The sequence below is a fragment of the Nocardia sp. NPDC050799 genome, assembly GCF_040654015.1.
Classification (GTDB): Bacteria; Actinomycetota; Actinomycetes; order Mycobacteriales; family Mycobacteriaceae; genus Nocardia.
On sequence record NZ_JBFAHF010000035.1, the window covers coordinates 1 to 57,671 of the forward strand.

At 68.5% G+C, this 57,671-nt stretch carries 51 protein-coding genes (1 of these 51 running past the window's edge); 22 read left to right on the plus strand and 29 right to left on the minus strand.

Annotation, left to right across the window (positions count from 1 at the left end):
* Positions 1 to 127: 127 nt before the first annotated feature.
* From AB0H42_RS28385 to mftR, 7 genes are all read right to left on the minus strand, one after another.
* Positions 128 to 466 (minus strand): STAS domain-containing protein, encoded by a 339-nt coding sequence (locus AB0H42_RS28385; RefSeq protein ID WP_357061508.1) that lies wholly within the window; start codon positions 464 to 466, stop codon positions 128 to 130.
* Between the two features lie 46 nt (positions 467 to 512).
* Entirely contained in the window at positions 513 to 2,843 is a 2,331-nt protein-coding gene (locus tag AB0H42_RS28390) for a SpoIIE family protein phosphatase (RefSeq protein WP_357061510.1), read from the minus strand.
* Positions 2,844 to 2,859: 16 nt separating this feature from the next.
* Positions 2,860 to 3,504 carry a SpoIIE family protein phosphatase gene (locus AB0H42_RS28395; RefSeq protein ID WP_357061512.1) on the minus strand — a complete coding sequence of 215 codons (645 nt, stop codon included), beginning with the start codon at positions 3,502 to 3,504 and terminating at the stop codon, positions 2,860 to 2,862.
* Positions 3,497 to 3,922, minus strand: a complete 426-nt coding sequence (locus AB0H42_RS28400; RefSeq protein ID WP_036513668.1) for an anti-sigma regulatory factor — start codon at positions 3,920 to 3,922, stop codon at positions 3,497 to 3,499. Before AB0H42_RS28400 ends, AB0H42_RS28395 begins: the two co-directional genes overlap by 8 nt.
* Entirely contained in the window at positions 3,900 to 4,289 is a 390-nt protein-coding gene (locus AB0H42_RS28405; protein WP_030521383.1) for an STAS domain-containing protein, read from the minus strand. Before AB0H42_RS28405 ends, AB0H42_RS28400 begins: the two co-directional genes overlap by 23 nt.
* A gap of 12 nt (positions 4,290 to 4,301) precedes the next feature.
* The gene (locus AB0H42_RS28410; RefSeq protein ID WP_030521382.1) at positions 4,302 to 5,204 is read right to left on the minus strand and encodes an STAS domain-containing protein; all 903 of its coding nucleotides are present in this window, start codon (positions 5,202 to 5,204) and stop codon (positions 4,302 to 4,304) included.
* A gap of 117 nt (positions 5,205 to 5,321) precedes the next feature.
* A complete protein-coding gene (gene mftR / locus AB0H42_RS28415; protein WP_357061515.1) occupies positions 5,322 to 5,939 on the minus strand; it encodes a mycofactocin system transcriptional regulator in 618 nt (205 codons plus the stop codon).
* A 270-nt stretch (positions 5,940 to 6,209) separates the two neighbouring features.
* Here mftR and mftE point away from each other — a divergent pair, with 270 nt between their 5' ends.
* From mftE to AB0H42_RS28435, 4 genes are all read left to right on the plus strand, one after another.
* A complete protein-coding gene (mftE, locus tag AB0H42_RS28420; protein WP_357061649.1) occupies positions 6,210 to 6,908 on the plus strand; it encodes a mycofactocin biosynthesis peptidyl-dipeptidase MftE in 699 nt (232 codons plus the stop codon).
* Positions 6,905 to 8,122: a pre-mycofactocin synthase MftD gene (gene mftD, locus AB0H42_RS28425; RefSeq protein WP_357061517.1), complete on the plus strand. Its 1,218-nt coding sequence runs from the start codon at positions 6,905 to 6,907 to the stop codon at positions 8,120 to 8,122. Before mftE ends, mftD begins: the two co-directional genes overlap by 4 nt.
* Before the next feature lie 281 nt (positions 8,123 to 8,403).
* Positions 8,404 to 9,330 carry an NAD(P)-binding domain-containing protein gene (locus AB0H42_RS28430; protein ID WP_357061519.1) on the plus strand — a complete coding sequence of 309 codons (927 nt, stop codon included), beginning with the start codon at positions 8,404 to 8,406 and terminating at the stop codon, positions 9,328 to 9,330.
* 232 nt (positions 9,331 to 9,562) lie between these two features.
* Positions 9,563 to 11,239 carry a fumarate hydratase gene (locus AB0H42_RS28435; RefSeq protein WP_357061521.1) on the plus strand — a complete coding sequence of 559 codons (1,677 nt, stop codon included), beginning with the start codon at positions 9,563 to 9,565 and terminating at the stop codon, positions 11,237 to 11,239.
* A gap of 298 nt (positions 11,240 to 11,537) precedes the next feature.
* Here AB0H42_RS28435 and rph read toward each other — a convergent pair whose 3' ends face one another.
* Positions 11,538 to 14,156, minus strand: coding sequence for a rifamycin-inactivating phosphotransferase (gene rph, locus AB0H42_RS28440; protein WP_357061523.1), 2,619 nt, complete (start codon positions 14,154 to 14,156; stop codon positions 11,538 to 11,540).
* A gap of 511 nt (positions 14,157 to 14,667) precedes the next feature.
* On the opposite strand from rph, the gene AB0H42_RS28445 reads away from it, so the two are divergent.
* The 3 genes from AB0H42_RS28445 to AB0H42_RS28455 all read left to right on the plus strand — a co-directional run bounded on the left by AB0H42_RS28445 (position 14,668) and on the right by AB0H42_RS28455 (position 16,741).
* The gene (locus AB0H42_RS28445) at positions 14,668 to 14,871 is read left to right on the plus strand and encodes a cold-shock protein (protein WP_030521376.1); all 204 of its coding nucleotides are present in this window, start codon (positions 14,668 to 14,670) and stop codon (positions 14,869 to 14,871) included.
* Positions 14,872 to 15,197: 326 nt separating this feature from the next.
* A complete protein-coding gene (locus AB0H42_RS28450; protein ID WP_357061526.1) occupies positions 15,198 to 15,614 on the plus strand; it encodes an ATP-binding protein in 417 nt (138 codons plus the stop codon).
* A 242-nt stretch (positions 15,615 to 15,856) separates the two neighbouring features.
* Positions 15,857 to 16,741, plus strand: a complete 885-nt coding sequence (locus tag AB0H42_RS28455; protein ID WP_357061529.1) for an SDR family oxidoreductase — start codon at positions 15,857 to 15,859, stop codon at positions 16,739 to 16,741.
* 107 nt (positions 16,742 to 16,848) lie between these two features.
* On the opposite strand, the gene AB0H42_RS28460 is transcribed toward AB0H42_RS28455, so the two are convergent.
* From AB0H42_RS28460 to AB0H42_RS28470, 3 genes are all read right to left on the minus strand, one after another.
* Entirely contained in the window at positions 16,849 to 17,070 is a 222-nt protein-coding gene (locus AB0H42_RS28460; RefSeq protein ID WP_357061532.1) for a hypothetical protein, read from the minus strand.
* Between the two features lie 305 nt (positions 17,071 to 17,375).
* Positions 17,376 to 17,585 (minus strand): DUF397 domain-containing protein, encoded by a 210-nt coding sequence (locus AB0H42_RS28465; protein ID WP_357061535.1) that lies wholly within the window; start codon positions 17,583 to 17,585, stop codon positions 17,376 to 17,378.
* Positions 17,572 to 18,459, minus strand: a complete 888-nt coding sequence (locus AB0H42_RS28470; protein ID WP_357061537.1) for a helix-turn-helix transcriptional regulator — start codon at positions 18,457 to 18,459, stop codon at positions 17,572 to 17,574. The genes AB0H42_RS28465 and AB0H42_RS28470 overlap by 14 nt, the downstream gene beginning before the upstream one ends.
* 499 nt (positions 18,460 to 18,958) lie before the next feature.
* On the opposite strand from AB0H42_RS28470, the gene AB0H42_RS28475 reads away from it, so the two are divergent.
* Entirely contained in the window at positions 18,959 to 19,294 is a 336-nt protein-coding gene (locus AB0H42_RS28475; protein WP_357061540.1) for a hypothetical protein, read from the plus strand.
* Positions 19,295 to 19,450: 156 nt separating this feature from the next.
* On the opposite strand, the gene hisD (AB0H42_RS28480) is transcribed toward AB0H42_RS28475, so the two are convergent.
* The 9 genes from hisD (AB0H42_RS28480) to AB0H42_RS28520 form a co-directional block, all read right to left on the minus strand.
* On the minus strand, positions 19,451 to 20,779 hold the full coding sequence (hisD, locus tag AB0H42_RS28480) for a histidinol dehydrogenase (RefSeq protein WP_357061543.1): 1,329 nt from the start codon (positions 20,777 to 20,779) through the stop codon (positions 19,451 to 19,453).
* A 389-nt stretch (positions 20,780 to 21,168) separates the two neighbouring features.
* Entirely contained in the window at positions 21,169 to 22,548 is a 1,380-nt protein-coding gene (locus AB0H42_RS28485; RefSeq protein WP_357061546.1) for a tripartite tricarboxylate transporter permease, read from the minus strand.
* Positions 22,545 to 23,036 carry a hypothetical protein gene (locus AB0H42_RS28490; RefSeq protein ID WP_357061548.1) on the minus strand — a complete coding sequence of 164 codons (492 nt, stop codon included), beginning with the start codon at positions 23,034 to 23,036 and terminating at the stop codon, positions 22,545 to 22,547. The genes AB0H42_RS28485 and AB0H42_RS28490 overlap by 4 nt, the downstream gene beginning before the upstream one ends.
* 34 nt (positions 23,037 to 23,070) lie before the next feature.
* Positions 23,071 to 24,033, minus strand: coding sequence for a hydroxymethylglutaryl-CoA lyase (locus AB0H42_RS28495; protein WP_357061551.1), 963 nt, complete (start codon positions 24,031 to 24,033; stop codon positions 23,071 to 23,073).
* 1 nt (position 24,034) lies between these two features.
* Complete coding sequence (locus AB0H42_RS28500) at positions 24,035 to 25,309, minus strand: hydroxymethylglutaryl-CoA reductase, degradative (RefSeq protein WP_357061553.1); 1,275 nt, start codon at positions 25,307 to 25,309, stop codon at positions 24,035 to 24,037.
* Between the two features lie 149 nt (positions 25,310 to 25,458).
* Positions 25,459 to 27,369, minus strand: a complete 1,911-nt coding sequence (locus tag AB0H42_RS28505; RefSeq protein ID WP_357061556.1) for a helix-turn-helix domain-containing protein — start codon at positions 27,367 to 27,369, stop codon at positions 25,459 to 25,461.
* Positions 27,370 to 27,525: 156 nt separating this feature from the next.
* A complete protein-coding gene (locus tag AB0H42_RS28510; RefSeq protein WP_357061559.1) occupies positions 27,526 to 28,062 on the minus strand; it encodes a hypothetical protein in 537 nt (178 codons plus the stop codon).
* A gap of 118 nt (positions 28,063 to 28,180) precedes the next feature.
* Positions 28,181 to 28,669, minus strand: coding sequence for a DUF1269 domain-containing protein (locus tag AB0H42_RS28515; RefSeq protein WP_357061562.1), 489 nt, complete (start codon positions 28,667 to 28,669; stop codon positions 28,181 to 28,183).
* A gap of 124 nt (positions 28,670 to 28,793) precedes the next feature.
* Positions 28,794 to 30,257 (minus strand): amidase, encoded by a 1,464-nt coding sequence (locus AB0H42_RS28520; RefSeq protein ID WP_357061564.1) that lies wholly within the window; start codon positions 30,255 to 30,257, stop codon positions 28,794 to 28,796.
* A gap of 72 nt (positions 30,258 to 30,329) precedes the next feature.
* Here AB0H42_RS28520 and AB0H42_RS28525 point away from each other — a divergent pair, with 72 nt between their 5' ends.
* Positions 30,330 to 31,271, plus strand: coding sequence for a LysR family transcriptional regulator (locus AB0H42_RS28525; RefSeq protein ID WP_357061567.1), 942 nt, complete (start codon positions 30,330 to 30,332; stop codon positions 31,269 to 31,271).
* Here AB0H42_RS28525 and AB0H42_RS28530 read toward each other — a convergent pair.
* The 7 genes from AB0H42_RS28530 to AB0H42_RS28560 all read right to left on the minus strand — a co-directional run bounded on the left by AB0H42_RS28530 (position 31,265) and on the right by AB0H42_RS28560 (position 39,201).
* Complete coding sequence (locus AB0H42_RS28530; RefSeq protein WP_357061569.1) at positions 31,265 to 32,248, minus strand: ester cyclase; 984 nt, start codon at positions 32,246 to 32,248, stop codon at positions 31,265 to 31,267. The two genes, AB0H42_RS28525 and AB0H42_RS28530, sit on opposite strands and share 7 nt — an antisense overlap.
* 165 nt (positions 32,249 to 32,413) lie before the next feature.
* Positions 32,414 to 33,496, minus strand: a complete 1,083-nt coding sequence (gene ugpC / locus AB0H42_RS28535; RefSeq protein WP_357061571.1) for a sn-glycerol-3-phosphate ABC transporter ATP-binding protein UgpC — start codon at positions 33,494 to 33,496, stop codon at positions 32,414 to 32,416.
* Between the two features lies 1 nt (position 33,497).
* Complete coding sequence (locus AB0H42_RS28540) at positions 33,498 to 34,526, minus strand: ester cyclase (protein WP_357061574.1); 1,029 nt, start codon at positions 34,524 to 34,526, stop codon at positions 33,498 to 33,500.
* A gap of 35 nt (positions 34,527 to 34,561) precedes the next feature.
* Positions 34,562 to 35,950, minus strand: a complete 1,389-nt coding sequence (locus AB0H42_RS28545; protein WP_357061576.1) for a sugar ABC transporter substrate-binding protein — start codon at positions 35,948 to 35,950, stop codon at positions 34,562 to 34,564.
* Positions 35,947 to 36,834 (minus strand): carbohydrate ABC transporter permease, encoded by an 888-nt coding sequence (locus tag AB0H42_RS28550; protein WP_357061578.1) that lies wholly within the window; start codon positions 36,832 to 36,834, stop codon positions 35,947 to 35,949. Before AB0H42_RS28550 ends, AB0H42_RS28545 begins: the two co-directional genes overlap by 4 nt.
* The gene (locus AB0H42_RS28555) at positions 36,831 to 37,760 is read right to left on the minus strand and encodes a sugar ABC transporter permease (protein ID WP_357061580.1); all 930 of its coding nucleotides are present in this window, start codon (positions 37,758 to 37,760) and stop codon (positions 36,831 to 36,833) included. The genes AB0H42_RS28550 and AB0H42_RS28555 overlap by 4 nt, the downstream gene beginning before the upstream one ends.
* A 436-nt stretch (positions 37,761 to 38,196) precedes the next feature.
* Complete coding sequence (locus AB0H42_RS28560; RefSeq protein WP_357061582.1) at positions 38,197 to 39,201, minus strand: LacI family DNA-binding transcriptional regulator; 1,005 nt, start codon at positions 39,199 to 39,201, stop codon at positions 38,197 to 38,199.
* Between the two features lie 316 nt (positions 39,202 to 39,517).
* Between AB0H42_RS28560 and AB0H42_RS28565 the strand changes: the two genes are divergently transcribed.
* The 6 genes from AB0H42_RS28565 (at position 39,518) to AB0H42_RS28590 (ending at position 44,987) form a co-directional block, all read left to right on the plus strand.
* Entirely contained in the window at positions 39,518 to 40,657 is a 1,140-nt protein-coding gene (locus AB0H42_RS28565) for a cupin domain-containing protein (RefSeq protein ID WP_357061585.1), read from the plus strand.
* A 1-nt stretch (position 40,658) separates the two neighbouring features.
* Positions 40,659 to 41,393 (plus strand): alpha/beta hydrolase, encoded by a 735-nt coding sequence (locus tag AB0H42_RS28570; RefSeq protein ID WP_357061587.1) that lies wholly within the window; start codon positions 40,659 to 40,661, stop codon positions 41,391 to 41,393.
* The gene (hisD, locus tag AB0H42_RS28575; protein WP_357061589.1) at positions 41,384 to 42,706 is read left to right on the plus strand and encodes a histidinol dehydrogenase; all 1,323 of its coding nucleotides are present in this window, start codon (positions 41,384 to 41,386) and stop codon (positions 42,704 to 42,706) included. The genes AB0H42_RS28570 and hisD (AB0H42_RS28575) overlap by 10 nt, the downstream gene beginning before the upstream one ends.
* A gap of 110 nt (positions 42,707 to 42,816) precedes the next feature.
* On the plus strand, positions 42,817 to 43,569 hold the full coding sequence (locus AB0H42_RS28580; RefSeq protein ID WP_357061652.1) for an SDR family NAD(P)-dependent oxidoreductase: 753 nt from the start codon (positions 42,817 to 42,819) through the stop codon (positions 43,567 to 43,569).
* Positions 43,569 to 44,315 (plus strand): aldolase/citrate lyase family protein, encoded by a 747-nt coding sequence (locus AB0H42_RS28585; protein ID WP_357061591.1) that lies wholly within the window; start codon positions 43,569 to 43,571, stop codon positions 44,313 to 44,315. Before AB0H42_RS28580 ends, AB0H42_RS28585 begins: the two co-directional genes overlap by 1 nt.
* Positions 44,316 to 44,453: 138 nt before the next feature.
* Positions 44,454 to 44,987 carry a M15 family metallopeptidase gene (locus tag AB0H42_RS28590; RefSeq protein ID WP_357061593.1) on the plus strand — a complete coding sequence of 178 codons (534 nt, stop codon included), beginning with the start codon at positions 44,454 to 44,456 and terminating at the stop codon, positions 44,985 to 44,987.
* Between the two features lie 137 nt (positions 44,988 to 45,124).
* On the opposite strand, the gene AB0H42_RS28595 is transcribed toward AB0H42_RS28590, so the two are convergent.
* Positions 45,125 to 46,357, minus strand: coding sequence for an XRE family transcriptional regulator (locus tag AB0H42_RS28595; protein ID WP_357061596.1), 1,233 nt, complete (start codon positions 46,355 to 46,357; stop codon positions 45,125 to 45,127).
* Positions 46,358 to 46,571: 214 nt separating this feature from the next.
* On the opposite strand from AB0H42_RS28595, the gene AB0H42_RS28600 reads away from it, so the two are divergent.
* A complete protein-coding gene (locus AB0H42_RS28600; RefSeq protein ID WP_357061598.1) occupies positions 46,572 to 46,877 on the plus strand; it encodes a hypothetical protein in 306 nt (101 codons plus the stop codon).
* Between the two features lie 31 nt (positions 46,878 to 46,908).
* Here the strand turns inward: AB0H42_RS28600 and AB0H42_RS28605 are convergent, their stop codons facing one another.
* Positions 46,909 to 47,796, minus strand: coding sequence for a PAC2 family protein (locus AB0H42_RS28605; protein ID WP_030521346.1), 888 nt, complete (start codon positions 47,794 to 47,796; stop codon positions 46,909 to 46,911).
* A 144-nt stretch (positions 47,797 to 47,940) separates the two neighbouring features.
* Between AB0H42_RS28605 and metH the strand changes: the two genes are divergently transcribed.
* The 6 genes from metH to AB0H42_RS28635 form a co-directional block, all read left to right on the plus strand.
* Positions 47,941 to 51,537 (plus strand): methionine synthase, encoded by a 3,597-nt coding sequence (gene metH, locus AB0H42_RS28610; protein ID WP_357061600.1) that lies wholly within the window; start codon positions 47,941 to 47,943, stop codon positions 51,535 to 51,537.
* A gap of 316 nt (positions 51,538 to 51,853) precedes the next feature.
* Positions 51,854 to 53,440, plus strand: a complete 1,587-nt coding sequence (locus AB0H42_RS28615; protein ID WP_357061603.1) for a protein kinase — start codon at positions 51,854 to 51,856, stop codon at positions 53,438 to 53,440.
* 112 nt (positions 53,441 to 53,552) lie between these two features.
* Complete coding sequence (locus tag AB0H42_RS28620; RefSeq protein ID WP_357061606.1) at positions 53,553 to 54,251, plus strand: HAD family phosphatase; 699 nt, start codon at positions 53,553 to 53,555, stop codon at positions 54,249 to 54,251.
* Positions 54,252 to 54,613: 362 nt separating this feature from the next.
* Entirely contained in the window at positions 54,614 to 55,474 is an 861-nt protein-coding gene (locus AB0H42_RS28625) for an arpA protein (protein WP_357061608.1), read from the plus strand.
* Positions 55,475 to 55,518: 44 nt separating this feature from the next.
* Entirely contained in the window at positions 55,519 to 56,340 is an 822-nt protein-coding gene (locus AB0H42_RS28630) for a class I SAM-dependent methyltransferase (RefSeq protein ID WP_357061610.1), read from the plus strand.
* A 45-nt stretch (positions 56,341 to 56,385) separates the two neighbouring features.
* Positions 56,386 to 57,671, plus strand: the 5' portion of a protein-coding gene (locus AB0H42_RS28635) for a choline/carnitine O-acyltransferase (RefSeq protein ID WP_357061613.1). 529 nt of this gene lie beyond the right edge of the window; the window shows 1,286 of its 1,815 coding nt (coding positions 1–1,286); its start codon is at positions 56,386 to 56,388; its stop codon lies beyond the right edge, outside the window.

Below are 57,671 nucleotides of genomic sequence, written 5' to 3' on the forward strand. Positions count from 1 at the left end.
CCCGGGCGCCCGGGGTCACCCCGCCCCACCCGGCCCGCCCCCAGGGCCCCGCCCCCCGCGGGCGGCCCGGCCGGGGCCGGGCCGGGCGGATCGATCCGCCGGCCCGGCCCGAGCCGTTATCCGGGGTTCAGCCCGCCCGGAAGCCGGCCAGGGCCGCCTCCAGCGTCGTATGCAGGGCGAAGACCTGGTCCAGAGCCGTCATCTTGAGCTGCCGGCTGGTGGCGGGCCCGTCCGCCACCAGGGCGATCGTGGTCTTGTCACCGGCCCGCTGATGGGCGGCGACCAGCGCGGCCATCCCGGCCGACGCCAGGAAGCTCACGGCGGCCAGGTCGACCACCAGGCCGGCCGGTTCGGCGTCGAGGGCGGCGTCGATCGCGGTCTCCAGGGCCGGAGCCGTGGCGAGATCGACCTCTCCGGTCACCGTGAGCACGGTGACACCGTCGTGGTCGGCGACCGAGGTCGTCATCGTATCCGTGAGCGGGTTCGCGTCTGGAGGAGTGTTGGTCACATCATCACAATCTGCCATGAGTCTCTCGATCTCGCTGCATCGTATCCCCGCCGGACCGATTACCGGTCCCGCGCAGGGCGCTGGCCACCGGGAACGTGATCGCCGGAAGCGTGACCGACATCCGTACCCGGGTTCCGGGTCCCAGGTGGTGATCTATTTCGAGTTCTTCGGTGAGCGCCCGCATCATATCGATGCCGCGACCTCGCGGTCCCGGATCGGCCGGACGCGGACGCCAGGTCCCGGTATCGGTGGTCTCGATGACCACCCGGTCGCCTACGCATTCGGCGGTGAGCACCACCCGTTCGGTGTCACCGCCGCCGTTGCGATAGGCGTGCTCGATACTGTTGCTGCACGCCTCGTTGGTGGCGGCCACCAGATCCGAGGTGAGGTTGTGCGGTACCGCCGCGGACGACAGCCATGCTGTCAGCGTACGACGCAGCATGGCCAGCCGGTCCGGGCGGGCCGGTACATCCAGCCGGAGCCGCGCGGGCGGCTGCCGGTAGACCACCATGGCGATATCGTCGTCGTATCCGCCCTCGGGCCGCAGCGCCGACAACACCGAGTCGGCGACCTGGCGCGGTAACTTCTCGGCGGTGTCGGCCAGGATGGTGGCGATCTTGGTGAAACCCTCGTCGATATCCTCACCGCGGCGTTCCACCAGACCGTCGGTGAACAACACCAGGGTCGACCCGGGCGGCAGCGGTGTGGTGGCCTCCGGGCGGCGCGGGATCTCGAAGGTCGCCAGCGGCACCGACCGGCCGCCCTCCAGCATGCGCCCGGTCTTGTCCACATCGGCCAGGATGGGCGGCATATGGCCGGCGTTGCTGTACCGCACCAGCCCGCGCACCGGATCCAGCACCGCCGCGCAGACCGTGGTGCACAGCGCTCCCGGAATCCGGGCCGCCACCGGGTCGAGTTCGGTGAGCAGCTGGGCCGGCCCGGCGCCGCGCAGCAGCAGCGCGCGGGCGGCGGTACGCAACTGACCCATCACCACGGCCGCGGACAGGCCGCGGCCCACACAGTCGCCGACCACCACGCCGATGGTGCCGTCGGGCAGCGGGACCACGTCGTACCAGTCGCCGCCGATCTCGAGCGGTGGCAGGGCCGGTTCGTAGTGCACCGAGAACCGCGGTGGGAGTTCGATGGGGCCGAGCATGGCGCGCTGCAGGGTCAGCGAGGTCGAACGCGCCTGATCGAAGTTGCGGGCGCGCTGGACGGCCAGGCTGAGATGCCCGATGAGGAGTGAGAACAGCGTCCAGTCGGCGGCGTCGACGACCCGCGGGACGGCGAAGCGCAGCCACAGCGCGGCATCGCTCTTCTCGCCGAGCGGCGCCACGATGCCCTGTGCGCTGCCCGCGCCCTCCGGGACCGCGACGAGTGTGCGGCCGGGGCGCACCCGGGCGCGTTTGAGAATCGCCTCCGTCGCCGGTTCGAGCCGGGAACCGCCCGCGGCGGCCGGGGGATTGCCGGAAATGTAGACCTCCGGCGCGGTCAGCCCGGCCCAGACCGCCACCACCGCGGTCTCCGCGCCGACCGTGCGCCGCAGCTCGTCCAGCCCCACCTCGAGGACCTCGGCGACCGTGGTGGCCGAGGCCAGCGCGGTGGCCAGCCGGTTCGCGGCCTGGTCGCGTGCCTGGGCGTCGTGTTCGGCGGTGACGTCCCGGACGGTGCCGACGAAGATATGCTCCTTGCCGTCGGGTTTGACCAGCGCGCTGGTGCTCACCGCGATCCAGCGGCGGCGGCCGTCCCGATGCTGGATCGGTACCACGAAACGGGACGCCTCGGTACCCAGGTCGGGGTATCGCGGGCCCTCCGGGATCGACCAGGGATGCGGCAGCGGATAGGGCACATCGGCCGCGCCGTAGCCGGTGAGCTCGCCGAACGCCTTGTTCACCTCGATGATGGTGCCGCGGGCGTCGGCGACGAAGAACCCGTCCTGCAGCGATTCGACCAGGGCGGTGCGGAATTCGTCGCGCCCGGCCAGATCGTCGGCCCGGGACCGCTGCTGCTCGTACCGGCGGGTGCCGTCGAGGTAGCCGCGGGTGGCGACATCCAGCGTGATCAGGGTCTGCAGCAGGAATTCGAGCGCGTCCTCGGCGAGGAGATTCTCCACGCGGCCCGCATCGTGCGGCCCGGCCGTCTCGCCGGCCTCGGCCTGCACCTGTTTCGCCACCCGGAAGTGGTGCTCGGTGAGATCGAGCAGGCTGATGCCCTCGACCAGCGCCCGGCGGCCCAGCTCGTGCCCCTCGGCCAGGCCGTCGCCCTCCGGGTCGGCGAGATGGCGGCGCAACGCGTCGGCGTAGGCGTCGAGGAACGCCGCGAGCACAGCGCTCATCGCCGGCCTCGCCGGATCACGACGCTTCCCGCTGGGCGGTTCCATTCGACACGCCCCGCACCCGCGCCGCGAGCACCAGGGCGTCGTCGGTGTCCTTGGCGTGCCGGCTCAGCAGCTCCTGGGCGATATCGGCGGTGGATTTCGCCAGGTCCACACCGTGGCCCGGTTCCGCCTCCACCCCGTCGGTGGACATCAGCAGCAGATCGCCCGGCCGGACCGGAACGGTTTGCGGCTGCAGGACGGACGGCAGCCGGTATCCGACGATCCCCCCGCTCTGTAGCGCGGTGGCGCTGACCTGCGGCCCGGTGGGGCCCGCGGTCAGCACGATCGAATCGATATTCCCGACACCCAGCCACTGCGTTTCCTCCGCGCCGAACAAAGCCAGGGTGACCGCGGCGCCACGAGTATCGGACATGGCTCGATGGCACAGCACCATCAGCAGGTCCAGCGGCTCGGCGCGGTTCTCGGCGAGTACCCGGATCGCGCGGTCCACCGCGGCGGCCGCGGCCGCTCCGTGGCCGAGACCGTCGAGTACCGCGAACAATACGGTGCCGGTACCGGTGTCCAGGACGACACACCGATCCCCGGACACATCCTGTCCAGGGAGGGCTCGGCCGGCCATCGCCCATTCGATCCGGCCGATGTACCCGTCCTCATGCACCGTGGGGTACCCACTTCCACATCTCCACCAATGTGCCTCGGCCGGGCGCGGATTCGATGGCCATACCGTCCATCAGCCGTTTGGCGCCGGGGAGACCGAGCCCCAGGCCCAGGCCGGTCGAATAACCGTCCTCCATGGCCCGGGCGATATCGATGATTCCGGGACCCTGATCCTTGGCCTGGACCACCAGGGCGCGGCGGCCGTCGCGCTCGTCGACCTGCAGCCGGATCTCGCCGCTACCGGCGTAACTGGTGATATTCCGCGCGACCTCCGAGATCGCCGTGGAGATCATGGTCCGGTCGGTGAGCGTGAAGCCGAGTTCCTCGGCCAGCTCACGCCCGGCCTGACGTGCGGTCACGATGTCGTTCGACATCTTCACCGCGATAACCACCTGTTCAGCGGGCACTGTCACGACCATCTCGGTGCTGGCGCCGCGAAGCCTTGTGGTTCAGCCAGGCCAGGCCCTCCTCGAGATCCAGTGCGGTGTGCATGTCCTCGAAGGTGAGGCCGAGTTGCACCATGGCGAACGCGACCTCGGGTTGCAGGCCCACAATGACGGTTTCGGCACCGCGCAGCTGGGTCATATGCGCGATGGTGCGCAGTGATCTGGCCGCGAAGGAATCCATCACATCGATGGCCGTCACGTCGACGATGATGCCCTGCGCGCGGTATTTGCTGACCTGCTTCATCAGGTCGTCCTGCAACCGCTCGGTATCGGCATCGGTCAGCGCCGACTGCACGGACGCGATGAGATAGGTGCCCTGTTTGAGTATCGGTACTGGCATAGTGGTTTCCGGTCAGCGCGAATCGCGTTCGCTGCGCTCGGTCACTCTGGACACTTCGTAGCCCAGTAACCGCTCCGCTTCCTCGATACCGCCCTGCAGATCGCCGACCGCGTTCATCTTCGACAGGTCCAAACCGATGGTGACCAATGTCAGCGCGATCTCCGAGGACAGGCCGGTCATGATGACGCTGGCGCCCATGAGGCCCGACGCGTCGACCGTCTGGACCAGGTGGTTGGCCACCGTGGAGTCGATGTCGGGCACACCGGTGATGTCGATGACCACGACCTTGGCGCGATTGTTGCGGATGGCGCGCAGCAGTTGTTCGGTGAGCTGCCGGGCCCGCTGGCTGTCCAGTACCCCGATTATCGGCAGGATCAGCAGTTGTTCACGCACCTGCAGCACGGGGGTGGACAGCTCGCGGATCGCTTCCTGCTGCTGCCGGATGACGCGCTCGCGCTCCTGCACGAAGGAAACGCCCACCGTGTTGGCGATCCGGTTGGCCGCCGGTTCGTAGGCGTCGAGTACCGCGTTCAGTAATTCGAAATTGGACTGGTACTTCTCGAACAGCGAACGGGCCAGAACGTCGCGCAGGAGTAGCACCATGCCGAGGACCTCGTCGGTCTCCACCCCGCGCGGAATGATGCGCTCGGAGAGATCGCGGGCGTAGGCCTGCAGCGCCTCGACGCTACCGGTCTCCAGCACCTCGACGTAATTGTCGTAGACCGACGTCGCTTCGGAGAAGACCTCTTCGGGCGTCATCGCGGTGAGCAGGCGCGCCTCGGTGATCCGGCGGGCCCACTCCTCACGCAGCGCGGTGCGGTTCTGGCGCAGATGCTCGACGAGCTGCGGAAGCAGATTGTCTACGGGTCCCGCAGCCAATGAGTCCGCCGAAAGGCCCATGGACACCTCGGACATGTAACTTGTGCCCCTTTCGACGGCGGTCGAGTACATCATAGGTTTTCCGGCGGTCGTGCCGATACCGAGCCTAGTCATACCCCCGCGCCCATACTGGCGAAACCTGCCGGTCCGGTTCTACCGCGCCGAGGTGAGCGGCGTCGCGCCGGGGGTGGCGAAACCCTGTTCCAGCGCCGCCAGCGCCCGATCGAGGTACACGGTGAGATCCGCGTCCGCCCGGGCGAGCCACGCGTCGAAGGCCGCCCGGGCGGCGGCCAGTGTGGTGCGGCCGACCGCCATCGGGACGAGTGAATCGGCGGGTTCCCCGAGCCGGCCGGCGGCGAACTCGCCCACCGCCCGCTCCCACGCGTCGTAATGGGTGCCGGCGGTGGCGGCCAGTGCCGGCACGTCGGCGACCAGTTTCATCCGCATGCGCAATTCGGGGATGTCCTCGGCGCGGTACCGGTTGGCGTTCACCACCACCCGCCGGACCGCCGCCATCATGGGTTCGGCGTCGGGCACGGTAGCGAACGCGGCACGGAGCGCGGTGACCTCGTCGTCGAACGAGTACCAGAGCACCTCCGCCTTCCCCGGGAAATAACGGAAGAAGGTGCGGCCGCTGATCCCGGCCGCGGCGGCGATCTGCTCCACGGTGGTCTCGTCGAAGCCCTGCTCACTGAACAACCGCATCGCGATCAGCTCGAGTTCGCGTTTGGTGGTTCCCCGCGGGCGACCGCGGGAGTGCTGTGGTGTCACGCGGTAATACTGCGCTGCTGCCACCGTGTTCAGGGACGGTACCCCTATGTTTTTCGGCCCCGCCTGCGGCGTCGCAGCGCGGGGCCGCGGGTTCTGCCGACTCGTGCGGGTTGCGTCGGCATCCGTTCCCCCGGCCGCGGACCGCGGCGAGCGGGCCGGCCGGGAGAGGTCTCTCACTTCCGGGTGCCCGGTCGGAGTCGTACTCTGCGGGCCACTCCCCAGTGCGGACCTCTTGATTATGTCAGTGACTGACGTTAATCTCGGCCCATGATGGTGTCCGACCTCACATCGCCCGACGTGGACGCGCTGCGCGCGGCCACGCCGGTGCTGGTGGTGCCGGTGGGCGCGACCGAGCAGCACGGGCCACATCTGCCGCTGTCCACCGACACCGATCTCGCCGGCGCACTGTGTGCGGGTGTGGCCGCGCGACGTCCCGATGTGCTCGTCGCCCCCGCGATCGCCTACGGCGCCAGCGGTGAGCACGCCGGATTCCCCGGCACGCTGTCGATCGGGCTGGCGGCCCTGGAACTGCTGATCGTGGAACTGTGCCGCTCGGCGACCGCTACCTTCGAACGGATTGTGCTGGTCAACGGGCACGGCGGCAATATCGAGGCGCTGCGCCGGGCAGTGGACCTGCTACGGCGCGAATCCCGCGATATTCGGCTGTTCTCGCCGCGCCACGACGGCGACGCGCACGCCGGGCGGACCGAAACCTCGCTGCAGCTGGCACTCGACCCGGACCGCGTGCGCGCCGACCGCGCCGAACCCGGTGATACCCGGCCGCTCGCCGAAATCCTGCCGCGGCTGCGGGCCGGTGGGGTCGCGGCAGTGAGCGCCAACGGTGTGCTCGGTGATCCCACCGGTGCCACCGCGGCCGAGGGCGCCCGGCTGCTCGACCTGCTCATCTCCCAGTTGTACGACCAGATCCGGCAGTGGTGGCCGGAACCAGTGGAAAGGATCCGACCATGAATCCGTGGTTCGAAACGGTCGCCGAGGCGCATCGGCGGGCGAAGAAGCGGTTGCCGAAATCGGTGTACGGCGCGTTGGTGGCCGGTTCGGAACGTGGGCTGACCATCGACGACAACCAGGCCGCCTTCGGTGAACTCGGGTTCGCCCCGCATGTCGCCGGACCTATCGGCGACCGCGACCAGTCCACCACCGTACTGGGGCAGCGGATCTCCATGCCGGTGATCATCTCGCCCACCGGCGTCCAGGCCGTACATCCCGACGGTGAGGTCGCGGTGGCCCGTGCTGCGGCGGCCCGCGGCACGGCCATGGGGCTTTCCTCGTTCGCCAGCAAATCGGTCGAGGAGGTCGTCGCCGCCAATCCGGTCACCTTCTTCCAGCTCTACTGGTGCGGCAGCAAGGACGATATCGCCGGGCGGATGGCGCGCGCGAAGGCCGCGGGCGCGGTGGGCCTGATCCTCACCCTCGACTGGTCGTTCTCGCACGGCCGCGACTGGGGCAGCCCGGTGATCCCGGAGAAACTGGACCTGAAGACGATGGCGAGTTTCGCGCCGCAGGTGATGGCCAAACCGCGCTGGCTGACCCGCTACCTGAAGTCGGGTTCGCTGCCCGACCTCACCGCGCCCAATATGGCGCTGGGCGAGGCGCCCGCGCCCGGCTTCTTCGGCGCCTACGGGGAGTGGATGGGTACGCCGCCGCCGGACTGGGCCGATGTCGCCTGGGTCTGCGAGCAGTGGGACGGACCGGTCATGCTCAAGGGTGTGATGCGGGTGGACGACGCGCGGCGGGCGGTCGACGCCGGTGTGGCCGCCATCTCGGTGTCCAATCACGGTGGTAACAACCTCGACGGCACCCCGGCCTCCATCCGCGCCCTCCCGGTGGTCGCCGACGCGGTGGGACACGAGATCGAGATCCTGCTCGACGGCGGTATCCGCCGCGGCAGCGATGTGGTCAAGGCCGTGGCGCTCGGCGCGCGGGCGGTCATGATCGGCCGCGCGTACCTGTGGGGTCTGGCCGCAAACGGGCAGGCCGGTGTGGAGAACGTGCTGGACATCATGCGCGGCGGTATCGATTCCGCGCTGCTCGGGCTGCGCAAGACCGGTGTCACCGAGCTGGACCGGTCCGACATCGTCATCCCCGAGGGGTTCGAGCGGCGACTGGGCGTCGACGCGTCGACGCGGTTGCGGGTCCCGGAATCGACTGCCGAAGTGGTATGACGCGGTCGGCGTAGCTGTCCGGTCCGCGCCGTGATCACCACGTGGTCGGCCGTCCGCCTCGGGGAGAGCCGGCCCGCCACCGCGGTGACCACCGGCCGGTAACGCCGTTGTCCGCCACGCCGTGACGCCGCTGTACGGATCGGTCCGGCGCGGGACGCCCTGTGATATAGGTCATCCCTACCCGGAGGGCTTCGCGAGCAGCTCGCTTACTCGCAGGTGCGGTATCACACCGGAAAGTGCGTACTTGTCGGTCCCACCGGCCCCGCCGACACTCGATCCTCGTGAACGAGACCGCAGAATCGCCTCGAACAGCCCGTACCGGAGGAACACCGGCCGACCGGCCGATTCCGGTGACCGTTATCGGTCTCGGTCCGATGGGACGGGCGATGGTCGAGACGTTGCGCGCTTCGGGCACCGTGGTCACCGTGTGGAACCGCAGCCCGGAGAAAGCGCACGCCATGAAGGAATTCGGCGCTGCCCGCGCGGATACCGTCGCACCGGCCCTCGACGCCGGGGAAGTGATCCTGGTCAGCCTGACCGACTACGCCGCAATGTATGACGTCCTCGGGACCGCCGTCGATCATCTGCCGGGCAAGACAATAGTCAACCTCTCGTCGGATTCGCCGGAGGTGACGCGTACTGCTGCGCGATGGGTCCGTGCACGAGGGGGCCGGTTCCTCGCCGGTGGAGTGATGGCCGATGGCGCGGGGGTCGGAGGTGCGGACTCCTTCATCTTCTACAGCGGCGAACGCGAGGTTTTCGACGCCTGTACCGAGGTGCTCCGCCCCCTCGGCAGGCCCGAATACCTGGGTGCGGATGTCGGGCTCGCACAACTGTATTACCAGGCAGTCCTCGCTATGTTCCTGTCCGGACTGCTCGCGTTCGAACAAGCGCTGGCCATGATCGAGCGTTCGGGTGAACCGATCGAGCGGTTCCTGCCCTACGCGCAACGGTCGATGGGCGATATGACGGGGTTGTACGCCGGTGTCGCCGCCCTGGCCGCCGACACCGGCGGGTGGCGTGATCTCGCTCATCTGCGAATGATGGCGGCCGGCGCCGGGCATGTGGTCGAGACCGCGGCTGCCGTTGGAGTGGGCACAGACCTGGCGCGCGCGGTTCAGGATCTCTGGCTCCACGCCTTGTCCGAGAGCGAGCGGACAGGTGAGCCGGTATCGACTTTCCAGCTGCTTCGCGGTGGTACGGCCTGAAATGAATCCGCCGGTTATGGTGGCCGGATACGGATTCGGCGCTGGTTCGTGTGGTGCCGGGGCCGGTAAGCCGCCGATCAGCGGGCCTGGCGAGTTACGATTTAGGTTTGCCTAACTCCAGGTGGTGCGGGGGTCGGCCGCTAGGCTCGCTGTGCTCGACCCCGGCGCAGTGGCCGCTCTCCGCGGCTGCGCCCTGTTAGATCAGCAGCCCACTTCCAAAGGAGTGCGATCGGTGACCGCGCCCGAGTTCCGCTATTCAGACCTGCTCCCGATCGGCGCCGACGACACCCCGTACCGGCTGCTCACCACCGAGGGCATCAGCACCTTCGAATCCGGCGGCCGGACCTTCCTCCAGGTCGACCCCGAGGTGCTGCGACTGCTGACCGCCGAGGCGATGCACGACATCAGCCATTACCTGCGGCCCGCGCATCTGGCCCAGCTGCGCCGGATCATCGACGATCCGGAGGCCAGCGGTAACGACCGTTTCGTCGCGCTGGACCTGCTGAAGAACGTGAACATTTCGGCCGGCGGCATCCTGCCCATGTGCCAGGACACCGGCACCGCCATCGTGATGGGTAAGAAATCCGAGGGCGTGCTCACCGGTGCCGACGATGCCGAATGGATCAGCCGCGGCGTGTTCGACGCCTACACGAAGCTGAACCTGCGGTACTCCCAGCTCGCGCCCCTCACCATGTGGGACGAGAAGAACACCGGCTCCAACCTGCCCGCGCAGGTCGAGCTGTACTCCACGCCCGGCGATCCCGCGCAGCCGTCCTACAAGTTCCTCTACATGGCCAAGGGTGGTGGTTCGGCCAACAAGTCTTTCCTGTACCAGGAGACCAAGGCCATCCTGAACCCCACCCGGATGCTGGAATTCCTCGACGAGAAGATCCGCTCGCTGGGCACCGCGGCCTGCCCGCCCTACCACCTCGCCGTGGTGATCGGCGGTACCAGCGCCGAATTCGCGCTCAAAACAGCCAAGTACGCCTCCGCGCACTACCTGGACAACCTGCCCACCGAGGGGTCGATGACCGGGCATGCCTTCCGCGATCTCGAACTCGAGCAGGAAGTCTTCACGCTGACCCAGTCCTTCGGGATCGGCGCCCAGTTCGGCGGCAAGTACTTCTGCCACGACGTCCGCGTGGTGCGGCTGCCCCGGCACGGCGCGAGTTGCCCGGTGGCGCTCGCGGTGTCGTGCTCCGCGGACCGGCAGGCGCTGGCCAAGATCACCCCCGAGGGCGTGTTCCTGGAGCAGCTCGAACGCGAGCCCGCGCAGTATCTGCCCGAGCAGACCGACGAGATCCTCGGCGGCGATGTGGTGCAGGTCGATCTGAACCGGCCGATGGACGAGATCCGCGCGGAACTGTCGAAATACCCGGTGAAGACCCGGCTCTCGCTGTCGGGTCCGCTGGTGGTGGCCCGCGACATCGCGCACGCCAAGATCAAGGAGCGGCTGGACGCGGGCGAGGAGATGCCGCAGTACCTGCGCGATATGGCCGTGTACTACGCGGGGCCGGCCAAAACTCCCGACGGCTACGCCTCGGGTTCCTTCGGCCCGACCACCGCGGGCCGGATGGACTCCTACGTCGACCAGTTCCAGGCGGCCGGTGGGTCGTTCGTGATGCTGGCCAAGGGCAACCGGTCGGCTCAGGTCACCAAGGCGTGTAAGGAACACGGCGGCTTCTACCTCGGCTCCATCGGTGGCCCCGCCGCCCGGCTCGCCCTGGACTGCATCAAATCGGTAGAGGTCCTGGAATACCCCGAGCTGGGTATGGAAGCGGTCTGGAAGATCGAGGTGGAGGATTTCCCGGCGTTCATCGTGGTGGACGACAAGGGCAACGATTTCTTCGCCGAAACCCAGAAGCCGATCGCGCTGCGGGTGCGGACCAGGTCCAAAGAGCGCGTCTGAGCCCGCGGGTACCGAGCTCGCGGCACGGGGCCGGGCTGCGGCGCGCCGCCACGGAAATCGATCGACAGCCCGGAGACCCGCTCTTACGCCCCGAAATATCCCGCCTCCTGAACGTCGGCGGTCCCGGAGCTGCGGTGAGCACGCCCGGTGACCCGGACCCCGTCGTCTCCGCGGCCCCGGTCGTCGCGAGCCCTCCTGTCGGCAAGGTCGCGACGACCGAGCAATTCATCTCCATGAGCGGCTTCGATGTGTGCGGGCTACCGCGTATCGAGTTCGAAGGCCCGGAGCGCCCAGGGTCTCACTCGTCCGGCCGGGGCAGGATCTCGATGTACCCGTCCGTCCCGTTCACCCGGATCCGCTGCCCGTCCCGGATCAGCCGGGTGGCATGCTCCACACCCACCACGGCGGGCAGGCCGTATTCGCGGGCGATCACCGCGCCGTGGGTCATCAGCCCGCCCACCTCCGTCACCAGGCCCGTGATCGCGACGAACAGGGGAGTCCAGCTCGGATCGGTATAGGCGGTGACCAGGATATCGCCCGGTTGGAGATCGGCCTGCGCCATATCCGGGACGACCCGGGCACGCCCTTCGACGGTCCCGGCGGATACCGGCATTCCGGGTAGCGCACCGTCCGGTACATCCGCGCGCCGATACGCGCCGGTGACGGCCTCGCCGTCCGAGGTGAGCACGCGGGGCGGCGTGAGCGCCCCGTACGATCGGAACGCGTCCCTTCGTTCGCGGATGAGTTCCGCACTCGCCCGGTGCGTGCGCACGACCTCGTGGAGTTCCTCGAACGTCAGGAAGAAGATATCGTCGGGCTCGCGCAGCACCCGGGCCCGCACGAGACGCTCGGCCTCCCGCGACAGAGCTTGTTTATAGACCCAGTAGCGGCTGACCATGCCGTATTTCGGATACTCCCGGTATCCGGAGAAGGTGCGGACCCGGTCGATCATCCGCGTGGCCTCCTCGGCCTTGCGATCCCCGTCCGGTAGCGCGCGCAGCCGCTCCAGCAGTTCATCTGCTTTCCGCTCGGCCTGGAGCCGGCCGTCCTCGAAACGCCGGGCGCCGGCGCCCGGCTCGAAACTCCTGATGTTGTTGACGATCGTCGGCACGAGCGCGGCGGGGTGTTCGCTCCAGCGCGGCCGCGTGATGTCGATTTCGCCGGCACAGCGCATTCCGTACCGGTCGAGATAGGCGTCGATGGCCGCGCGTGCCGCACGACCGCCCGGCAGCTGTGCCAGTTCGTCCAGGAAACCGGTCCCGTCGGCACCCGCGTCCTCGATGTGCCGCAGGAAGGCCACCACCTCCGGGTGCGGCCGGATCACATCGGCGACATCGAGCAGCGCCAGACCCATCTCCGCGGTGACGTTGTGGGGAACCGATTGCGCGAGAGTATCGGCCGCGTTCTTCTCGCCCAGCCACTCCTGCAGTTGATCGTTGAGCCACCAGGTGGCCTCCATTCCCGCCTTGATGACCTGCTGGCTGCGCGGGTGGAACAGCACCCGGCGCAGCTCTCGGAAATCGGCCAGGACGAAGTCGACCAGCTCCGGCCCGGATTTGGTTCCGATATCACGTTTCAGGGCCTCCAGGGACGCCTCGCTGTCCGCGATCAGCTCGGCGACCACGGCCGGATCGGCCTCGATCAGGGTGGGGCCCGCATCGGCCAGCGGACCGCCGGGCCCTTCGTCCGGGTCCGGCGGGAGGAAGTCGTCACGCTCGAGGACGGTCCGCAGCGCGTCCCCGGTCAGCGGATCGGATTTGCCGAAACCCTCGACCATGGCCGCGCGAGTCGCGGGAGTCGCCAGGCCCCGGGTGGCATCGACGAACAACCGGCCGCCCGCGTGCCGCATGGGCGCCGGGCTGGTCAGCTGCCATACGGAGATCCCCAGTGGCTTCATGGGGTCGGTCATCATCTGCTGATGGCCGACGGAGATGTATATGTGGTTTTCGTCGTCGTCGGCCTCCGGAATCGGGAACAGTGTGGTGATCGGCCGGCTCTGCACGATGCGAAATTCATCGTCCACCAGGCACCATTCGATATCCTGCGGGCTGCCGAAGTGTGCCTCGATGCGGCGGCCCAGCTGCGCAAGGCGCACGATCTGCGCCTGGATGAGCACCGGCCGGTTCTGCCGTTCGGGCTCGATCTCCACTACGCGTGTGCCGCCCTCCGGTGCGGCCTCGACAGCGACCCGTTTCGTGGCCACCGTTTCGGAAACGACTTCGCCGTCACGCACCGTGTAGACATCCGGGTTCACCAGACCGGAAACCAGGGCTTCGCCGAGGCCGAACCCGGCGTCCACGGAAACGACCTTCCGGTTGGACGTGAGGGGGTCCGCGGTGACCAGGATGCCGGCCGCCCGCGGAAACACCATCCGCTGCACGACCACCCCCATCCGCACCTTCCGCTGATCGAAGCCATTGCGCAGGCGGTAGGTGACGGCTCGCTCGGTGAACAGCGACCCCCAGCACCGGCCGACGTGCCGCAGCACCGCCTCCGGTCCCACGACGTTCAGGAAGGTGTCCTGCTGACCGGCGAACGACGCGGTCGGTAAATCCTCGGCCGTCGCGCTGGATCGGACGGCACAGGCGTCCCGCGCCCCGAGCCGGGCGAGTGCGCCGGTGATCGCCGCCGCCACATCGCCGGGAACAGCGCATTCTTCGATCGCTGCGCGGATCTCCGCGCTCAGTACCCGGATCGACTCCCGGTCATCCGGTTCGAGCTGCGACAACCGATCGATCCTGTCGTCGATCGCCGGCACTTCGGCAACGACCCGCTGGAAGGCGGCCGTCGTCACGCAGAAACCCTCCGGTACCGCGATACCGTCGATCCGCGACAGCTCGCCGAGGTTCGCGCCCTTGCCGCCGACGGTCGTGACGTGCGTCCGGTCGATCTCCTCGAAGCCCAGCACATAGCTCATCCGCCACTCCTCACCTGGTGGTTTCCGCATCAGTGGGCGATTATGGACCACAAATCGGCGTCTCATGAGGGCCGCGAATCGTGTATAACGTAGAAGGGGGATGGGGAAAGCGGCACGACAAGCCGGACAGGTCTGCGCCCATCGGCCGGGGCCGACCGACCTTCTCGCGCAGCTGTCGCGGTCAGCGACCCGTCAACTCTTCCGCCACCTGACCGATGCCCGCGCCGATTGGCGCCACAGCCCCGGCACCATGGAGCGCCTGTACGAGCAGGTAATGATCGACCGGGTTCCGCGGTCACGGCGCCCCCTCGAGGCACTCGACGCTGGGTATCGCCCGTCCGGGCTGGACTCCGGCGAAACCGGACGAGGACCCGGCCATCTTCGGAGCACCCCCGCTGGGCGTGCGCTGCCTCACCCTCCGGGGCACTTGCGGCCGATCTGTGGCATGCTTGAGGTGAGTACGGGTTGTTGAAGTGATCGCTCGGCTCGCAACAGGAAGTAAAGAAACAGTATGTCGCAAGGCAGTGTGAAGTGGTTCAACGGCGAAAAGGGCTTCGGGTTCATCGCGCAAGACGGTGGCGGCCCTGACGTTTTTGTCCACTACTCCGCAATTTCCGGCTCCGGCTTCAAGTCCCTCGAAGAGGGACAGCGTGTCGAGTTCGATATCGAGCAGGGCCAGAAGGGTCCGCAGGCTCAGAGCGTCCGCGCCATCTAGGCGCTGACCAACACAGAAACCCGCGCCATGGCGCGGGTTTCTTGCTTTCCGGGCGCGTGGCCGGGGCCGCGGCTCGGCCGGGCACCGGGCATGATCGACCGATGAGCAGGTCCGGCCAGGCCGGCTCCGTGCACATCCGACGAGTCGGTGTCGCCGGTGGCGGGTTACTGAATTCTCGTGCTCTGAGAGTCGCCCGTCAGTGGCCGACCGCGACGAACCGAGCCCACAGGTGCGGCCGTGTGGTTTCTGTCGGTTGATGGCGGGTAAGCCGGGCCCAGCGGGAGCGGCCTTGGGTAGGGGCTCGCTGGAGCGGAGGAGGAGCCGCAGTGGGTGTGGTGACACTGGATCCGGTGCGACGCAGTGGTATGCCGGATGGTCTTGTTGTCGAGATGGATCTCCAGACGGCGCCGGCGGCGCGGGTGCGGGCCGAGGTGCGCCACCTGGTAGGTCGTTGCCCCGGGATCGAGGTTTGCGACGCGGTGCAGGTGAGCGATGAGTTGGTGAGCAACGCCTGCTGCCACGCCCGCTCGCCGCGCGCTTGCCGGCTGATGGTCGACGGCCGCGGTGGGTTCCGTATCGAGGTGGACGACGCCTCGCCCGTGCCGGTGCGGGCCCGGCAGCCCGACCACACGGGCGGGCGGGGGCTGCTGCTGGTCGCGCAGCTCGCGACCCGGTGGGGGACCGACTACCGCGACGGCGGGAAAACCGTGTGGGCCGAACTCGACCGGTACGCCGGTATCTGATCCAGCGTGACCGGCCGCCGAGTTCGGCCACGAACCGTCGTGATGATGTGGGCCGCCGACCTCGCCGAGGCGCTGCGGCAGCTGCTGCTCGGTCGACACCATGTTCCGCGGCCGGATGGTCGAGTCACGATTCGGGCCGGGGCGTGCAGACTCCGGCGTCGGGATAACAGCACGCTCACAGGCGTTGAAATCGGCGGTCGAACCCTTCCGGAACCGGACCGGCCGGTCTAACCTTCAACGTCATGACCGCCTTCACCGGAAAGGTCGTACTCATCACCGGCGGCGCCCGCGGTATCGGTGCGGAGCTCGCCCGGCGGCTGCGGGCGCGCGGCGCGCGGTTGGTGCTCACCGATATCGATCCGCCCCCGCTGCGGGAGCTCGCCGTGGAACTGGGCGGCGACGAGTACGTCGTGGCGGTCACCGCCGATGTGTGCGATCTCGCCGCGATGGAGGCCGCGGTCGCGCGGGGAATCGAAAGGTTCGGCGGAATCGATGTCGTCGTGGCCAACGCCGGTATCGGCAGCTACGGATCGATCCTGGCGGTGGACCCCGCTGCCTTCCGGCGGGTGATCGACGTGAACCTCGTCGGGTGTTTCCATACCGTGCGCGCCGCGCTGCCCGCGGTCATTGAACGTCGTGGCTACGTGCTGTTCGTATCGTCCGTCGCCGCCTACGTAGCGATGCCCGGGCTGGCGGGTTACGCCGCGACGAAAGCCGGAGTGGAGCAATTCGCCAACGCTGTGCGAGCGGAGGTCGGCTACCGTGGCGTCGCGGTCGGGTCGGCGCATATGTTGTGGATCGACACCGCGCTGGTGCGGGAAACGTTCACCGATCTGCCGGCGGCCGCGCGGGCGCTCGCCTCGTTGCCGGGCCTGTTCCAGAAAACCGTCACGGTGCGGGAATGCGCTGCCGCCTTCGAACGGGGCATCGAGCGGCGTGCCGAGCGGATCAATGTGCCCGGGTGGGCGGGCGCGCTGCGCTGGCTGAAACCGGTGCTGCAGACCCCACTGGTCGAGCGATTCGTCGGCACGGCCACCCGGACCTGGCTGCCCGAGATGGACGCGGAGGTGAGCGAACTCGGCCGTTCGCTGAGCGCCCGCACCCAAGCGCTCAGCGTCGACAAATAGGGCAGACGCCGAGGGTCCGTGTGTCGCGCGAACGACCCTCGATTCGACGGGCCCAGCCGACGCACGAACGGTCGGGCGGCCGGCGAAGCCGGACTCTGTGTGGGTCGTCAGGCGAAAACCTGGTCGAGGGTGGTGGCGATGATCAGGCGATGAAGCCAGGTGTCGGCGCTGTCCGGGCCGGCAGCGCGGATCGTGCGGATCGTGGTCTCGGGTACCGATCCGAACTTGACGGTCAGCAGGTCGATCAAGGTTGCCGCGCGACCTTCGGCGCGACCCTTGGCGAGGCCTTCGGCGCGGCCTTCGGCGCGGAGCCGTTCGGCTGTGGTCACTATTGCCTCCTTGGCTCGGGGACCGAGTTGCGGGCCAGGACGTACCGGAAGTACGCGTCGTGCGGGTTCGACGGTTGGGCGGGCATGGCTGCGAAACTACTCGCAGTCTCTGACTTATCTACTGGCTCAGTGCGATCCGCGTATTCAGGACGCGGTCCCGTCGGCATCAGCTGAACGAGAAAGCCGAGGTGCATGGGTGGGTCGGCCGGAAGCGGAAACGAGTCGGTCGCCGTCACGACCCCGTCTCGAGGCCAGTTGCGGCAACCGAGCGACCAGCCCCGGGACGGTGTTTCGTTGGTCGAGGGCTACGGCCGGTCGAATTCTCCGGACTTCGCGCCCGCCAGGAAGGCGTCCCACTCACCAGGGGTGAAGACCAGAGCGGGGCCGGTCGGATCCTTCGAGTCGCGCACGCCGACGAAACCTTCGCTCAAATGCGCTGCTTCAACGCACTCCTTGGTGCCGGAACTTCGGCTGCTCTTGAACCACTGGGCCTCGGGTAGGTCAGCGCTGTTCATGGTGCTCCTTCGCTATCTTGTGCACCAGGTCTCGGGTTCGGCCTTCATCGAGCGCGACGCGCCTGATGTCGGCGGCAGCCATCTGATATCGGTCGATTTCCTCCGGCCGCTCGAGATATTGGTCGCTGGTGTAGCCCTGAACGTACACAACCGGCGGCTCTGAGAGCCACGGTGTTCGATGCGGTGGGAACTCCAGCAGGACGAACAATCCTGCGTCGAGGCCGACGTGGGTAGCAGTGAATGGGATGGCCTTGACCGACACATTGGGAAGCTCGCTCAACTCGGCGAGATACTCCAGTTGCTCGGCCATCACCGCGGGCCCCCCGATCCGGTGCCGTAAGGCAGCCTCGCTCACCAGGACCTCTACTACCAGGCTGGGATCATCGTGCACCCGTGACTGGCGGCGGGTTGCGATCTCGATATGTTGTTCTACCTCTACGGTGCGCATCCCCGGATTCGATACCCAGATCATTGCCCGCCGGTATGGCTGGGTCTGGACCAGCCCTGGAAGCAGGATCGGGGCGTAGGTCAGGAATCGACTGGCCGCAACCTCCAGACCTAGGTAGAGGTCGAAATCTTTTGGTACCGCCTCGCGATAGGCATGCCACCACGACTTGTACGACAGTCCGCCCAGTAGTTCGAGTAGTACGTCCGTAACCTCATCGGGCGCCTTGTAGATTCGGCACAGCTCCCGCACCTGCAACGCCGAGATCCGCGTGGACTGCCCGGTCTCCAAGCGCCACAGAGTCTGATGACCCACCCCGATGGCCTGCCTGGCCGTTTGGACGCTGACTCCCGAAGTCTCGCGCAGGTGTCGTAGCTGCCGTCCCAGCATCCGTCGCGCGAAAGTGCTGTCGGTCTCCCTGTCTGCCATCCCACTCCCCATTACGCGGGCCTCCACATCCCGCACTGGAAGGCAGTGTGCCTCGAACTGGAATGCGCGGAGGGCGAAAACTGGAATATTGCAGAATTTCTCAGTAATTGAGATGCCGGAAGCTTCCAAACCCGCTGGGGCTTTTGTCTACTGAGAATGCACCCGGCGCAGGCCACCCCTCGTAATCACTGGGGGACACCAGATCAACGCCAGGAGCGCCGCGAACTGGTGGTCCAACGTTCACAGTTTGGTCGCTGATGTCCTGTTGGACCCTGCGCCGGGTGCTCGCCAAGACTAGCCAGGAGCGGTGGATAACCCATGTATGTCACAGGATTACGGTGCGGTCGGCCGAGCGAAGCGCGTTCGGGACGGCTACCTGCCCGCACACCCGGGGTCACGCGGATTCCGGACGGGCCCGCGGTGGTGCTGCCGGCGATCGAAAAGTTGAAGTTCATCGCGTACGCGATGCGGCGCTGGTGCGCGGATGCGGGAGGCCCGCGTGGTCACTGCTGAGAATCCGACCGCGATCGGGCTGGTCAGGCGTGATGTTCCTACGCCTGCCGTGGATCTGCACGAGCTGGCGCGGCGGCACGGGTATCGACTCGTGTACACGGTGTACACCGACGCGCGTCCGCTGGTGACCGTGCTGGCGCTGGCCCGGCACGCGAGCGAGTTCGATGCGCGGGCAGTGGTCGTACCCGGTTTCGAACACGCCGAATCGGTGCGGCAGTCGGTCACCGAGCACGCGGCACTGATCACCCCGATACGGCTCTACCCGCGCGGTCACCGCTGGGGCGGTGCCGAGGCTTCGCGGGGGCGGCCGGTGGATGGCTGACCTGACGTTGATGCAGATGACGCTGGGTCTGCTGGGGCTCACGGTCGCGCTCTGGTGGCCCTGAACTCGAAAATCGGCGTGCCCCCATCCGCCGGATGCGAGGTGGGGGCACTCCGGTTACGCGCACGGGCTGATGGCCTGCGGCCGGGGCGTATCTCAGGCCTCGCCGGTCCGGTAGGCGTTGAGACGGATGGTCGCGGTCGCCTCGTGAGCGGCCATACCTTCGTACTGCGAAATGGTTTCGACGGCACCGGCCGCCTCGGGGGTGGCCGACCGTTCCACGCGCTGGTAGGTGAGCGGTTTGAGGAAGCGGGAGACCGAAAGGCCCGCGCTGTGCTTGGCGCCACCGGCGGTCGGCAGTACGTGATTGGTGCCCGCCATGCCCTTGTCGGAGTACGCCACCGTGCTCCAGCGGCCCAGGAAGATCGAGCCGTAGTTGTGCAGGGTGTTGTGGTAGTACTCGTCGTCGGCGGTCTGGACCTCCAGGTGCTCGGGTGCGAGGTCGTCCATCAGGGCCGCGGCGGTCGCGGCGTCCTTGGCCCAGGTCACCGACCCGTAGTCACGCCAGGCCGGTCCGGCGATATCGCGGGTCTTCAGGGTTTCCAGTTGCCGGTCGGCCTCGGCGATCACCGCTTCACCCAGCTGCCGCGAGGTCGTGACCAGGGCGGCGGGCGATTCGGTGCCGTGTTCGGCCTGACCCAGGAGATCGGCGGCGACGGTGGCCGGATCGGCGGTCTCGTCGGCGATCACCGCGACCTCGGACGGGCCGGCCGGCAGGTCGATGGCGACCTTGCCGAAAAGCTGCCGCTTGGCCTCGGCCACATAGGCGTTGCCGGCGCCGACGAGCATATCGACCGACGGTTCACCGAGCAGGCCGAACGCCATGGCGGCCAGCGCCTGGACACCGCCCAGCACGTAGACGCGGTCGGCGCCGGAGAGATGGCAGGAGTAGAGCACGGCGGGGTCGGCGGTGCCGTCGCGGCGCGGGGGAGTGCAGGCGAGCACGGTCGGGACCCCGGCCACCTTGGCCACACCGACGGTCATGAACGCCCCGGCGAGCAGCGGGAAACGGCCGGCCGGGACATAGGCGCCGACCCGGGAGATCGGTACATAGCGCACGCCGGTGGTCAGGCCGGGCGCCGGGCGGGTCTCGAAATCGACCAGATGCGACCGGGTTTCCCGGGCGAACCCGCTGGTCCGTTCGTGGCCCAGTTCCAGCGCCGTCCGCAGCTCGGGCGACAGCGAATCGCCGGACCGCGCCAGTTCGGCCGCGCCGAGTTCGACCTGGGTTGCGGTGAAGCCGTCGAGATCGCGAGCGTAGGACAGCACCGCGTCGAGGCCCCCCTGTTCGATCGTGGAGAGCATCTCCGAGACGGTCGCGATGACCTTCGGGTCGCGCTGGGCGGCCGGGCGATCCAGCGCGGGGCGCTTGAGGATCTGGAAGGAGCCTTCGAGTTCGGCGAGGCGGGCGGGGGTGAACTTCATGGATTCGACGGTATGGCGGGCTCGGGCAATGGACAACCCGTTTCTATCCTGGGATTTGCACAGGGAAATCCTATGGAGACACCGCGGGGTGATCGGTGGGCAGGGCGGTGCCGACGACCACGACGAGGGCGCCGACGAGGGAGCAGCGTCGCGGGGATCACGGTGGCGTGGGAGTGGATGCCGGCCGCGAAGTCCGCCGGCGACACGAGCCCGTTCGGCGGAGGCGATTCCGCCGGCCTCGATGATGCCCTGTCGGAATATGCTCGGCCACGACACCGGAATCGGTGTGGACTGGGGGAGATGCTGGGTGGCCGGTGGATCCGCCGCCGGAACCGTGGTCGGTGACGGCGGCGGAACCCTCGGCACTGCCGGAGCGGGTCGGCGCTCGCTCAGAGTGCGAGCACCGCGGGGATCGTCAGTACCGCGACGTAGTAACCCATGAACAACACTCCGGCGTGGATCTTGAAGAACCGGCACAGCAGGCCGCCCACGAGACCGACCGTGAGTGTCACGGCGAGTCCCAGAATCCCGCCCTCCCACACGCTGATCACCACGACGAGTCCGGCGAAGGCGGCGATGATGGCTTCGTGGCTTACGAACCGCACGACGACGGTCGCGGCCCGATGCGCGAAGTTCATCGCGAAGGGGTAGGCGATGAGGCCGGCCACCGCGACGGCAGCGAGTCCGTAGAGCAGGAATTCGGTGCTGGTGAGTGCGGTGGACAGGTTGTCGATATTGCCATTGCCGTCGTCGGTGGTGAAAACCGGTGGCGCGTTGAACAAGGGGGCGGCGGGCCCGGCGGCGACCGGGCTCAGCGGCAGTCCGAAGGCGATGAGGGGGATCAGGGCTTCGGCGATATAGGTGGATTCGGTCGTGCCGTTGCGGGCAGCGATTACCGAAGTGAGCCGGCGGTAGCCGTGTTTGACGCGGCTCCCGACCACTTCACCCATCAGGACCGTCATGGCGACCGGGCTGAAAACGAAGGTGGCGCTGGAAACGGTGGCGGTGGCCGCGACGTAGCCGGTCTGTCCACGGTCGAGGATCCGGAAGGGATTGGGGAAGTAGCCCTTCCAGGTCTTGACGTCGGGTGCGAGCCATACCGTCGCAGGCTCCTTGCGCGCCATCTCGGCACGTCCCTGTGGTCCCAAGGACAAGAAGAGGTCGGCGATCAGCGGTCCGACGGCGATGCCGAGGAAGTAACTGATGTTGAGCGCGACATCGTAGGACGCCGTGAGCTGTTTGAGACCGAGGATGAGGACCACGAACGGTACGAGCGCGAGCACGCCCGCCCATTTCCCGGGCGACGCGTAGGCGATGCCGATGGCGGCCAGCAGGAACAACCACGGGGCGGCGGACTGGACCGTGTCGGCGACCGGGGCCAGCAGCACGGCGAACAGTACGGCGGCGGGGACGGCTATCACCGCGGCGATCAGGGCCGCGGAGATCGCTTTGCGGAGCGCGATATGGGGTACGCCCAGCGCGCGCAGCATTCGCGCTTCGCGCATGAGCGGAACCGCCATCGTGTCCCCGGGTATACCGAGGAGTGTGGTCGGCGCCGCATGCGTCATATGTTTGGCCACGGCTCCGGCGAGGAAGAATGTGAACACGCCTGCCGGGGGAGCGCCGAGCAGAATCACCAGTAGGGTCAGCGGGGCGATGGTCGCGGTTTCGTCGGTACCCGAAACCATTCCGATCAAGGAGAAGACGATCGCGCCGACCACGGCGAGCATGATGGCCAGCGCGATATCGCTGGTGAGGATCGAACTCATGACACTGTCCCGGTGGTGGAGTGTTCGGCTTCGGTGAACCGCCGGCTCAACCCGAGTTCGTCGAGTTCACGCCGGGTGTGTGCGGGCAGATCATCGAGCGAGCCCAGCCCCTGTCGTTCCTCGCGCAGTGCGGCGATGACCTCGCCGACGGCCGCGTCTTCGGACACCTCGGTGACCACGATCCGCTTCGGACGGAAAAGTCGCCCGCAGATCAGACCGGCGATCACACATCCGGCGATCCCCACCAGGAGCGCGTAGGCGTCGGCGAGCGAGTCGTTCGCTACGAACGAAGAGAAGGCTCGCTCCGACAGCAGAAGTGCGGACAGGCTCACGCCGATGCCGATGACCACGGATACGGCGAGGTGGCGACCGACGACGGTATCACCCCATACCTCCAGGTACTGCGGATGTTCGCGGCCGGAGGCCGGCTCTGCGGTGGGCGGGTCGACCGGTGGCACTGCCGCGGTCGGCGGGGGTTGGGTGGGCATGGGTACTCCGTCGGTGTCGAGGGGGTCGGGCAGGTCAGGATGTCGAGGCGGTGAGGGCGCGGACCACTCGCGAAGGGCTGGGCCGACCGATGATGGTCGACATCCACCGGGAAGTCGCGGTGAGCATGTCCAGATCGATACCGGTGGCGATACCGAGGCCGTGCAGCATCCACACCAGGTCCTCGGTGGCGAGATTTCCGGTGGCTCCGGCGGCATACGGGCAGCGACCCAGGCCGCCGGCGGCGCTGTCGAACTCGGTGATCCCGGCGCTCAGGGCGGCATAGACGTTCGCGAGCGCCTGGCCGTAGGTGTCGTGGAAATGCATCGCCGTGATCTCCGGGCGGATACCGCGGGCGCACAGGGTTTCCAGGAGGTCGAGGACGTGTCCGGGTGTGGCGATCCCGATGGTGTCGCCCAGCGAGATCGAGGCCACCCCCATGTCGAGGAGGCGTTCGGCGATATCGGCGACGGCCGAGGTGTCGACAGCGCCCTCCCAGGGGTCCCCGAAACACATCGAAATGTATCCGCGCGTGGCAAGCCCCTGTGCTCCGGCGCCGCGCACTACGGGGCCTGCGGATTCGATCGCGCCGTCGACGGTGGTGTGCAGGTTCTTGTCCGCGAAGGTCTCGGTCGCGCTCACGAATACGGCGAGTTCCGTGGCGCCGGCGGCCAACGCCCGGTCGAGCCCGCGGCGGTTCGGTGCCAGCACCACCCGGCGGATATCGCTGGGCAGGTCCAGGACGGCCAGCAGCTGCTCGGCATCGGACAGCTGCGGGATCCATCGCGGTGAGACGAAGCTCGTGAGCTCGAGCGCCGACACCCCCGCGGCGGCGAGCCGCCGGCAGAATTCGGCTTTGGCCGGTGTCGGTACCACAGTGGATTCTGCCTGGAGACCGTCGCGGGGGCCGACTTCGTAGACCCGGACCGCGGCCGGCAGATCCGGCCTGCGGTGGACGTGCGGTGTGGGCCGGCGGCCGGCCTCGGTGTCGGGCGCCATCTCAGCTCCGGTTCCGCAGGTCGGCGAGCACCTTTTCGGCGTGCTCGACGCGAATGTTCCTGTCCTGGATGAGCTGCGCGACGACAGCGTCGAGCTCCGCGGTGCGCGCTCCGGCGGTGACCGCGACGGTACGGGCATGCAGGCTCATATGGCCACGCTGGATGCCTTCGGCCGCGAGGGCGCGGCAGGCGCCGAGATTCTGGGCCAGTCCCACCGCGACCACGACCTCCGCGAGTTCGGTGGCCGACGCCACGCCGAGGATCTTGATCGCTGCCTGCGCGACGGGATGGGCCTTGGTGGCTCCGCCCACCAGACCGACCGCCATCGGCACCTCCAGCGTGCCGGTCAGATGTCCGTCGGCGGTCTTCTCGAAGTGCGAAAGAGCCGTGTACCGCCCCTCGGGACCGACGGCGTGGGAGTGACACCCGGCTTCGACGGCGCGGGTGTCGTTGCCGGAGGCCAGCACCGCGGCGGTGATGCCGTTCATGATGCCCTTGTTGTGCGTGGCGGCACGGTAGGGGTCGGCTTCGGCGAGCGCGGAGGCGTGCACGATATCGTCGACGACCTGCTCTCCGCCCAGCAGATCACGGTCGAAGACGGCGCGGGCCCGCACGATTCGCCGGTCGGCCATATTGGTGAGGATGCGCAGCAGGGGCCGCCCGCCGGCGATGGCCGCGAGCCGGGGCGCGATGGCCTCGGCCATGGTGTTGACCGCGTTGGCCCCCATCGCATCGCGCACATCGACCACCAGATGCGCGACGACATGCGTGCCGGTTCGCGTCGGTACCAGACGCACCTGGAGGTCTGTCGCGCCGCCGCCGAACCGGACCAGGGTCGGGTCCTGCTCGTTGGCGAGGTCCACGACGGTCGAGCGTTGTTCCAGTATGCGCAGGCGCGCGGCCTCGGGATCGGGTAGGTCCAGTAGCTGGATCTGCGCTTGCATCACCGGACCGGTGCCGGAGGTGAAGAATCCGCCTCGCTCGCGGGCCATCCGTGCGGCATTGCTCGCCGCGGCGACGACCGACGGCTCCTCGGTGGCCATGGGGACCAGATAATCTCGGCCGTTGATCCGGAAGTTGGTGGCGATGCCGACCGGAATACCCAGCACCCCGATCACATTTTCGATCATGTGATCGGCATGTTCGGTGTCCAGGCCGTGCGTGGGTTCGAGAACGTCCAGCTCCGCGACAGCTACCCCGGTCCGCTCGGAAACCACCGAGCGGCGCTGCTCGACGGACGAGTCCTTGAATCCCGGAATCCTGCTGTTCACGGTCACTGTGCCGCCCTCCACATCGCGGGGGCGCGGTATCCGCGGCCCCGATCGAACATTTGCCGGGTCCGACGGTACGACCGCGCTGTAACCCGCGACATGTGGTCTGACCACATGAAACAGCGGTTTCAGTGTGTTTAGGGCACATTTGCTGTTCATAGCCGGGATACCGAACGCAACTCGTCCAGCCGAGTGGCGAGCGAGATACGGAAGAGGTGTTCGTCCTGGCGCCAATCCGCTCCGAGCAGGGCTTTGAGGCGGTCGAGGCGCTGCAGGATCGTATTGGGGTGGTAGTTCAGCGCTCGCGCGGTCTTCGTCGGGCTTGCCTCGTGCCGTACGAAGGTGCGCAGTGTGGTGAGCAGATCGGTGCCGTGCCGGGCGTCGTAGTCGACGACCGGACCGATGGTGAGATCGAGGAAGGACTGCAGGGCTTGCGGGTTGGCGCCGAACAGGACGGTGTACGGGGCGTAGGCGTCGGTGGCGACCGCGCGATCGTCGATGCCCAGCCCGGTCAGCAGGCGCACGGTCTGCTGCGCTGTGCGGAACAGGTCCGGGAGCTCGTCGGGCGCGGTGGCCCGCGGCGGGGCCACGACCAGCACCGGGGCCCCCAGTGTGCCGATGAGATGTCTTCGCAGATCGTTCGCGAAGGCCATTGGATCGACAGCCGATCCGATCACCGTGATGGTGGTCGCGTGCTCACCCACCAACCCGCCGCGGCCGAGGAAACCCGCGGCGGCGCGTTCGGCCCCGGACCGCCGGGCCGGCGGCACATCGACGATGAGCAGCGTACGTAGTTCGGACAACGTCAGGCGGTGGTTGCGCGCCCGCTGGTCCATACCGCGACGTCGCTCCGGCGATGAATGCAGCATATCGGCGATGAGTTCGCCGCGCTCACGGCGGGATGCGTCGGTGACCGCCCGCTGTTGCAGGGCCAGCAGAGCGGCGACCTGAGCCGCCCGTTCGATCGTGCGTCGCTCCACCGGACCGAGTTCCACACTGCCCGGGCTGAGCAGCAGCGCCCCGAAGTGGAGTTCACCGGCGGTGACGGCGGCAACCACCTCGACCGATCTGTTGTCGGCGACAGACCGGCAGTGCCCGCTCGCCCGACTCAGCGCTATCGCGGCACGCACATCCGGGGACAGACTCACCGGCGTATGCTCCTGGTCCGCGGAGGCGGCGAGCGAGAAGGAGTCGGCGTCGATGATCGTCACCCGCCGGTCCAGCGCCGCCGCCAAGGTATGCGCGACCTGTGTGAAGCCGCCGCCGGACAGGACGGCGTGGACGAGTTCCTGGTGGACCGCGCTCGACCGATCGCGTGCTTCCAGGTGCGCGGTCAATTTCTCCAGGGCGCCGCGGGTGCGGTCCTGCGACTCCCGGAGTTGCGTGAGGATGTTCGCGGTCTGCAACACCACCGAGGCGTGGTCGGCCAGCGCCGAGAGCAGCGCGATCTCTTCGGGGGTGAACTGGTGTTCCTGCCGGGTCGCGGCGAAGAGCACGCCGAGTACGGTGCCGTCGGAGAGCATCGGCACGCCGAGGATGGAGATGATCCCCTCGGCGAAGACGGCATCGTCGATGGTGTGCTCGTGGGTGCCTCCCGCGTACTCGCTGTACCGCGGCGCCCACTGCGCCGACCGGGTATCGGCGATCCGGCTCGCCAGTCCCGTTCCGGCGGGGACGTGCAGGTCCTGGAATTGCGGGGTCACCGCCCCCATGGTCTTGCGGACGTGCAGGTCGCGGGTGGTGGCGTCGAACTCCGACAGATAAGTCACATCGGTGCCCATCATCTCGTGGGCGCGCGCCACCAACCTGGCCAGCAGCGCATCGATATCACGCACCTCGGCCAGATCGCGGGCACTGGAGAACAGCGCAGTGAGCTCCTGTTCGCGGCGCCGTAGGCGCGTGACCTCGGCCCGGTCGCGACGTGCGTGGTCGACGATATCGCCTACCGCGCCGGCGTCGAGTCCCAGTTCGGTCAGCGATGTCGCCAGGGTGGTGATATCCGGTTCGCCGCGGGTGACGGCGCGAAGAACCTCGGGCAGGATACGGGCGAGGTCACTGCTGTTCATGGTTACAGACTGCCCGTGTCCACCGGCCCGGCTCGATGCGCTCCCCGCGACCGCTGCCGGGTGCCGCGCCCACCTCGCCGGTGATGCCATCGAAGGCTTTCCGCCGCAAGCGCACAAGGTCCTGGCTGCGGTGTCGGCGGGTCGCGTGGGGCGGCCTCAATGGGTCAGCGCGATCTTGACGATCACGACGAGGGCGGCGGCGAGGGTGAGCAGCAGCGCGGTGATCACGGTGGCGCGGGTGGGATGCCGGCCGCGGAGTCTGCCGATGACGAAGACGATCCCGCCGATACGCACGAGGATGACCAGTTCGGCGAAGATCTGCGCGGTCCGGGGTTGGAGCCAGCCCAGCCAGCCGGCGGCGAGGACGGCGCAGGGCAGCACCGCGGAGGTGAGGATCGGTACCGAATTGCGGAGTGCACGGACCCGGTCGGCGACCGTGGCGGTGTGTTGTTCGCGGACGGTGCGGGCGACCGTTTCGGCGAAACTGTGGGCCAGGAAGGTGGAGCCGGCGGTGCCGGCCACGATGAGGATGCCGAGGTGTTTCTCGGCGGTGACGACGGGGACGAGGGCGGTGAGCACGAGGATGTTGCCGTAGATGTAGGCGCTGATCCGGCCGGCGGCGTTATCGCGGTCCAGTGGAGTCCGGCGGGAGAACAGCGGCCCGTGCAGCACAGTGGTCAGGTCGGAATCCATCACCGAATCGTCCCGGCCGAGGACACCGGCGCCGCGGTCTGCGGACCGCCCACCATCCCGCGCCCGGCAATCGGTGGATAAGCGTTCACAGGCACTCCTGCGGGGCGGGAGCCGGAGATCAGTCGGCGAAGACCTCGCGCAACTTGGCTTCCTGCTCATGGGACAGGTTGGTGGAGATCAACTCCGCCGACTGGCCGTGGAACGCCTCGTGCACCCGGTCCACCGTGGCATCGGAGGTCAACGCGAACAGCGCCGAGGTGCCGGGGGTGAGCTTGTCGCGCACCTCTTTGATGAAGTCGTCGTCGATACCGATATCGGCCAGCGACCCCGACATCGCGCCCAGACCCGCGCCCATCGCGGCACCGATCAGGGGGATGAAGAACAACAACCCGAACAGCAGGCCCCAGAACGCGCCGCCCAGTGCGCCGAGCCCGGCCAGACTGTGTAACTGGCGGGTCTTGGGTTTCTTCGCGTCCGCCGGCCAGCTGACCACGGCCGCGTCCTGCACGGTGATCAACTCGCGGCGTTGCAGATCATCCAAGGTCGATACGGCGGTATCGGCGCCGGTGGCGGTGGGGAACTTCCAGACGGTCAACGTACCGGCCATCTCCGGCTCCTTCATCAAGGGTGAGTACGCTTCCGGATCGACCCTAGGGCCGGTCGCACGCCGGTTCCTCACCCGTTACGGGTGAGAGACCAGGTCGCCGGAGAACTCCGCGAACGGTGCGGCCTCAACTTCCGATTCGGGGCGGGCGTACCGCGTTCGTCACGACCGCCTCCAGGGCCGCCGCGACTGCCAGCGCGCGGGTGTCCCGGCCGGGGGCCGCGGTGACCGTCAGGCCGACGGGGAGACCGGCGACCTCGCCGATGGGTACCTGCACCGAGGGCGCGCCGGTGTTCGAGGCGATGCCGGCCGCGGCGGTCCCGGCCCAGCCGGGGTGGGCGATATCGGGGCTCGTGGGGTAGATGAGCACGTCGACGCCGCGGCGGGTGAGCAGTTCGGTGAGCGCCCGGCGCCCGGCGCGCTGTTTCGCCAGGGCCATGTCGTGGGCCGGGTTCGGTATCGGCGGCGCCGCCAGCCAGGCCGCGGCCGTGTCCCGGTCGAGGGCCGTCGCGGTGAGCAGATCGGCGAAGGTGGGCCGGGATCCCGGCCGGGCGCCGGCGGCCGGTTCGTATCGGGCCGGGGTCCGTTCGAGGAACAGGTCGATCGAATCCCGTGCGTCCGTCCATCCGCTGTCGGTGAGGACGTCACGGGCGAAAGCGGCATCCAGCTCGGGCAACTCGGTGCGGCGCAGCCGGAATTCACGAGTGAGCGTGTCTATCGTGTGGTCGGCGAGTGCCCGTAATCGAGCGGATCGGTCGTCGTGGTCGCGCGGTGCGGAATGGCCGGATGGTGTATCGAAAGGCCAGGTCAGGAAGGTGGCAGTAAGTTTCGCGAGATCGGTCTCCGCCACTCCGGCGAGCCAGGAATGCCGCCCACCCGTCATTACATCGGCGAATTCCGCGATATCGCGCACGGTCCGGCCGATCGGGCCGACGACATCCTGGGACGGGGACAGCGGGATGACACCGCTCCGGCCGACCGCGCCACCGGAGGGCCGGAAGCCGACGAGTCCGGCGTGGACCGCCGGTCCCACCACGGAGCCACAGGAATCGGTGCCGAGGGAGATCGGCGCGAAACCCGCGGCCACCGCCACCGCGCTCCCGCCGCTCGACCCGCCGGCGCTGCGCGCGGTGTCGAAGATATTGGCGGTGATACCGCGGATCGAGCTCTCGGTGAATGTTCCGTGCCAGGCGAATTCCGACATGTTCGCGGAGGCGAGGACGATCGCGCCGGCGGCCCGGAGTTCGCGGATCACGGCGGCGTCGGTGCGGGGCCGGTAGGAGGCGAGCCCGCGATTGCCCGCTGTCGCCGGCAGTCCGGTCGCGGCGATATTGGTTTTCACCACGAACGGGATACCGTGCAGCGGGCCGCGGACCCGGCCCGCCGCCCGTTCGCGGTCCCGGGCGCGCGCGTGCTCGATCGCCGCGCGGTCGATATCGACGATGGAGTTCAGCGGCGGGGATCCGGCGCGGTCGAAGCGGTCGATCCGGTCCAGGTACGTGCGGGCGACCTCCTCGCTGCTCACGGCCCTGTCCGCCATGATCCGGCGGAGGTCGGCGACGCTGTAGGTCTGCCAGGGCGAGAGGGTCACGAACTAGAACCTAGGAGCCGCGGTGGCCTCGGACAACCCGGGTAGTGACTGCTCGTCGCATAGGATCACCCTGTGACTCTCCGGCAACTGCGCGCGTTTCTCGTCACGGCCCGGACCGGGACGTTCACCGCCGCCGGCAAATCGCTGGGCATCGCCCAGGCATCGGTCTCCGAACTCGTCCGGACACTCGAGGACGAATACGGGACCATCCTGTTCGTCCGCGGCGGCCGCAAACTGGTGCTGACCGCCGCCGGGGTCGCCCTGCTGCCACATGCCGAGCAATCGCTGGCGGCGGCCGACGGCGGAGTCGCGGCGCTGAAATCGGTGCGGTCGCTGACCGGCGGTGTAGCCACCTTCGGCGTGCTCCGCAATGCCTCGTACTATCTGCTGTCCGATCTGGCCGAGGAGTTCCATCGCCGGTTTCCGGAGGTGCGGATCCGGCTGGTGGGGATGAACTCGGTCGAGGTCGCGGCGGAGGTCGCCGAGGGCCGGCTGGAAGCCGGTCTGGTGGTGCTGCCCATCGATGCCGAGGGGCTGCGGGTGACCCCGCTGGTCCGGGACGAGGTGCTCTACGCCTCCGCCGCACCGGAGCGCGTGGCGAGCGCGGTCACCATCGAACAGTTCGCGCACGCCACGGTGATCCTCTACGACGCGCACTACGGATGGAAGGAACCGACCCGCCGCCAACTGGCCGAACGGGCCCAGCTCGCGGGTCACCGGATCGAACCGCTGATCGAGGTGGAACAGGTGGAATCGGCACTCGGGCTGGTGCGCCGGGGGATCGGGGACACCATCATCTCCCGTGCCGTCGCGACCAGCTCCGCGTGCCCGGCCGAGGTGCGGGTGGTGAGTTTCGCGCCGCCGCTGTACGACACCATCGCGCTGGTCCAGCGGGAATCGGGAGTGCTGTCGCCGGCGACGCGAGAGCTGGCGCGGCTGGCGCAGCAGATGCTGCTGCGCAATCGGGTCGCCGTCGCCCCGGCGCGCGACGGCGACCCGGACGGCGATCAGTAGATGTTCTGGCTCACGTACGGTTCGTCGCCGCGATGGGCGTAGATCTGCGAGCGGGTGGCGATATCGTCGTAGATCCGCGTTTCCTTGACGATCTTGCCGGACTGGACCAGGAACTGCGAGATGCCCAGAATCTCGACCGGCGAGCCGGTGAGTGGGCCGTAATCGGCGATCCCGTGGTATTTTCCGGCGAACTTCCAGGTCACCGCGATGCGCAGGCCGCCGTAGCGGGGTGAATCGTTGGCCGCGACATCCCGGATGTCGAAGGTGCCGCCGGGGAAGGGTCGCAGCATCCGCATCAGGGCGCGACGGTAGCCCTCGGGCCGGGCGATGGTGCGGTCGTCGATGGTGTTGAGCCACAGATCGCGGATCCAGAACTGTTCGACGCGCTCCAGTTCGCGGTTGTTCCAGACCGACTCGATGAACTCGAGCACCATCTCCACCTCGGGGCGGAACTCGTCCGGGCGCGGGCCGCTGCCGCCTTCGGCGATCACATCAGCGGGAGCCGGAGCGGCCATGGACCCGCTGTATCCGCGGAACGCCTGGCGCCGGGCCAGTTCGTCGGGATCCTGACCGAGCTGGCGGGCCACCGACAGGGCATCGCGGACCACCCATTCCTCGACCATGCGGCCGCGGCGGTAGAGGCAGTTGGCGATATTGCGGCTACGGTACTCGAGGTTCTCCCGGTCGGTGCCGAGGACCAGGTGCGAGCTGAGGAACGCATCGTCGCCGCGGGCCTCCCAGACGATGTCCTCGGCCTGACCCACCCGGTTCGGGGTGGTCGAGATCCGCATGAGCGTCCCCTCGATCACCTCGCGTGCGGTGGTGGAGGTGCCGTACACGCCGTGCACGATCGAATCCGGTTCGTAGTTGTCGTTGATATGGCCGATCGCGCGCTCGATCCAGATGTGATCGGTGACCTCACGGATGAAGTCGTCGGGGTCGGCGTAGGGCTGATAGGCAATCGGATCGAGTGGCATGACGCTCAGAATACATACGTATTCATCACCAGGGAAGGGCGGGGATCCGGCTATTTGGGCAGGATATCCGGGAACCGCGCCCGCGCGTCGGAAGCCGTGCCGGGTGCGGGCAGCGCAATGCGCCGGCCAGGACACAGCCCGGCCGGCGCGCGGTGAAAGAACAGCTCAGGCCGCCAGACGAGCGCCCGTTTCCGGATGGAACAGATGAACTTCCCCGTGGTTGCGTACACCGACGCGTACCGTCTCCCCGATCCGCGGCGGGGTCCGGCCGTCGACCCGCACATTCACGCGATGCGGTCCGGACGGGCTCAGCACGGTGCCGTAGACATACGCATCCGCGCCCAGTTCCTCGACCAGTTCCACGGTGAGTGCGAAGCCCTCGTCTTCTTCGCCGATCAACCGCAGTGTCTCCGGCCGGATCCCGCACACGATCTCGCGCAGATCCGCGACCGCGGACCGTGCCACCGGGACGGTGCAATCGCCGATCTCGACCCCGTCGGCGCACACTCTCAAGGTGGACAGGTTCATTCCGGGTGAGCCCATGAAACCCGCCACGAAGGCATTGGCCGGACGGTCGTAGAGTTGGCGGGGTGTCGCCACCTGTTGCAGCACACCGTCTTTCAGCACCGCTACCCGATGCCCCATCGTCATGGCCTCGACCTGATCGTGGGTGACGTAGACCGTAGTGGTGGCCAGCCGTTGCTGCAATGAGGCGATATTGGCGCGGGTCTCCACGCGCAGTTTGGCATCGAGATTCGACAGCGGCTCGTCCATCAGGAACACCGCCGGATCGCGCACGATCGCCCGGCCCATCGCCACGCGCTGGCGCTGCCCGCCGGAGAGCGCCTTGGGTTTGCGATCGAGGAACGGGGTGAGGTCCAGCATCTTCGCCGCGTCGGCGACCTTCTGCCGGATGGTGTCCTTGGGTACGCCCTTCAGCTTCAGCGCGAAACCCATATTGTCGCCGACGGTCATATGCGGGTACAGCGCATAGGACTGGAACACCATGGCGATATCGCGTTCCTTCGGCTGGACGAAGGTGACATCGCGGGTGCCGATGGAGATCGACCCGTCGTCCACGTCCTCCAGCCCGGCCAGCATGCGCAGCGCGGTGGTCTTACCCGAGCCGGACGGTCCGACCAGTACGAGGAATTCGCCGTCGGCGATATCCAGGTCCAGGCGGTCGACGGCGGCGCTGTCGGACCCGGCGTAGCGGCGGGTCGCCTTCTGGTAACTGACTTCTGCCATGTCACTGCCTTTCCGGAGCGGAGGCGGCCGCCGCCGCGGTGGGTTCGTCGCCGCGGGCGCGGGCGAGCTGGGCCAGGACGGCGAGTTGGTCGTAGACCCGCCACTCCTCGACGATGCGGCCCTCGCGCAGCCGGAACTGCGAGGACCCGAGAATCTCGACCCGGGACCCGGTGACCGGGCCGAAAACGGGCAGACCCGAGTAGGTACCGGTGAGCCACCAGACGACACCCACCCGCAGCCCGCCGTGCGGCGCCGAATCGTGGGCCACGATGTCGCGCACCTCGATCCGGGCGTCGGGGAAGGGCGCGAGCAGGTCCATCCACGATTCCTGGTAGTTCCGCGGCCGGGTGAGGGTGCGGTTGCCGACGGTGTGGCAGGTGATGTCGCGGGCGATGTACTCGTCGATGCGGTGGAACATCGCCTGGCCCAGCACGGTGTCGAACATGTCCAGGACGAAGGCGCACTCGTCGCGGTGGGTGCCGGGGCGGGCGCCCGAATCGCCGGCGGTGAGGGGTTGCACCGCCTTTTCGCGAGTGGCCGAGCCGGTGAAACCGCGGAAGGCGAGGGTGCGCGCCACCTCGAACGGATCCAGGCCGAGGTCCTGGACCACCGCGAGTTCGTCGCGGATCACCCACTCTTCCTCCATCACGCCGTTGCGATAGCGGCAGTTCGCGATGGTCCGGTGCGAGAACCGGCGATGGGTGGGCGGGCCGTAGCCGGTGTGCTTGGAGTTCGTACCGCTGCTGAAGATGCGATGCGAACTGAGGAACGCGTCGTCACCGCGGGCCTCCCACACCACGTCCTCGGCCTGGCCCACCCGGTCCGGGAAGGCGCTGATCTTGGCCAGGGTGGAGGCGACCACGGGCTCCACACCGACCCCGGTACCGTACGCGCCGTGCACGATCGCGTCGGGGGCGTAGTTCTGCCTGATCAGTCCGACCCCGCGCTGCACCCAGATGCGGTCGGTCCATTCGACGATGAACTCCTCCGGATCGGCATAGGGCAGGAAGGCACTGTCTTTCAAAGTCATACATTCGGCTTTCGTGTGGAAGCGAAGGTGATCGCTCAGTCGAGCTCGTCGATCCGGCGTGCCGCGTCGGTGAGTTGCGCGCGCACGTCGTCGCCGTTGGCCATATTGCTGACGGCCACGGCCAGGACATCCATGATCCGGGGCCAGTCGAGGTCCATCGGGATGGCGCGGGCGGACTGCAGTGCCTCGTACTGCAACCGGGGCAGGTCGTTGTTGGCCGCGTTGACCGCGGGATCGAGCATGTTGGAGTCGTGCATGGTGATCCCGGTGCTCGTCGCCGGCGACGATTTGTCGAGCGTGATGGTGCGTTCGGTCTCCGCGTCGGTCATCCACTTCACGTACTCCCAGGCCGCGCCCTGGTTGTTCGAGGTGTTCATGACGCCGGCCAGCCAGGTGTAGGCATAGCTCTGCGCCTCGTGCCCGGGGAAGCCCGGCATCGGCGCCACGCCCACATTGCCGGTCAGCTCGGGAGCCGCTTTCGTCGGATTCACGAAATCCTCCAGATGCCAGGACCAGGTGAACACGGTGGCGGCATCGCCGTTCTGAAAGGCTTTGGTGGATTCGAGCTCGCCCCAGTTCGAGGATTCCGGCGGGCTGTAGCCCGCGCGGAACGACTCCAGGTACTTCTCGGTGGCGGCTACTCCCGCAGGAGTGTCGAATGCCGCCCGGCCGTTCTCGTCGAGGAGTTCCGCGCCGTTGCTCCACAGCATGGACAGCCAGGTGTTCAGGTTCTGGCCGTTGCGCCGGTTGAACTGACCGGCCACCGGATATTCCGGAATGGCTTTCTCGAGCGTCTCGAGCTGGCGGTAGTACTCGTCCCACGTCGTGGGCGGTTCCAGACCCAGTCTCGCGTAGATGTCCTTGCGGTAGAAGAGGTTGTAGGAGAAACCGCGCAGGGGCATCCCGTAGGTTTCCTCCGGATCACCGGCGGCCGCAGCCTCTCTGAACGGGCCGGAGAAATCGTCCATGGTCACCCCGTGGGCGTCCATGACCTCGTTCAACGGCTGGACCCCGATCTTCAGCGACGGGCCCCAGGCGTCCGGCCAGATGAGTGCGTCGTAGGTGCCGCCGCCGATGGCGCTCTCGGCCACGATCTTCTGCAGGTAGGCCGCGTACGGAATGTTCGACCATTCGACCCGGATCCCGGTGCGTTCGGTGAACTCCGTGGTTCGCTGGTGCAGCGCGGCGAACTGGGGCACGGTCGCGCAGCAGGTGAGCAGCCGGATCGTGGTGCCGTCGTAGGGCTTGCCGTCGAGCAGGCCGTCCGGCCCCACCGGCGCCTGGGCGACCTGGTCCATCAGATTCTTGGTCTCCGGTGCGCTGGTGCAGCCACCGGCCAGGACGGCCACCACGGTCGCGAAGACCAGGGCCAGGACGCCGCGTCCCCTTCTCTTGTGTTCCCGTGGTCCGGACAGCACCCTCACTTGACTGCTCCTAGGGTCATGCCCTGCGCGAAGTGCTTGCGCACCAGCGTCGCCAGGACGATCATCGGCACCATCACCAGCAGGCCGGCTGCCGCCATCTGGCCCCACAGCACGCCGTCGGGTTGATCCAGCGTCATCAGCGAGACCGGGAGGGTGACCGCGTTACTGCGGGCCAGGAAGGTCGGGAAAAGGAATTCGTTCCACGCCAGCAGGAACGAGAACACCACGCCCACGAAGATGCCCGGTGCGGCCAGCGGGGTGACCACCCGCCACAGCAGGGCGAGCTGGCCGCAGCCGTCGAGCCGGCCGGCCTCCTCGATCTCGATGGGCAGGCCGTCGACGAAGCCCTTGAGCAACCAGGTGTTGTAGGGCACCACGATGGCGAGGTTGGTGACGATCAGCGCGAGATGGGTGTCGAGTAGGCCCAGGTCGCGGTACATGGTCAGGAAGGGCAGCGCGATCGCGACGCCCGGGATGAACTGGGTCGCGACGATGCCCAGCAGGATCGGTTTGGCGCCGGGGAATCTGTACCGGGAGAAACCGTAGGCGGCGAGCATGGACAGCGGCACCGCGATCACGGTGGTGACCACGGCGATGATGATGCTGTTCCACATCGGCCCCACCAGATCGTTCTGCCCGCCGATGATCGCCCGGAAGTTGTCGAGCGAAGGCCGGAACAGCACCGAGGTGGAGAAGACCTCACGATCCGGTTTGAACGCGGTGAGCGTGAGCCACAGGATCGGGAACATCACGAAGAACAGGATCGCGAGGGTGCCCAGCAGTCGCAGCAGACTGCCTGTCCGACCGAGCAGCGAGGGACCGCGGCGGACCGCCTTCGGAGCCGGTGGCGCGGCGGTGGGAACGGATTCGAGGGTGTCGGTCATTTCTGCTCCTGCCGACCCATGAGGATCAGGTATCCGGTGGCGAGCACGCCCAGCACGACGACCAGGATCCACGAGACGGCCGAGGCGTAGCCGATGTCGAGGAAGGTGAAGCCCTGCTCGTAGGCGAAGAAGTTCAGGGTTTCGGTGGCCCGGCCCGGCCCGCCGCCCGTGGTGGTGACGACCTGGTCGAACATCTTCACCGACCAGACGGCCTTGAGGAATACGACGATCAGGATCAGCGGCCGCAGCAGCGGGAACTTGATCCGCCAGAACTCCTGCCAGGCGTTGGCGCCGTCGACGCGCGCGGCATCGCGGATCTCCGGTGAGATGGAACCGAGGCCGCCCAGGAACATGAGCGCGATGAGCGGCGCCCAGCCCCAGATCTCGCTCAGGGTGACCACGACCAGCGCCCAGAACGGTTCACCGAGCCAGTTGATATCCCGGGTGAACGGCAGCAGGGTGTCGAGCATGTCGTCGTAGACGCCGTAGTCGGGGTTGAACATGAACCGCCAGGAGTAGCCCTTGAGCGCGGGGGCGATGGCGAACGGCAGGATGAGCAGCGCCTTGGCGAGGCCGTTCAACCAGGTCGCCTTGTTCAGGATCAGCGCCATGACCAGGCCCAGCCCGACCGACAGCACCACCGACATGACGGTGAAGAGCACGGTCACCCAGACCGCGTTGTGGAAGGTGTCGTCGGTCAGCGCCTTGGTGTACTGCGCGAATCCCACGAATTGCTCGGGTTCGCGGGTCTCGTTCACCCGCCAGTGCCGGAAGCTGTTCACCAGGGCGACGCCCAGCGGGTAGATCGTGGTGAGGACGATGGCTACGAGGGCGGGGGCGAGATGCGCGTACGGCACGCCGATCCGGCGCCAAGCGGAGTGTCCGCGGCGGCCCGGCCGGGTGGGGGGCGCGGTGGTGGCCGTCATCGCCGGACCCACGACCGCGGCGGACAGGAGGTCGGGGCGCCGGGGTCGGCGAGTGGCTCGGCCCGGTGGGGGCGGCTCGGCTTCACTCTGAACTCCTTCGGATTGTGATCCCACAGGACGGGGGAGAGGGAGGGGGAGGCGGCGCGGTGTAACGCGGCTCTCAGTGTCCGGTGAGTGTATGCGTATGTATTCCCGAATGACAAGGGGTCGTATTCCGTCGGCCGGGTAAGATTTACCTACCCGTCATCTCGTACTTGCCGCTTCCACTAGGACCGGAACAGCCCGGTGAGCCGTTGTGCCGGCTCTCCGGATCGGGGTAGCGAGGGCCTGATCCGGCGAGGTCATGATACGTATGCACGAACCGGTAAGAGGCATGCCGGACCCACGCCGGGACGACCGGCGTCGGGCACCGGGAACGGCGCCGACCGGTCGGCTCTTACGGGCGCGGGGCGGAAACGGTGGCGCGTTCGATCAGCTGCGGTGTCATGACGAGGCGGCGCGGGTCGTCGTCGCTGTTCTTTTTTTCGAGACGCTCGACGAGCAGGCGCGCGGCCGCCGCGGCCATCGCGTCGAGGTCGTGACCCACGGTGGTGAGGCGGAACGCCTCCCACTCGGCCATCGGAATATTGTCGAAGCCGATGATGCCGATGTCCCCAGGAATGCTAACGCCCCTGGCCAGGGCCGCGTTGAGCGCCCCGATCGCGATGACGTCGTTACCGCAGAACACCGCTGTCGGGCGCGGGTCGGCATCGAGGAGTTCCAGCATCGCCCGGTAGCCGGTCTCGAATTCGAACGGGCCCCGGCGGGTGAACACGCTCGGCAACGCGATGCCCGCCTCGGCGAGCGCGGCGCGGAACCCGGTCTCCCGGTCGCGTCCGGTGCTGGTGGTGGCGGGGCCGAAGATGCCGGCGATCCGGCGGTGACCGTGGTCGGTGAGATGATTCGCCGCCAGGCGCCCGCCGAGTTCGTTGTCCACCACCGCGGCGTCGGCGGTGTGTGGGGTGCTCTCGCGGTTCAGGAAGACGAACGGTAACCGGCGGCGCTGCAGCTCACCCGGGAGCAGGGAGTCGATATTGCTGGTCAGCAGGACCGCTCCGTCGATGGAGCCGTCCACCAGCTGTTCGAGCGGAACCTGATTGTCCGACCGCTCGGTGAACACCATCATCCGGTAGGAGTGCTGCTCCAGTTCGTCGTGCAGCGGGCCGAGCAGATGCGGATAGAAGGGGTTGGTCAGATCGCTGACCACGATTCCGATCCGTCTGGTCCGGCGGGTCACCAGGCTGCGTCCGGCTTCGCTGGGCACATAACCCAGGGCGGCCACCGCCTCCTGTACCCGGGCCCGGGTCTCCGCGGCGACCCGTGGATCGCCGCGCAGCGCGCGCGAGACGGTCGGCTGCGATACGCCTGCCAGTCGTGCGACATCGCGGCTCGTGATCGGCATGGATCTCCCTGATCGGGTGCGCGGCCGCCGCGGAAGCGACCGGTGCGGTTGTGTGAATACGAATCTTAGTCGATGTGGGCGGGTCTGCTGTGGTCTGCTTCCCAGCGAGGGCGCCGATCGTCTCGAGCCGGCGAATAGCCCTCATGATCGGGGAAAACGGGGCAGATGGCGCTCACGATTCGCCGGTCGGCGTTGACACCGAGCACCTGTTCCGGCACGATGCATACGTATAAATCAACGTTGTATTTTCGATTTCCGTCCGTGTGGTTGCGCCGCCCGCTCGTGCCGAGCGCCCACCGTGAGAAGAAGAGGTCAGATGTCTGCCGAAGTCACCGTCACCGCCGAGGATCTGGACCGGTACACCATCCGGCGCACCGACTTCGTGTCCTGCAACCAGGCGTTCATCGATTGCCGGACACCGGGGTCGGACCGCAAGGAGAACTACTCGATGATCGGGCGCGGCGTGAGCCAGAGCGCCGGTCAAGTGGTCAACCTGCGTGAACCGCACGGCTTCCAGATCGGCGCGGCCGCGATGCCCAACGGGGTCACCAACAACCTGCACCTGCACTTCACCGCCGAGGTCTTCCTGTGCTTCAAGGGGGAGTACCTGCTGCGCTGGGGTGCGCAGGGGGAGCAGGGCGAACTCGTGCTCCGGGAAGGTGAGATCGCCTCCATCCCGACCTGGATCTTCCGCGGCTTCACCAATATCGGTCCCGACGACGGCTTCCTGTTCACCGCGCTCGGCATGGACGACACCGGCGGGATCATCTGGGGTCCCTCGGTCCTCGAGGACGCCAAGGGTCACGGCCTCTACCTCACCGCGGACAACAAGCTCGTCGACACCGTGGCCGGGGACGAGATCCCGGAGGGCGTCGAACTGGTCGAACCGATCAGCGACGAACAGATCGCGGCGCTGCGTCCGTTCACGGTCGAACAGATGGGGGAACGGATCGCGACCCCGGAGAACATCGAATGGTCCCGGCGCGCCCTGCTCGATTCCGCGCTGCCCGGCGGCGGGGTCGAACTCGGCCTGGTGATCGGCTACGGCATGACCGAGGACGCGACCCAGGTGCCGCGGATCCACAACCCGCACGGGCACAACATCGCGTGGTTGCGCGCCGAACCGGACGCCGGCATCTCCGCGCACCGGCATGCCGAGCGTCAGGTGCTGATGGTCAAGGACGGCGAATGGGAGGTCACCCTCAACCGGGGCGTCGACGCCCGCACGGTCCGGCTGGGCGCGTGGGACATGCTGTCGGTTCCGGCCGGCGCCTACCGGTCGATGCGCAATGTGGGCGGGCAGACCGCGCTCATGCTCGTGGTCAACAGCGGTGACGGCCGGGTCCGGCTGACCTGGGACGAGGAGGTCGTCAAGGCGGCCGCCGACGCCGGCGACGCTCTCGATCACAACGGCTACCTCGCGCCGTACGCGCTGGTACCGCGCCGGAAGCGCTGAGATGACCGGCGATATCCCTGTCGTGTTCGTCCCGGGCATGCTGTGCGACGCGCAGTTGTGGGCGCAGGTGGAGCCGGGACCCGGCTTCCGCGCCGTGCACGGTGCGCTCGACGCGCCGTCCCTCTCCGGTATGGCCGAACAGGTGCTGAACGCTGTGGACGGGCCCTTCGTCCTGGCGGGCCTGAGCCTGGGCGCGATCGCCGGGTTCGAGGTGCTGCGCCGAGCGCCGGACCGGATCCTGGGGTTCTGCGCCGTATCCACGAATCCGCATGCCCCGACCGCCACCCAGTACCGGTCCTGGCACGATATGGCCTTCCGGACCACGCGCGGGGAGTTCGAGACCGTGGTGCGCGAGGTCATCGCGCCCACCATGTTCGGCGAGCTGTCCGGCACACCCGAATTGGTCGACCGCTTCGTCGCTATGGCGCTGCGCGTCGGGCCGAGCCGGTTCCAGAGCCAGCTGCGCGCCCAGGCCGACCGTTTCGATTCGGTCCCGTCCCTGGGTGCCGTGCACTGCCCGGCGCTGGTCGTCTCCGCGGACGACGACGCCCTGTGCCCTCGCGAATACCACCGTGCCATCGCCGCGGCGATCGAAGGATCTCGCTACGAGACGATCGCCGGCGCCGGTCATTTGTGCACTTGGGAAGTACCGCACCGAATTTCCGATCTTCTGAGCGATTGGCTACCGGCCGTCGCTCGGTACCGAACCATCCGACAGGAGTCGACATGCCCATAGTTCTGAAGAAGCCGGTTTCGGCCGAAGTGGTCCGCCAGGATCGCTCGGAGGTGGGTGAACGTGTCGCCGCGATCCTCGAGGACATCCGGCTCGGCGGCGACGCCGCGGTGCGCAGGTACTCCGAGCAGTTCGACAAGTGGAGTCCCGAATCGTTCCGGCTCTCGCCGGACCGGATCGAGGAGATCATCGCCTCGCTGCCCGCCCAGGTCGTCGAGGACATCGAATTCGTCCAGCGGCAGGTGCGCACCTTCGCGCAGCACCAGCGCGATTCGCTCACCGATTTCGAGGTCGAGACGCTGCCGGGGGTGCGCCTCGGGCAGAGACATATTCCGATCGACCGGGTCGGCGCGTATGTGCCGGGCGGTCGCTACCCGCTCACCGCCTCGGCCCATATGACCATCGTGACCGCGAAGGTCGCCGGGGTGCCGAGCGTGGCCGCGTGCACCCCGCCCATCCGGGGCGAGATCCCGGCGGCGACCGTCGCCGCCATGCATCTGGCCGGGGCCGACGAGATCTACCTGCTGGGCGGTGTCCAGGCCGTCGGCGCGCTCGCGCGCGGCACCGAGACCATCGACCGGGTCGATCTGCTCGCCGGGCCGGGTAACGCCTACGTCGCCGAGGCCAAACGGCAGCTCTTCGGCGAGGTCGGGATCGATCTGTTCGCCGGGCCCACCGAGATCCTGATCATCGCCGACGATGCCGCCGACCCGTTCGTCGTCGCGGTCGATCTGCTCTCCCAGGCCGAACACGGCCCCGATTCGCCCGCGGTACTGATCACCACCTCCGAGACGCTGGGCCGCCGGGTCCTCGACCATATCGAGACGCTGCTGCCGGGTATGCCGACCGCCGATTTCGCGGCGCCGGCCTGGCGCGATCACGGCGAGATCATCGTCGTCGGCTCGCTGGACGAGGCCTACGAACTCGCCGACACCTATGCCAGCGAGCACGTCGAGGTGCTGACCCGCGCACCGCGCGAGGCATTGGAGAAGATGACCAACTACGGCGGCCTGTTCCTCGGTGAGGGCACCTGCGTCTCCTACGGTGACAAAGTGATCGGGACCAACCATGTGCTCCCGACCCGCGGCTCGGCCCGCTACACCGGCGGTCTGTGGGTCGGTAAATACCTGAAGACGGTGACCTACTCCGAGGTCGTCGATCAGGCGTCGAGTGCGCGGCTCGGTGAGGTGTGCGGCCGGGCCGCCCGCGTCGAACTGTTCGAAGGCCATGCGCGGTCGGGCGATGTGCGGGCCGCCAAGTACGCGGGCGCGGAGCTGCCGTGGGCCGGGAACATCTACGCCGGAGCGAACTCGTGAGCGATCCGGGTGCCGGCCGCGCCGTGACAGGTGGCGCGGGGCCCGGCGTCGTCGATGATGCCGCCGGAGAGCGTGAGCCGGTCGCGGCGATCCGGTCTTCGAGCGATCCGATCACCGGCCGCACCGCGCTGGTCACCGGTGGTGGCAGCGGCCTCGGTGCGGCCATCGCCCTGGCGTTGGCGGGCGCCGGGTCCCGGGTGATCGCGGTCGGGCGGGACCGGGACAAACTCGACCGGGTCGTGGCGCGGGATCCGGAGTCGATGCGGGCCGCGGTCTGCGATGTCGCGTCCCCGGAATCGGTGACCGCGCTGGCCGCCGAACTCGCCGACGAGAATGTATCGATCCTGGTCAACAATGCGGGCGTACCGGGCCCGGTCGCGTCGCTCACCGATATCGACCCCGATGAGTGGGACGACGTTTTCGCGGTCAATGTGCGCGGGGTGTACCTGCTGTGCCGCGCTTTCGTCCCGGCGATGGTCGCGGCGGGCCGTGGCGATGTCGTCAACCTGGCCTCGGTCTCCGGCAAGCGGCCGCTGGCCCGGCGCACGCCCTACTGCGCGTCGAAGATGGCGGTCATCGGGCTCACCACCACGCTGGCCGCCGAGGTCGGGCCGTTGGGGGTGAACGTGAACTCGCTGTCGCCCGGTCCGGTGGACAGCGCCCGGATGCACCGCAACTTCCGGCTCGAGGCCGAACGGACCGGGACCAGCTACGAGGAGGCCGAGCAAGCGTTCGTCTCGCGCGCCGCGCTCGGGCGTATGGTCACCGAGGACGAGGTGGCTCGCGCGGTCCTGGCGATGCTGGCGATGCCCGGTCTCTGTGCCGCCGATATCGATCTCTCGGCCGGAATGGTGGCCCGCTGATGACGGCGATGAAACAGCGTCTGCGCGACGGCGACCGGCTGCTCGGCGCGCTGGTCCGGATGCCGGCGGAGGAACTCGTCGAGATGGTGGGGGTCGCCGGATTCGACTACGTCCTGATCGACTGCGAGCACGGCCCCGCCGACCTGATCCCGTTACGACAGCACATCGCCGCCGCCCAGACGCACGGAATGGACGTGCTCGTGCGGGTGGGTCAACAGGAACCGGCGCTGGTCCAGCGGGTCCTCGACCACGGCGCCGCCGGGGTGGTGGTACCCCATATCGACGACGCCGGGCAGGCCGCGGCGGCCGTCCACGCGGCGCGGTATCCACCGGTGGGCGACCGCGGTTTCGCCACCTACGGCCGGGCGGGCCGGTACGGGACACGGCCCGCCGCCGACCACCTCGCCGCCGATGCGCGGGAAACGCTCGTCATCGCCATGGTCGAATCCACGGCGGGCTGCCGTAACGCGGCGGAGATCGTGGCGACCCCCGGGGTCGACGGTGTGATGGTCGGCCCGGCCGATCTCGCGGTGTCCATGGGCGCGAACGGTCCGGCCGATCCGGCCGTACTGACCGAGATCGAGAAGGTCCACGCGGCCGTCGCCGCCCACGAGCGGATCCGGCTCGATATCGTCTCCGGCGAGCAGCGGGCCGCCGCGGCGTTCGATTCGGGCGCGGGCCTGGTGGTCATCAACCTCACGCACGTGCTGATGGAGACATTCGCGAGGTTGCGGTCGGTGCGTTGAACGGAGCGCGGCAGGGGTTCGGCGCCGCGCGATCCGGTGGGGCGACAGATGACGGCAACATGGCTGCGGGGTCACGTTTGTGCAGCTCAGTCCATATTTCATCGGAAGCGGTGGAGTGTCGCCGATAGGATCGTCACCATGATCGACTCCGCGCGCGTCCTGCCCTGTCGCACCAATGTGACGGCCGCGATCCTGGCCGCCGCGGCCACCGGACTGGTATTGGGCGCCGCGCCCGCCACCGCCGCGCCCGCGCCGGCGTTCCCGGTCCCGCCGCTCACCGAGGTGGCGGCGGCGGGCACCGAGGGCCTGGACCCGCTGCTGGCCTTGGCCTACACCATGGCCGAACAGGAGGCACACGCCCGTGGTGTGCCGATGACGATCAACTCGGGTTACCGCTCGCCGGAGGAGCAGCGGGCGATGTGGGAGGAGGGGCTGCGCACCTACGGCAGCCCGGAGGAGACCCGGCGCTGGGTGCTGCCCCCGGAGGAATCCACCCATGTCACCGGCCGGGCCGTCGATATCGCGCCCCGGGAGGGCGCCGCGTGGCTGGAGGCCAACGGCAACCGCTGGGGGCTGTGCCGGACCTTCGACAACGAATGGTGGCACTTCGAGTTACACACCCTGCCCGGTACGCCGTGTCCGCCGCGGGTGCCGGATGCTGCCCATCGGTAACCGGACAGACCCGCGGCCGGGAGTCGTATCGGATCAGGGTTCCCGAGTGACCCTACGCGCCGGGCCGGTGGCCCCCGGGCTGCCGCGCGGGACGGTCCGCCGCCCCGCGCGCCGGCTCCGCCGGACCCGACGTGGATTCAGACACCCGACAGCGACCGGAGCTCGTCCAGGAAAGCGCGGGTCCGCGGATCGCCCGGGAAGTTCTCCACCAGTTCCTGCGCGACCTCGCTGCCGATACACAGCAGCGAGGGCAGGGACCGCCGTTTCGCCTCGAACGCCCGCCGCCCCTGCGCCACCGCCAGTTCCAGCTCGCGCCCGCGGGCGGCGACCACGGCCAGGGTGAGGTGGGCTTCGGCGACCCGCATCGGATTGCGCACCGAACCGTCCAGGGCGACCGAGTCGGCCAGTACCGCCCGCGCGTACGTCTCGGCGCGCGCATCGTCGCCGACGACCCGGGAGCAGTCCATGGCGTAGAAGTCGAACTTCTGTGGATCCACGACGAAATGATTCTCGAGATCGTCGGGGTGGCCGAGCCGGTTCAGCAGGGTGCGGCCCTCGGCCAGCGCCGCGTCCACGGCCGTGCGATCGCCCAGCCGCGCCCAGGCCTTCGCCCGCTGGGCGGCCAGCTGCACACCGACCCCGCCGGCCGCGCATTCCGGCGGTACCGCCTCGGCCGCCTGGATCACCCCGCGATGATTGCCCTGGGTCAGCGCGAACCAGGCCGCCAGTTCCGAACTCCAGCCGATGATCTCGGCATGCCCGGCCTCCAGGCCCAGCGAGCGGGCCGCCCGCCGGGTGGCCTCGGCGCTGCTGCGCCGGCCGAGGTCGTATTCGAGACAACCGAGCAGCAGTGCCACCCAGCCGGCCAGCTCCAGAACCTCTTTGTGCTGGGCCAGGGTGAGCCGGCTGTCGAGCAGCGCGGCGATCCGGCGCAGCCAGCCCGCGGCCTCGAGATGGAGTTCGTGCGGATCGGTGGAGGCGTAGTCACAGCACAGCCGTTGCGCGGTGATCCGCACCGCGTCCAGGGTTGCCGTCGAAATATCGGACATCCGAAGGCGTCCCATGAATTCGAGCGTGTCCATTCCGGTGGCGGTGAGCAATTCGTCGTCGCGGCTCGGGCGGGCCTTCGGGAAGAACGCCGCGGCCACCGAATCGAAGGCGGACGCGATGAGGGGTGCGTAGAAATCGTCGGGTCGTGATTCGCCGGATTCCCAACGCCGCCAATTGCGTAGCAGTGTGCTGTCGGTCGGGAGATTGTGGGAGGACTTGGCGCGTAGGGCGCGGACGGCGTCCGCCTGTGACCACCCACGCGCATCGCGTTCCGAGCGCATCCGGATGGCCCACAGCGGACGATCTTCAGCAGCAGTCACGCGGCCAGTATTGCACCAGCAAACTTTCCGTGGACCCCAGAGGGCATCCAGATGTCCCCCGCATGACCTCTTCTGCCGTTGTCCCGGTTGGGTCATGCTCGAATCGGACCGGCTTCACACCGGTTCAAGCAACACCCCCGCGAATGCGGGGAGGAGATCCCGGAGCAGGAAATGGTTCCCCGCCCCCGTGTGGGGAAGGATTCAGGAGGTTCGGGTGGAAGCGTTGGTATACGGGTATTTACGCGACGATCTGGCCGCGGGCGACGGTGACGATATGGAGGCCCCGCTACGCGAGCTGGCCGAGGCCCGAGGACTGTGCTTCGCCGCGACGTTCCACGAATCGTGTCCCGGTGACGGGACGGCGTTCGCCGAACTGACCCGGGAACTCCAGCGGGCGGACGCCCATCACGTGGTGGTCCCCTCGCTCGATCACCTCACCGGCCAGACGATTCCACGCGAACTGCTCATCGCGAAACTGGCCAGTGACGCCGCCGCCCGCATCTGGTCGGTAGCCGGCTGAACCGGGGACCCGGCGGCCCGGCGTACCCCCCTCAGCGCCCGAAGCCGCCGGGTCCTCGTCTGCGCAGATACTTCTCGAATTCGGCGGCCAGGGCGTCGCCGTCGATCTTGGCCATCACCTCGTTGACATCGATCGCGGCGTCGCCGCGCTCCTCCAGCGAATGCACGTATTCGGCGATCTCGTCGTCGGCGACGGTCATCTCGTTGACCGTCGACTCCCACTCCTCGGCCTGCTGCGGCAACTCCCGCAGCGGTACCTCGATATCGAGGACATCCTCGACCCGGTGCAGCAGCGCGATCGTCGCCTTCGGGTTCGGCGGCTGCGACACGTAGTGCGGCACCGCGGCCCAGAACGACACCGCCGGGACCCCGGCCTTCACACACTGGTCCTGGAGCACCCCGGTGATACCGGTGGGCCCCTCGTAGCGGGTCTGCTCGAGGCCGAACTGCTCGGCCGCTTCCTTGCTGTAGGCCGAACCGGTGACCGGCACCGGCCGGGTGTGCGGGGTATCGGCGAGCAGCGCCCCGAGGATCACCACGGTCTGCACGCCGAGCTGATCGATGAACTCCAGCAGATCCGCGCAGAAGCGCCGCCACCGCATATTCGGTTCGATACCGCGTAACAGCACCACATCGCGGTCGCTGCCGGGCGGGGAGCACACCGACAGGACGGTCGCCGGCCAGACGATCTCCCGGGTGACGCCCTCCACCTGCCGGACCATCGGCCGGTTCACCTGATAGTCGTAATAGTCCTCGGAATCGAGTTCGGCCAGCGGCCGCGCATCCCAGATCAACTCCAGATGCTCCACCGCGCCGCTGGCCGCGTCACCAGCGTCGTTCCAGCCCTCGAAGGCCGCAACGAGCACCGGGTCACGCAGTGCGGGCAGTTCCCGATCCACCGGAGATTCACTCGAGCTCACCCCTGCCAGCCTACGGGGCGGGGCGCCACCGGCGCGCAGTATCGGTCCCGCCGTGCCTGTCGGCGGCGTCACCGGTTGTGGCCGCCCGCACAGGGCAGGAAGCAGGGCGACACCGTGACAGAGGCGCACACTAGTCTGGAATCCATGTCTGCCTCCCGCTCCGCCGAGTTCGATACCACGTTGCTCGACACTCTCACCAGGCGTGTCGTGATCGGTGACGGCGCGATGGGCACGATGCTGCAGGCCGTGGACCTGACGCTCGACGATTTCCGCGGGCTGGAGGGTTGCAACGAGATCCTCAACGACACCCGCCCCGAGGTGCTGCGGCATATCCATCGTGCCTACTTCGAGGCCGGCGCCGATGCCGTGGAGACCAATACTTTCGGCTGTAACCTGCCCAATCTGGCCGACTACGGGATCGCCGACCGGATCCGGGATCTCTCGGAGAAAGGGACCCGGCTGGCCCGCGAGGTCGCCGACGAGATGGGGCCGGGCCCCGACGGCGTGCCACGGTACGTGCTGGGCTCCATGGGCCCCGGTACCAAACTGCCCACCCTCGGCCACGCGCCGTACGTGGACCTGCGCGACGCCTACACCGAGGCCGCGCTCGGCATGCTCGACGGCGGCGCCGACGCGGTACTGATCGAAACCTGCCAGGATCTGCTCCAGGTCAAGGCCGCCATCACCGGCACCCATCGGGCGATGGAGCGGGCCGGTCGCCGGATCCCGATCATCACCCACGTCACGGTGGAGACCACCGGCACCATGCTGGTCGGCAGTGAGATCGGCGCGGCGCTGACCGCACTCGAACCGCTGGGTATCGATCTGATCGGCCTCAACTGCGCCACCGGGCCGGACGAGATGAGCGAACATCTGCGCTACCTGTCCCAGCATGCGCGCATCCCGGTGTCGGTGATGCCCAACGCGGGCCTGCCGGTGCTCGGCGCGCACGGCGCCGAGTACCCGCTGACCCCGGAAGAGCTGGCCGCCGCGCTGCGCGGGTTCGTCGCCGACTACGGCCTGGCCCTGGTCGGCGGCTGCTGCGGTACCACCCCGGAACATATCCGCCAGGTGGCCGAGGCGGTCCGTGAGGTCGAGACCGGGCTGGCGCCGATCGGGCAGCGCCGCACGCCCGACCCCGAGCCCAGCATCTCGAGTATGTACACCGCGGTGCCGTTCCGGCAGGACGCGAGTGTGCTGATGATCGGGGAACGCACCAACGCCAACGGCTCGAAAGCGTTCCGGGACGCGATGCTCGCCCAGGACTGGGCGAAGTGCCTGGATATCGCCAAGGACCAGACCCGCGACGGCGCCCATATGCTCGACCTCTGCGTCGACTACGTCGGCCGCGACGGCGCCGCCGATATGTCGGAACTGGCGTCCCGGCTGGCCACCGCCTCCACCCTGCCGATCATGCTCGACTCCACCGAGGCGCCGGTGCTGCGCGCGGGTCTGGAACACCTGGGTGGGCGCTGCGCGGTGAACTCGGTGAACTACGAGGACGGTGACGGCCCGGAGTCCCGGTTCCAGCAGACCATGGCTCTGGTCGCCGAACACGGCGCGGCGGTGGTCGCCCTGACCATCGACGAGGAGGGGCAGGCCCGCACCGCCGAGCACAAGGTCGCCATCGCCGAACGACTCATCGCCGACATCACCGGTAACTGGGGTCTGCGCGAGAGCGACATCATCATCGACACCCTCACCTTCACCCTGGGCACCGGGCAGGAGGAGTCGCGCCGCGACGGCCTGGAGACCGTCGAGGCCATCCGGGAACTCAAACGCCGGCACCCCGAGGTGCAGACCACGCTGGGCCTGTCGAATATCTCCTTCGGACTGAACCCCGCCGCACGCCAGGTGCTGAACTCGGTGTTCATGCACGAATGCGTGCAGGCCGGTCTGGACAGCGCCATCGTGCACGCCTCGAAGATCGTGCCGATGAGCCGGATCCCGGACGAGCAGCGCGAGACGGCCCTGGACCTGGTCTACGACCGTCGCCGCGAGGGCTACGACCCGCTGCAGAAACTCATGCAGCTGTTCGAAGGTGTGTCCACGGCCGACTCCCGCGCCTCACGGGCCGACGAACTGGCCGCGCTGCCGCTGTTCGACCGGCTCGAGCGGCGCATCGTCGACGGCGAGCGGGCGGGGATGGAGGCCGATCTCGACGAGGCCATGCGGGAAGTGCCGCCGCTGAAGATCATCAACGAGACCCTGCTGTCGGGGATGAAAACCGTCGGCGAGCTGTTCGGGTCCGGGCAGATGCAGTTGCCGTTCGTGCTGCAGTCGGCCGAGGTCATGAAAGCCGCGGTCGCCCACCTGGAACCGCATATGGAGGCCACCGACGACAGTGGTAAGGGCCGCGTCGTCCTCGCCACGGTCAAGGGCGATGTGCACGATATCGGCAAGAACCTGGTGGACATCATTCTGTCCAACAACGGCTACGAGGTGGTGAACCTCGGCATCAAACAGCCCATCGCGACCATTCTCGACGCCGCCCTGGACAAGAAGGCCGATGTGATCGGCATGTCCGGGCTGCTGGTGAAATCCACCGTGGTGATGAAGGAGAACCTGCAGGAGCTCAACTCCCGCGGGGTCGCCGACCAGTTCCCGGTGCTGCTCGGCGGGGCCGCACTCACCCGGTCGTATGTGGAGAACGACCTCACCGACGTCTACGAGGGTGAGGTGCACTACGCCCGGGACGCCTTCGAGGGCCTGCGGTTGATGGACGAGATCATGTCGCAGAAACGCGGTGACGGTCCCGATCCGGACAGCCCGGAGGCGGTGGCCGCGCGCGAGAAGACAGCTGAACGCAAAGCGCGGCACGAGCGCTCGCGCCGGATCGCCGAACAGCGGCGGGCAGCCGAGACACCGGTCGAGGTACCCGCCCGGTCGGATGTCGCCGCCGACCTGCCGGTCCCGGTGCCGCCGTTCTGGGGGACCCGGGTGATCAAAGGCCTCCCGGTGCACGAGTATTCCGGGTTGCTGGACGAACGGGCGCTGTTCCTCGGCCAGTGGGGGTTGCGCGGCCAGCGCGGCGGCGACGGCCCCAGCTATGAGGAACTGGTGGAATCCGACGGCCGGCCCCGCCTGCGGGTCTGGCTCGACAAGCTCAGTACCGAGGGCGTGCTACAGCATGCCGCGGTGGTGTACGGCTATTTCCCGGCGGTATCCGAGGGTGACGACGTCGTGGTGCTCACCGAACCGGAACCCGATGCGCCGCAACGTCACCGGTTCACCTTTCCGCGCCAGCAGCGGGACCGGTTCCTGTGCGTCGCCGATTTCCTCCGCTCGCGCGAGCGTGCCCGCGAGACCGGGCAGGTGGACGTCCTGCCGTTCCAGCTGGTGACCATGGGTCAGCCGATCGCCGATTACGCCAACCAGCTCTTCGCCGACAACAACTACCGGGACTACCTGGAGGTGCACGGCATCGGGGTGCAGCTCACCGAGGCGCTGGCCGAGTACTGGCATCGGCGTATCCGCGAGGAACTCACCCTGGAGGGGCACGCGATCGCCGAGTCCGATCCGGCCGATATCGCCGACTACTTCTCGCTCGGCTACCGCGGCGCCCGGTACTCGTTCGGGTACGGCGCGTGCCCGGATCTCGAGGATCGCGCCAAACTGGTGGACCTGCTCGACGCCGGGCGGCTCGGGGTGACGCTGTCGGAGGAACTGCAGCTGCATCCCGAGCAGTCCACCGACGCGTTCGTCCTGTTGCATCCGGAGGCGAAGTACTTCAATGTCTGAGCTCGGATAAACCTGCGGGCAATGTGATTGTCGTCACTCGCGCGGTGGTCCGGCTGCTCCGAACCGCCGTCGGAGATCGAAAACGCAGGTGATCAGGGTGTGACGGGGTCGGTAAACCCGTACTGCCCGCGCGGCTTCCGGGTGCCGGAGCGTAGGATTTCCGGGAATTTCCGCTGAGGTTACCGCCGAATCAGAAGTCGCGACAATGTTGTCGGGCAGTTCGGGCGCGCCGGGCCGGAGCGGACCCGTAGGCAGCCGCCTGTGACGCGCGGAGTGCTGGAAGACTCGGCGGCGAACAGAAGGGGCCACGACAGAGATGACCAAGGATCGGCTGATCGCCGGACGGTATCGGCTCACGGATCCCATCGGCACCGGCGCCATGGGTGTGGTGTGGCGGGCACTCGATATCCGGCTCCAGCGCACCGTCGCGGTCAAACAGGTGCTGCTCGGACCCAACCTGACCGAACAGCAGACCTCGGAAGCGCGCAAACGCGCACTGCGCGAAGGCCGGATCGCCGCGCGCCTGCACCACCCCAACGCCATCTCGGTGTTCGACGTCGCCGAGGAGGACGGCCAGCCGTGGCTGGTCATGGAATACATGAACGCGCCGAGCCTGGCGAGCCGGTTGAACCTCGACGGCACCATGGGCCCGCTCGAGGTCGCGAAACTCGGCGCCCAGGCGGCCGCCGCGCTGGCCGCCGCGCACGACGCCGGTATCGTGCACCGCGATGTGAAACCGGCGAATCTGCTGGTGGGTGACGACGGTACGGTGAAGATCACCGATTTCGGCATCTCGCGCGCCACCGGGGATGTGACGGTGACGGCCACGGGTTTCCTGGCCGGCACCCCCGCGTATCTGGCCCCCGAAGTCGCCCGCGGTGAGCAGCCGATACCCGCCTCCGATGTCTTCGCGTTGGGATCCACGCTCTACCACGCCCATACCGGCCGTCCGCCGTTCGGCGACGGTGACAATCCGCTGGCGGTCCTGCACGCGGTGGCCGGCGGGCAGGTCGAACCGCCCGCCGGCGCGGGCGCCCTGGGACCGGTGCTGATGCGCCTGCTGGCGACCGAGGTCGCCATCCGTCCCACCATGCACGAGGCGCAGGTCATGCTCGAGGAGGTGGCCGCCGGGCGGGCACCGGAACCGGTGGATCCGGTATCGCCCGCCGCCACGAAGATCCTGCCCGCCGATGCGGCCGCGACCACCCCGCTGTCGCCGGATGCTCCCGCCCCGGTGCCGGTTCCCCCGCCGGGCGGTACCCCGCCGGCTTTCCGCGGCCCGCGACAGCCCACCGCGGCGAGTGGCGCCGTCCCGCCTCCTCCCGGCGGGCAACCCACGGCGGGGCCCGGGAGCTCTCGGAAACGCACCGGTGTGGCGCTGCTGGCGGCTGTCTCCGCATTGATACTGGTGGTGGTTGCCGGATTGGCCCTGGCCGATGTCCTCGGCGGCGAGGCCGGCGATGATCCGGGCGCGCTCGCTCCCGGCACCTCGCAGGCGCTCGCCCCCGGGACTCCCGAACCCGGTACCGAGACCACCGCCCGGCCCTCGACCACCACCGGGGCGCCGACCACCACCACGGCCGAAACCGGTCCGCCATCGGCGGCCCGCGTCGAGCAGTTCGTCCGTGGGTACTACGGCCTGCTGCCCGGCAACCCGTCCGCCGCCTGGTCCCAGCTCTCGCCCGCGTACCAGGCCACCACCGGCGGCTACGCCGAGTACACCCGCTTCTGGTCGACCATCTCCGCCATCAGCATCGGCGCGGTGACACCGTCGGGCACCGGCTCGGCCGTCGCCACCATCACCTACACGATGAGCAACGGTTCGGTGCAGTCGGAGAACCGGTCGTTCCAGGTGGTGCCGGAGGGCGGACAGCTGGTGATCACCGCGTCCCACCTGCAGTGAGCTGCCCGCCCGGGACCTTCCCGCCGGCCGCGCTGCCGATAGGGTCGGCCGGGGAGGCCGGGTCGTCTCCGGGGCCCGGGCATGTGATCGATTGCGACGAAAGGCCGTACCTATGAACCGGGTTGCCGGAGTGCTGTGGGATATGGACGGCACCCTCCTCGATTCGGAGAAGCTCTGGGATATCGGTGTGCGGGAGCTGGCGCGCGAACTGGGCCGGGAGATGACCCAGGAGATCCGGCACGCACTCATCGGGGCGTCCGGGGCGAATGCGCTGCGCATCATTTTCACCGAGCTCGGCCTGTCCCCGGAGCCCGCGGCCGTGGCGGCGGCCGGACATTTCCTGGAACAGCGCGTCACGGAACTGATGAGCGGGCCGATCCCGTGGCGGCCGGGCGCGGTGGAGGCGCTGGAGATGGTGCGTGCCGCGGGCCTGCCCACCGCGCTGGTGACCAACACCAAACGGTCGCTGACCGAGCTGGCGCTGGAGACCCTGGGCCGCGACCGCTTCGACGTCTCGGTCTGCGGCGACGAGGTCCCGCACGGGAAACCGGATCCGGCCGTGTATCTACGTGCGGCGGAGCTGCTCGGCCTGGACCCGCGCGAGTGCGTGGCCGTGGAGGATTCGGTCACCGGCGTGGCCGCGGCCGCGGCCGCCGGCTGTGCGGTGCTGGTGGTGCCCTGCGAGATCCCGGTCCCGGTGCATCCGTCCCGGGTGCACCGCGACAGTCTGATCGGCCTGTCGCGCATCGACCTCGACGAGGTGGTGCGGACCTGCCGCGAGCCGGCCACGGGTGATCCCGCGGTGTCCTGACCCATCCGTTGCGGCCGATCCGCGGGCGGCCGCCGTCGACCGCAATTCCGGGTCAGCGGTGGACCGGCCCGGGGATACGGACGCCGGCGGTGCGGAGCTCGGACTCGACGAGCGCGGCCAGTCGCACCGCGGCCGGTGTCTGCTCTTCGCCGTGGTGCGCGATCAGCGTGTAGCGAGCCGCGGTGCCGGTGCGGGCCTGCGGCGCTTTTCGTGCTGCTTGCCCCGGCCCGGCGTGGTGCAGGAGAAACGGTGGACGTGAACGATAATGCGGAACAACAAGACCGAACGGTCCGTGACCGGACTCACCCGCTATCTCCGGCAAACACCGGGCGTGTCGCAGACAGTCCGATAACAATATCGCTATGGCCGCCACGGTGACCTTGGACGCAATCGTCGACACATCCCGCTACCCGCTCGCGGAGCCCGGTGCCCCCGGTTGGCGTGCCGCGGTGGCGGCGGCCCGGGCCGATCTCGCCGAGGACGGCTGCACCGTCCTGCGCGAGTTCATCCGACCCGAACTGCACGCCCTGCTCGCCGAGCAGGGGGAGCGGATGGCGCCGCACGCCTACTACCGCACCGAGCAGGTCAACGCCTACAACATCCCGCTCGACAGCGAATTACCCGAGGACCATCCCGGCCGGATCGTGTTCGAACGCGGTAACGCCTTCGTGCCGCGCGACCGCATCCCCGCCGACGCGCTCATCCACCGCCTCTACACCGACGCGCTGTTCCAGCGTTTCCTGGCCGACTGCTTCGGCCGGGATCGGCTGCACGAATTCGCCGACCCCCTGGCAGGGCTGGTTCTCAATGTGGTCTCCCCGGGGCAATCGCATCCCTGGCATTTCGACACCAACGAGTTCACCGTCAGTATGCTTACCGCCACCCCCGACGCGGGCGGTGTCTTCGAATACTGTCCCGGAATCCGTTCCCCGCAGGCCGAGAACCTGGCGGATGTGCACGCGGTCCTGACCGGATCGGGCGAGCGCCTCATCCGGCGCCTGGTATTGCGCCCGGGGGATCTGCAACTCTTCCAGGGCCGCTTCTCGCTGCACCGGGTCTCCCCGGTGGAGGGTGCGGCCGCGCGGCATACGGCGATCTTCGCCTACAGCGACCGTCCCGGTGTCATCGGCACCGTGGAACGCACCCGTCAACTGTTCGGACGGGTGCTTCCCGATCATCTCGCCGCGGCCGACGCCGTCCGGGGTGACCGGCTGCTCGATTGATCGAACGCGATCGAGTGGATACCGCCCGAGGAGAGGAACACACCGTGCCAGTTCCGTTGCACACCACCGGGAAAGCATCCTTCGACGACATCTACTCGAGGCCCGATCCCCGCGACTACTACGCGCGGATGTCGGAGCTGGACTATCGCATTCCGGAACTGGCGAAACCGCATCTGCGGCGGCAGATCGCCGAATGCGGCGCGGCGAAGGGCGCAGCACCCGGCGTGCTGGACATCGGGTGCTCCTACGGCGTGAACGCGGCCCTGCTGCGCTGGGACACCACCCTCGCCGAGCTGGCCGGATGGTATGCGGACCCCGAGGCGGAGACGGTCGAGTTGATCGCTCGCGACCGCGCCCGGCCGGCCGGCACCGACGCGCTGCCCGGGGTGCGGTTCCTCGGTATGGACGCCTCCGCGCCCGCACTGGACTACGCCCGCGCGGCGGGCCTGCTGGACGCCGTGGTGCACGCCGACCTCGAGGCCACCGACCCCGACGCCGAACAACGCGCGATTCTCGCCTCGGCGGACCTGGTCGTCTCGACCGGCTGTATCGGATACGTCACCGAGAAGACGATCGTGCGGATCGCCACCGCCCATCCCGACCGGCGCCCCTGGATGGCCCATTTCGTGCTGCGTATGTACGGTTTCGAACCCATCGAGGCGGAACTGGCGGCCCTGGGCTACCGCACCCGGCGAATGCCCGGCGAGTTCGCCCAGCGCCGGTTCGCCTCGGCGGCCGAGCGCGAGCAGGTGCTGAGTACGCTGACCGGTAACGGCATCGATACCACCGGCCTGGAAAACGAGGGTTGGCTGTATGCCAATCTCTATGTGTCCCGGCCGGTTTCGGCGCCTATTTCCATCGCTTGACCGCCGGGCGCAACCCGCCGACCGACGACCGAACCGGAGAACGACTTGACCGAATCCACCTTCGCCGCCGAGGACCAGCTCCCGAGGGTCCCGTTGCCGACCCTCGAGGACAGCTGCGCGCGTTTCGTCCAGTGGTGCACACCGCTGCTGACCGCCGAGCAGCTGGCCGCCACCGAGGCGGCCGTGGCCGATCTGCTACGCCCCGGCGGCCCCGGCCGCGTGCTGCACGACGCGCTGCGCGAATACGACGAGACCCCGGGCGTGGGCAGCTGGCTCGACCGGTTCTGGCCCTCGCGTTATCTGGGCCGGCGGGATCGAATCGCGTTGAACGCCAACTTCTTCTTCCTGTTCCGCGACGATACGGCGCTGGCGAGTTCCACCGCGGCCGACCAGGCCGAGCGCGCCGCCGCGCTGGTCGCCGCCGCGGTCGACTACAAGTTGGCCCTGGACCGGGAGGCGATCCCGCCGGTCACCCAGCGGGGGCAGCGCCTGTCCATGTGGCAGAACAAGTACCTGTTCTCCGAAACCCGCATCCCCGGTCTCGAACAGGACACCGTGCGGGTGCCCTACAGCGAGGCCGAACCCGGCCCGTCCACCGCGCGGCACATCCTCGTACTGCACCGCGGAGCCATGTTCCGGCTGGACGTCCTCGGACCCGACGGCGACCCGTACGCCTTCGAGGATGTGACCGCGGGTCTGCGCGCGATCCTGAAATCGGCCACCGAACCGGCCCCGGCCGGGACCTCGGTGGGACAGCTGACCACCGCGGCGCGCGCCGACTGGGCCCGCGCCCGCGCCCGGCTGCTGACCGATCCGCACAATGCCGAAGCGCTCGACACCGTCGAAACGGCGCTGTTCGCCGTCTGCCTGGAGGATTTCGCCCCCCGCGACGACCTGCACGCCGCCGACACCCTGCTGCACGGTGACAGCGCCAACCGGTGGTTCGACAAATCGGTCTCGTTCCTCGTCTTCGCCGACGGCCGGGCCGGAATCAATGTCGAACACTGCGGCCTGGACGGCACCACCATCCTGTCCTTCGTCGACACCCTGCTGGAGACTCCCGTCGGCGAACACCTCCAGCGGTCCGGGGCGCGGGGGCAGGGGCTGCCGCCGGCCGAGCAGATCGAGTTCCGGCTCGACGCGGAGCAGCAGGCCGAAGTGGTCGCGGCCGGGGCGGCGTTCGCGCAGTACGCCGCGGACAATGCCACCACGGTCGTCTCGTTCGAGGATTTCGGCACCGCCCGGGCCAAACAGCTCGGCATCTCCCCGGACGCGTTCGCGCAGCTGAGCTACCAGCTCGCGCACCGGCGCAGTAAAGGCCTCACCGGCGC

What these genes read in the sequence shown, in the direction of transcription:
- AB0H42_RS28385 (WP_357061508.1), bottom strand. Translation starts at nt 466, where the DNA reads ATGACGACCTCGGTCGCCGACCACGACGGTGTCACCGTGCTCACGGTG.
- AB0H42_RS28390 (WP_357061510.1), bottom strand. Translation starts at nt 2,843, where the DNA reads ATGAGCGCTGTGCTCGCGGCGTTCCTCGACGCCTACGCCGACGCGTTG.
- AB0H42_RS28400 (WP_036513668.1), bottom strand. Translation starts at nt 3,922, where the DNA reads ATGGTCGTGACAGTGCCCGCTGAACAGGTGGTTATCGCGGTGAAGATG.
- AB0H42_RS28405 (WP_030521383.1), bottom strand. Translation starts at nt 4,289, where the DNA reads ATGCCAGTACCGATACTCAAACAGGGCACCTATCTCATCGCGTCCGTG.
- AB0H42_RS28410 (WP_030521382.1), bottom strand. Translation starts at nt 5,204, where the DNA reads ATGTCCGAGGTGTCCATGGGCCTTTCGGCGGACTCATTGGCTGCGGGA.
- mftE (WP_357061649.1), top strand. Translation starts at nt 6,210, where the DNA reads ATGGTGTCCGACCTCACATCGCCCGACGTGGACGCGCTGCGCGCGGCC.
- mftD (WP_357061517.1), top strand. Translation starts at nt 6,905, where the DNA reads ATGAATCCGTGGTTCGAAACGGTCGCCGAGGCGCATCGGCGGGCGAAG.
- rph (WP_357061523.1), bottom strand. Translation starts at nt 14,156, where the DNA reads ATGAGCTATGTGCTGGGCTTCGAGGAGATCGACCGGACGCACGTCACG.
- AB0H42_RS28445 (WP_030521376.1), top strand. Translation starts at nt 14,668, where the DNA reads ATGTCGCAAGGCAGTGTGAAGTGGTTCAACGGCGAAAAGGGCTTCGGG.
- AB0H42_RS28455 (WP_357061529.1), top strand. Translation starts at nt 15,857, where the DNA reads ATGACCGCCTTCACCGGAAAGGTCGTACTCATCACCGGCGGCGCCCGC.
- AB0H42_RS28465 (WP_357061535.1), bottom strand. Translation starts at nt 17,585, where the DNA reads ATGAACAGCGCTGACCTACCCGAGGCCCAGTGGTTCAAGAGCAGCCGA.
- AB0H42_RS28470 (WP_357061537.1), bottom strand. Translation starts at nt 18,459, where the DNA reads ATGGCAGACAGGGAGACCGACAGCACTTTCGCGCGACGGATGCTGGGA.
- hisD (WP_357061543.1), bottom strand. Translation starts at nt 20,779, where the DNA reads ATGAAGTTCACCCCCGCCCGCCTCGCCGAACTCGAAGGCTCCTTCCAG.
- AB0H42_RS28485 (WP_357061546.1), bottom strand. Translation starts at nt 22,548, where the DNA reads ATGAGTTCGATCCTCACCAGCGATATCGCGCTGGCCATCATGCTCGCC.
- AB0H42_RS28490 (WP_357061548.1), bottom strand. Translation starts at nt 23,036, where the DNA reads ATGCCCACCCAACCCCCGCCGACCGCGGCAGTGCCACCGGTCGACCCG.
- AB0H42_RS28495 (WP_357061551.1), bottom strand. Translation starts at nt 24,033, where the DNA reads ATGGCGCCCGACACCGAGGCCGGCCGCCGGCCCACACCGCACGTCCAC.
- AB0H42_RS28505 (WP_357061556.1), bottom strand. Translation starts at nt 27,369, where the DNA reads ATGAACAGCAGTGACCTCGCCCGTATCCTGCCCGAGGTTCTTCGCGCC.
- AB0H42_RS28510 (WP_357061559.1), bottom strand. Translation starts at nt 28,062, where the DNA reads ATGGATTCCGACCTGACCACTGTGCTGCACGGGCCGCTGTTCTCCCGC.
- AB0H42_RS28515 (WP_357061562.1), bottom strand. Translation starts at nt 28,669, where the DNA reads ATGGCCGGTACGTTGACCGTCTGGAAGTTCCCCACCGCCACCGGCGCC.
- AB0H42_RS28530 (WP_357061569.1), bottom strand. Translation starts at nt 32,248, where the DNA reads ATGCCACTCGATCCGATTGCCTATCAGCCCTACGCCGACCCCGACGAC.
- ugpC (WP_357061571.1), bottom strand. Translation starts at nt 33,496, where the DNA reads ATGGCAGAAGTCAGTTACCAGAAGGCGACCCGCCGCTACGCCGGGTCC.
- AB0H42_RS28540 (WP_357061574.1), bottom strand. Translation starts at nt 34,526, where the DNA reads ATGACTTTGAAAGACAGTGCCTTCCTGCCCTATGCCGATCCGGAGGAG.
- AB0H42_RS28550 (WP_357061578.1), bottom strand. Translation starts at nt 36,834, where the DNA reads ATGACCGACACCCTCGAATCCGTTCCCACCGCCGCGCCACCGGCTCCG.
- AB0H42_RS28555 (WP_357061580.1), bottom strand. Translation starts at nt 37,760, where the DNA reads ATGACGGCCACCACCGCGCCCCCCACCCGGCCGGGCCGCCGCGGACAC.
- AB0H42_RS28560 (WP_357061582.1), bottom strand. Translation starts at nt 39,201, where the DNA reads ATGCCGATCACGAGCCGCGATGTCGCACGACTGGCAGGCGTATCGCAG.
- AB0H42_RS28565 (WP_357061585.1), top strand. Translation starts at nt 39,518, where the DNA reads ATGTCTGCCGAAGTCACCGTCACCGCCGAGGATCTGGACCGGTACACC.
- AB0H42_RS28570 (WP_357061587.1), top strand. Translation starts at nt 40,659, where the DNA reads ATGACCGGCGATATCCCTGTCGTGTTCGTCCCGGGCATGCTGTGCGAC.
- hisD (WP_357061589.1), top strand. Translation starts at nt 41,384, where the DNA reads ATGCCCATAGTTCTGAAGAAGCCGGTTTCGGCCGAAGTGGTCCGCCAG.
- AB0H42_RS28585 (WP_357061591.1), top strand. Translation starts at nt 43,569, where the DNA reads ATGACGGCGATGAAACAGCGTCTGCGCGACGGCGACCGGCTGCTCGGC.
- AB0H42_RS28590 (WP_357061593.1), top strand. Translation starts at nt 44,454, where the DNA reads ATGATCGACTCCGCGCGCGTCCTGCCCTGTCGCACCAATGTGACGGCC.
- metH (WP_357061600.1), top strand. Translation starts at nt 47,941, where the DNA reads ATGTCTGCCTCCCGCTCCGCCGAGTTCGATACCACGTTGCTCGACACT.
- AB0H42_RS28615 (WP_357061603.1), top strand. Translation starts at nt 51,854, where the DNA reads ATGACCAAGGATCGGCTGATCGCCGGACGGTATCGGCTCACGGATCCC.
- AB0H42_RS28620 (WP_357061606.1), top strand. Translation starts at nt 53,553, where the DNA reads ATGAACCGGGTTGCCGGAGTGCTGTGGGATATGGACGGCACCCTCCTC.
- AB0H42_RS28625 (WP_357061608.1), top strand. Translation starts at nt 54,614, where the DNA reads ATGGCCGCCACGGTGACCTTGGACGCAATCGTCGACACATCCCGCTAC.